The sequence below is a fragment of the Streptomyces sp. NPDC005281 genome (assembly GCF_040607495.1).
Taxonomy (GTDB): Bacteria; Actinomycetota; Actinomycetes; order Streptomycetales; family Streptomycetaceae; genus Streptomyces.
Genome location: NZ_JBEXGX010000013.1, coordinates 56,146 through 113,816, shown reverse-complemented (window position 1 = coordinate 113,816; position 57,671 = coordinate 56,146). Strand labels below are relative to the sequence as shown.

Annotated in this window: 42 protein-coding genes and 1 pseudogene (2 of these 43 only partly in view); 25 read left to right on the top strand and 18 right to left on the bottom strand. The window is 72.1% G+C overall.

The window, feature by feature from the left end; genetic code table 11:
• Together ABZV42_RS19800 and ABZV42_RS19795 are read left to right on the top strand one after the other, a co-directional pair.
• A protein-coding gene (locus ABZV42_RS19800; RefSeq protein ID WP_356052934.1) for a glycoside hydrolase family 38 C-terminal domain-containing protein crosses the window boundary here: on the top strand, positions 1-2,845 show its 3' portion. It extends 182 nt beyond the left edge of the window; the window shows 2,845 of its 3,027 coding nt (coding positions 183-3,027); the start codon falls outside the window, past its left edge; its stop codon occupies positions 2,843-2,845.
• Between the two features lie 205 nt (positions 2,846-3,050).
• Complete coding sequence (locus ABZV42_RS19795; RefSeq protein WP_356052931.1) at positions 3,051-4,613, top strand: helix-turn-helix domain-containing protein; 1,563 nt, start codon at positions 3,051-3,053, stop codon at positions 4,611-4,613.
• A gap of 29 nt (positions 4,614-4,642) precedes the next feature.
• Here the strand turns inward: ABZV42_RS19795 and ABZV42_RS19790 are convergent, their stop codons facing one another.
• On the bottom strand, positions 4,643-6,385 hold the full coding sequence (locus tag ABZV42_RS19790) for a pyruvate dehydrogenase (RefSeq protein ID WP_356052928.1): 1,743 nt from the start codon (positions 6,383-6,385) through the stop codon (positions 4,643-4,645).
• Between the two features lie 109 nt (positions 6,386-6,494).
• Positions 6,495-8,060: a protein phosphatase 2C domain-containing protein gene (locus ABZV42_RS19785; RefSeq protein WP_356053012.1), complete on the bottom strand. Its 1,566-nt coding sequence runs from the start codon at positions 8,058-8,060 to the stop codon at positions 6,495-6,497.
• A gap of 1,280 nt (positions 8,061-9,340) precedes the next feature.
• Here ABZV42_RS19785 and ABZV42_RS19780 point away from each other — a divergent pair.
• The gene (locus ABZV42_RS19780; protein ID WP_355979220.1) at positions 9,341-10,321 is read left to right on the top strand and encodes a winged helix-turn-helix transcriptional regulator; all 981 of its coding nucleotides are present in this window, start codon (positions 9,341-9,343) and stop codon (positions 10,319-10,321) included.
• Positions 10,322-10,368: 47 nt separating this feature from the next.
• Entirely contained in the window at positions 10,369-10,851 is a 483-nt protein-coding gene (locus tag ABZV42_RS19775; protein WP_355979223.1) for a DUF456 domain-containing protein, read from the top strand.
• Here the strand turns inward: ABZV42_RS19775 and ABZV42_RS19770 are convergent.
• On the bottom strand, positions 10,814-12,118 hold the full coding sequence (locus tag ABZV42_RS19770) for an SGNH/GDSL hydrolase family protein (protein ID WP_356052926.1): 1,305 nt from the start codon (positions 12,116-12,118) through the stop codon (positions 10,814-10,816). The genes ABZV42_RS19775 and ABZV42_RS19770 overlap by 38 nt on opposite strands.
• A gap of 116 nt (positions 12,119-12,234) precedes the next feature.
• On the opposite strand from ABZV42_RS19770, the gene ABZV42_RS19765 reads away from it, so the two are divergent.
• On the top strand, positions 12,235-12,603 hold the full coding sequence (locus ABZV42_RS19765) for a PPOX class F420-dependent oxidoreductase (RefSeq protein ID WP_355979229.1): 369 nt from the start codon (positions 12,235-12,237) through the stop codon (positions 12,601-12,603).
• Between the two features lie 84 nt (positions 12,604-12,687).
• Here ABZV42_RS19765 and ABZV42_RS19760 read toward each other — a convergent pair whose 3' ends face one another.
• From ABZV42_RS19760 to ABZV42_RS19745, 4 genes are all read right to left on the bottom strand, one after another.
• Positions 12,688-14,133, bottom strand: a complete 1,446-nt coding sequence (locus tag ABZV42_RS19760) for an AlkA N-terminal domain-containing protein (protein ID WP_356052924.1) — start codon at positions 14,131-14,133, stop codon at positions 12,688-12,690.
• 343 nt (positions 14,134-14,476) lie between these two features.
• Positions 14,477-15,592: a ribosome small subunit-dependent GTPase A gene (gene rsgA, locus ABZV42_RS19755; protein WP_355979234.1), complete on the bottom strand. Its 1,116-nt coding sequence runs from the start codon at positions 15,590-15,592 to the stop codon at positions 14,477-14,479.
• 325 nt (positions 15,593-15,917) lie between these two features.
• A complete protein-coding gene (locus tag ABZV42_RS19750; RefSeq protein ID WP_355979236.1) occupies positions 15,918-17,426 on the bottom strand; it encodes a cellulose binding domain-containing protein in 1,509 nt (502 codons plus the stop codon).
• Between the two features lie 365 nt (positions 17,427-17,791).
• Entirely contained in the window at positions 17,792-19,135 is a 1,344-nt protein-coding gene (locus tag ABZV42_RS19745; RefSeq protein ID WP_355979238.1) for a radical SAM protein, read from the bottom strand.
• Positions 19,136-19,298: 163 nt separating this feature from the next.
• Between ABZV42_RS19745 and ABZV42_RS19740 the strand changes: the two genes are divergently transcribed.
• The gene (locus ABZV42_RS19740) at positions 19,299-20,147 is read left to right on the top strand and encodes an alpha/beta hydrolase (RefSeq protein ID WP_355979240.1); all 849 of its coding nucleotides are present in this window, start codon (positions 19,299-19,301) and stop codon (positions 20,145-20,147) included.
• A 70-nt stretch (positions 20,148-20,217) separates the two neighbouring features.
• On the opposite strand, the gene ABZV42_RS19735 is transcribed toward ABZV42_RS19740, so the two are convergent.
• Positions 20,218-21,225 carry a hydroxyacid dehydrogenase gene (locus ABZV42_RS19735; RefSeq protein WP_356052922.1) on the bottom strand — a complete coding sequence of 336 codons (1,008 nt, stop codon included), beginning with the start codon at positions 21,223-21,225 and terminating at the stop codon, positions 20,218-20,220.
• Positions 21,226-21,425: 200 nt separating this feature from the next.
• On the opposite strand from ABZV42_RS19735, the gene ABZV42_RS19730 reads away from it, so the two are divergent.
• The 6 genes from ABZV42_RS19730 to ABZV42_RS19705 all read left to right on the top strand — a co-directional run bounded on the left by ABZV42_RS19730 (position 21,426) and on the right by ABZV42_RS19705 (position 30,410).
• Entirely contained in the window at positions 21,426-22,670 is a 1,245-nt protein-coding gene (locus ABZV42_RS19730) for an FAD-binding protein (protein ID WP_356052920.1), read from the top strand.
• Positions 22,671-22,806: 136 nt separating this feature from the next.
• Positions 22,807-24,054: an ROK family transcriptional regulator gene (locus ABZV42_RS19725; protein ID WP_355979246.1), complete on the top strand. Its 1,248-nt coding sequence runs from the start codon at positions 22,807-22,809 to the stop codon at positions 24,052-24,054.
• Between the two features lie 271 nt (positions 24,055-24,325).
• On the top strand, positions 24,326-25,588 hold the full coding sequence (locus tag ABZV42_RS19720; RefSeq protein ID WP_355979248.1) for a sugar ABC transporter substrate-binding protein: 1,263 nt from the start codon (positions 24,326-24,328) through the stop codon (positions 25,586-25,588).
• Between the two features lie 20 nt (positions 25,589-25,608).
• Positions 25,609-26,574, top strand: coding sequence for a sugar ABC transporter permease (locus tag ABZV42_RS19715; protein ID WP_355979250.1), 966 nt, complete (start codon positions 25,609-25,611; stop codon positions 26,572-26,574).
• Positions 26,571-27,464: a carbohydrate ABC transporter permease gene (locus ABZV42_RS19710; RefSeq protein ID WP_355979252.1), complete on the top strand. Its 894-nt coding sequence runs from the start codon at positions 26,571-26,573 to the stop codon at positions 27,462-27,464. The genes ABZV42_RS19715 and ABZV42_RS19710 overlap by 4 nt, the downstream gene beginning before the upstream one ends.
• A gap of 12 nt (positions 27,465-27,476) precedes the next feature.
• On the top strand, positions 27,477-30,410 hold the full coding sequence (locus ABZV42_RS19705; protein WP_356052918.1) for a glycoside hydrolase family 2 TIM barrel-domain containing protein: 2,934 nt from the start codon (positions 27,477-27,479) through the stop codon (positions 30,408-30,410).
• Between the two features lie 55 nt (positions 30,411-30,465).
• On the opposite strand, the gene ABZV42_RS19700 is transcribed toward ABZV42_RS19705, so the two are convergent.
• Complete coding sequence (locus ABZV42_RS19700; RefSeq protein WP_356052916.1) at positions 30,466-31,068, bottom strand: hypothetical protein; 603 nt, start codon at positions 31,066-31,068, stop codon at positions 30,466-30,468.
• The gene (locus ABZV42_RS19695; RefSeq protein ID WP_355979258.1) at positions 31,065-32,777 is read right to left on the bottom strand and encodes a PHP domain-containing protein; all 1,713 of its coding nucleotides are present in this window, start codon (positions 32,775-32,777) and stop codon (positions 31,065-31,067) included. The genes ABZV42_RS19700 and ABZV42_RS19695 overlap by 4 nt, the downstream gene beginning before the upstream one ends.
• 247 nt (positions 32,778-33,024) lie before the next feature.
• Between ABZV42_RS19695 and ABZV42_RS19690 the strand changes: the two genes are divergently transcribed.
• Entirely contained in the window at positions 33,025-33,624 is a 600-nt protein-coding gene (locus ABZV42_RS19690) for a WHG domain-containing protein (RefSeq protein ID WP_355979260.1), read from the top strand.
• An 87-nt stretch (positions 33,625-33,711) separates the two neighbouring features.
• On the opposite strand, the gene ABZV42_RS19685 is transcribed toward ABZV42_RS19690, so the two are convergent.
• Positions 33,712-34,458, bottom strand: coding sequence for a rhomboid family intramembrane serine protease (locus ABZV42_RS19685; protein ID WP_356052914.1), 747 nt, complete (start codon positions 34,456-34,458; stop codon positions 33,712-33,714).
• 35 nt (positions 34,459-34,493) lie between these two features.
• Positions 34,494-36,248: a DUF2264 domain-containing protein gene (locus ABZV42_RS19680; RefSeq protein WP_356052911.1), complete on the bottom strand. Its 1,755-nt coding sequence runs from the start codon at positions 36,246-36,248 to the stop codon at positions 34,494-34,496.
• A gap of 675 nt (positions 36,249-36,923) precedes the next feature.
• On the opposite strand from ABZV42_RS19680, the gene ABZV42_RS19675 reads away from it, so the two are divergent.
• Together ABZV42_RS19675 and ABZV42_RS19670 are read left to right on the top strand one after the other, a co-directional pair.
• Positions 36,924-37,322, top strand: coding sequence for a hypothetical protein (locus ABZV42_RS19675; protein ID WP_356052909.1), 399 nt, complete (start codon positions 36,924-36,926; stop codon positions 37,320-37,322).
• On the top strand, positions 37,315-39,858 hold the full coding sequence (locus tag ABZV42_RS19670) for an Hsp70 family protein (RefSeq protein WP_356052907.1): 2,544 nt from the start codon (positions 37,315-37,317) through the stop codon (positions 39,856-39,858). Before ABZV42_RS19675 ends, ABZV42_RS19670 begins: the two co-directional genes overlap by 8 nt.
• Before the next feature lie 19 nt (positions 39,859-39,877).
• Here the strand turns inward: ABZV42_RS19670 and ABZV42_RS19665 are convergent, their stop codons facing one another.
• Positions 39,878-41,284: an RICIN domain-containing protein gene (locus ABZV42_RS19665; RefSeq protein WP_355979397.1), complete on the bottom strand. Its 1,407-nt coding sequence runs from the start codon at positions 41,282-41,284 to the stop codon at positions 39,878-39,880.
• A gap of 247 nt (positions 41,285-41,531) precedes the next feature.
• Positions 41,532-42,134: a nitroreductase family protein gene (locus ABZV42_RS19660; protein ID WP_355979269.1), complete on the bottom strand. Its 603-nt coding sequence runs from the start codon at positions 42,132-42,134 to the stop codon at positions 41,532-41,534.
• A gap of 296 nt (positions 42,135-42,430) precedes the next feature.
• Here ABZV42_RS19660 and mmuM point away from each other — a divergent pair, with 296 nt between their 5' ends.
• A complete protein-coding gene (gene mmuM, locus ABZV42_RS19655) occupies positions 42,431-43,357 on the top strand; it encodes a homocysteine S-methyltransferase (protein WP_355979272.1) in 927 nt (308 codons plus the stop codon).
• 786 nt (positions 43,358-44,143) lie between these two features.
• Here the strand turns inward: mmuM and ABZV42_RS19650 are convergent.
• Positions 44,144-45,682 (bottom strand): annotated as a pseudogene (locus ABZV42_RS19650) (carboxylesterase family protein); the annotation flags it as partial.
• Positions 45,683-45,929: 247 nt separating this feature from the next.
• Positions 45,930-46,613, bottom strand: coding sequence for a ThuA domain-containing protein (locus ABZV42_RS19645; protein ID WP_355979275.1), 684 nt, complete (start codon positions 46,611-46,613; stop codon positions 45,930-45,932).
• Positions 46,614-46,885: 272 nt separating this feature from the next.
• Between ABZV42_RS19645 and ABZV42_RS19640 the strand changes: the two genes are divergently transcribed.
• Positions 46,886-47,299: a VOC family protein gene (locus ABZV42_RS19640; protein ID WP_355979278.1), complete on the top strand. Its 414-nt coding sequence runs from the start codon at positions 46,886-46,888 to the stop codon at positions 47,297-47,299.
• Between the two features lie 9 nt (positions 47,300-47,308).
• Here ABZV42_RS19640 and ABZV42_RS19635 read toward each other — a convergent pair whose 3' ends face one another.
• Both ABZV42_RS19635 and ABZV42_RS19630 read right to left on the bottom strand, forming a co-directional pair.
• Positions 47,309-48,025, bottom strand: a complete 717-nt coding sequence (locus ABZV42_RS19635) for a helix-turn-helix transcriptional regulator (RefSeq protein WP_356052905.1) — start codon at positions 48,023-48,025, stop codon at positions 47,309-47,311.
• Between the two features lie 98 nt (positions 48,026-48,123).
• Positions 48,124-49,293: a YihY/virulence factor BrkB family protein gene (locus tag ABZV42_RS19630; protein ID WP_356052903.1), complete on the bottom strand. Its 1,170-nt coding sequence runs from the start codon at positions 49,291-49,293 to the stop codon at positions 48,124-48,126.
• A gap of 17 nt (positions 49,294-49,310) precedes the next feature.
• Here ABZV42_RS19630 and ABZV42_RS19625 point away from each other — a divergent pair, with 17 nt between their 5' ends.
• From ABZV42_RS19625 to ABZV42_RS19590, 8 genes are all read left to right on the top strand, one after another.
• On the top strand, positions 49,311-50,945 hold the full coding sequence (locus tag ABZV42_RS19625) for an acyl-CoA dehydrogenase family protein (protein ID WP_356052901.1): 1,635 nt from the start codon (positions 49,311-49,313) through the stop codon (positions 50,943-50,945).
• Positions 50,946-51,204: 259 nt separating this feature from the next.
• On the top strand, positions 51,205-52,500 hold the full coding sequence (locus tag ABZV42_RS19620; RefSeq protein ID WP_355979290.1) for a GAF domain-containing protein: 1,296 nt from the start codon (positions 51,205-51,207) through the stop codon (positions 52,498-52,500).
• Between the two features lie 160 nt (positions 52,501-52,660).
• Complete coding sequence (locus tag ABZV42_RS19615) at positions 52,661-54,007, top strand: hypothetical protein (RefSeq protein ID WP_355979293.1); 1,347 nt, start codon at positions 52,661-52,663, stop codon at positions 54,005-54,007.
• 265 nt (positions 54,008-54,272) lie between these two features.
• Positions 54,273-54,845: a GNAT family N-acetyltransferase gene (locus tag ABZV42_RS19610; protein WP_355979295.1), complete on the top strand. Its 573-nt coding sequence runs from the start codon at positions 54,273-54,275 to the stop codon at positions 54,843-54,845.
• A gap of 163 nt (positions 54,846-55,008) precedes the next feature.
• On the top strand, positions 55,009-55,092 hold the full coding sequence (locus ABZV42_RS19605) for a putative leader peptide (RefSeq protein WP_309486338.1): 84 nt from the start codon (positions 55,009-55,011) through the stop codon (positions 55,090-55,092).
• A 135-nt stretch (positions 55,093-55,227) separates the two neighbouring features.
• Entirely contained in the window at positions 55,228-56,922 is a 1,695-nt protein-coding gene (locus ABZV42_RS19600; protein WP_356052899.1) for a nitrite/sulfite reductase, read from the top strand.
• Positions 56,919-57,098 (top strand): hypothetical protein, encoded by a 180-nt coding sequence (locus ABZV42_RS19595; protein ID WP_356052897.1) that lies wholly within the window; start codon positions 56,919-56,921, stop codon positions 57,096-57,098. The genes ABZV42_RS19600 and ABZV42_RS19595 overlap by 4 nt, the downstream gene beginning before the upstream one ends.
• Positions 57,095-57,671, top strand: the 5' portion of a protein-coding gene (locus ABZV42_RS19590; RefSeq protein ID WP_356052895.1) for a phosphoadenylyl-sulfate reductase. 134 nt of this gene lie beyond the right edge of the window; 577 of the gene's 711 nt are visible here — the first part of the coding sequence; its start codon is at positions 57,095-57,097; its stop codon lies off the right edge, out of view. The genes ABZV42_RS19595 and ABZV42_RS19590 overlap by 4 nt, the downstream gene beginning before the upstream one ends.

Sequence of the window (57,671 nt, the reverse complement as noted above, 5' to 3'; positions counted from 1 at the left end):
CTGGGGAAAACCCTGGTCGACGAGCTGGTTCCGCATCGAGGGCCGGGTGCCCGGGGAATGGGCGGGCCGCCCGGTCGAGGTGGTGATCGACCCCGGGTTCACCGGGGACGGCCCCGGGTTCCAGGCGGAGGGGCTGCTGTACGACGCGGCCGGCGTCCCCCTCAAGGGCATCCACCCGCGCAACCGCCATCTGACGGTCGGGGCGCCGGCGAGGGGAGGCGAGGCGGTCCGCCTGCTGCTGGAGGCGGCGGCGAACCCCGCCGTCCTGCACGGCTTCGAGCCCACGCGCCTCGGAGACGTGCTGACCGCAGGCGATGGGCCGATCTACCGATTCGCGTCTGCCGATCTCGCCGTACTCGACGAGGAGGTGTGGCGTCTCGTCCTCGACATCGAGGTCCTCTCGGAGCTGATGTACGAGCTGGATCCGCAGCGGCCGCGGCGGCACGAGATCCTGCGCGCGCTGGAGAACATGCTCGACGCCCTCGATCTGCACGACGTGTCCGGCACGGCCCAGGCGGCACGGGCCGAGCTGACGGAGGCGCTGTCCCGGCCCGCGTCGGCCAGCGCGCACCGCGTCTCGGCGACCGGGCACGCGCACATCGACTCGGCGTGGCTGTGGCCGCTGCGCGAGACGGTCCGCAAGGCCTCCCGCACCTTCGCCAACGTCACCGCGCTGGCCCTCGACTATCCGGAGCTGGTCTTCGCCTGTTCCCAGGCCCAGCAGTACGCCTGGGTCAAGGAGCACCAGCCGCACATCTGGGAGCGCATCAAGAAGGCGGTGGAGCAGGGCAATTGGGCTCCGGTGGGTTCGATGTGGGTGGAGTCCGACGCCAACATGCCGGGCGGTGAGGCGCTGGCCCGGCAGATCGTGCACGGCAAGCGGTTCTTCCGGGAGGAACTGGGCGTCGAGACCGAGGAGATCTGGCTGCCGGACTCCTTCGGCTACACGGCCGCGTTCCCGCAACTGGCGAAACTGGCGGGCGTCCGCTGGTTCCTCACCCAGAAGCTGAGCTGGAACCAGAGCAACAGGATGCCCCACCACACCTTCTGGTGGGAGGGCATCGACGGCACCCGGGTCTTCACTCACTTCCCGCCCGTGGACACCTACAACTCGCAGTTCCACGGCCGCGAACTCGCCCACGCGGAACGCAACTTCGCGGAGAAGGGCCGGGCCACCCGTTCGCTGGTCCCGTTCGGCTGGGGCGACGGCGGGGGCGGCCCGACCCGCGAGATGCTGGAGAAGGCAAGGCGCTTGCGGTCCCTGGAGGGATCACCGCGCGTCGAGGTCGAGAAACCGTCGGCGTTCTTCGCCGCCGCCGAGGAGGAGTACGCGGCCCAGGCGCCGGTCTGGTCGGGCGAGCTGTATCTGGAGCTGCACCGGGCCACCTACACCACGCAGGCCAAGACCAAGCAGGGCAACCGGCACTCCGAACACGCCCTGCGCGAGGCCGAGTTGTGGTGCGCCACGGCCGCCGTGCGCGAACCGTCGTACAGCTACCCGTACGACGCCCTCGACCGGCTCTGGAAGACGGTGCTGCTGCACCAGTTCCACGACATCCTGCCCGGCTCCTCGATCGCCTGGGTGCACCGGGAGGCCCGCGACACGTACGCGCGGGTGCTCGCGGAGCTGGCGGACCTCACGGCGGAGGCGCTACGGGCTCTCGGATCCGGCTCCCCGGCGGTCCTGAACGCCTCGCCCTACGAGCGGACCGAAGTGGTCGGGGAGGGACTGGTGACGGTACCGGCGCTGGGCGGCGCCGCCGTGCCCGCCGAGGGGCTGCCGGGCCCCACCGTTCGGGCCGAACGGGCCGACGGCGCGATCGTGTTGGAGAACGACCGGCTGCGGGTGCGGATCGACGGCGACGGGCTGTTGACCTCCGTACGGGATCTCGCGCACGGCCGGGAGGTGCTGTGCGGTCCGGGCAATCTGCTCCAGCTCCACCCCGACCATCCCAACGCCTGGGACGCCTGGGACATCGACCGGCACTACCGGCGCACCCACACGGACCTGACGGCCGCCGAGTCGGTGGAGCTGGTGGAGAACGGACCCCTGCGGGCGACCGTGCGGGTCACACGGGCCTTCGGCTCCTCCCGGATCACCCAGGAGATCCGGCTGACGGCCGCGAGCCGCCGGGTGGACATCGTGACGGACGTCGACTGGCGGGAGTCGGAGAAGGTCCTCAAGGCCGCCTTCCCCCTCGACGTCCAGGCCGAACGGTCCGCCGCCGAGATCCAGTTCGGGCACGTCCACCGGCCCACCCACGCCAACACCGGCTGGGACGCGGCCCGTTTCGAGATCTGCGCCCACCGCTGGCTGCGGGTCGCGGAGGAGTCGTACGGCGTCGCGGTGCTCAACGACTCGACGTACGGCCACGACGTGACCCGTACCCCGCATGCCGACGGCCTCGGCACCACCGTGCGGCTGACCCTGCTGCGCGCCCCGCGCAGCCCGGACCCGGAGACCGATCTCGGCACACACCGGTTCACGTACGCGCTGCTGCCGGGGGCGGGCGTGGGAGACGCCGTGGCGGAGGGGCTCGCGCTCAATCTGCCGCTGCGGCAGGCCTCGGTACCGGCTCCCGAACCGCTGGTGAGCGTCGACGACCCGGCCGTCACCGTCGAGTCCGTCAAGCTCGCGGAGGACCGCGGCGGCGATGTGGTGGTGCGGCTGTACGAGTCCCGGGGCGGCCGGGCCCGCGCGAGGGTGACCGCCGGTTTCCCGGTCTCCCGGGCCGAGGTGACCGACCTGCTGGAACGGCCGCTGCACGAGGCCCCGCCGGAGATCGAGCTGCGGCCGTTCCAGATCCTCACCCTGCGACTGCGGCCCGCCCGCCAGGGCCTGTGAGCCGGGGCCGGAGCAGGGCCCGCTGTGCACGTGCCCGACGACGATCGCGGTGCGGCGGGTCTGCTCGCGGGCGGTCGCGTCGCCGTTCGTGCGTGTGCTTCCCGAACGGCACCCCGTCCGCAACGGTGGAACCGTCCCAGGCCGTCCGGCCTCTCCTTAGGGGAGTGCCTGGGATGCCGTCCGGGGACGGAAAGCGGGGGACACGATGGCGCACCAGGACGATGCCGAGGAATTCGCGGCGCTGCTGAGGAAGTTGAAGGGCCGCTCCGACCGCAGCTACGCCGCGCTCGCCCGTCGCCTGAACATGAACGCCTCGACGCTGCACCGGTATTGCGCGGGGGAAGCGGTGCCGCTCGGGTTCGCGCCCGTGGAGCGGTTCGCCGCGATGTGCGGGGCGAGCCCGGCCGAACGGGTCGAACTCCACCGGCGGTGGATCCTCGCGGTGGCGGCCCGGCAACGGCCCCGGACGCCCCACGCCGCAGAGCCCGCCGAGCCCACCCCGCCCGGCTCTTCAGCCGGGGAGTCCGCGTCTCCGACCCCCGCGCCCACGGCGTCGTCCAGCCCCTCGAAGCCACCGGTTCCGGAACCGGATCCGGCGTCGCCCGGCTCCTCGCCGACGACCACCCAGGAAACCCAGGCCACCCGGACGAACGAGGAGACCGGAGAGACGGCGGCGGGGACCGCAGGGACAGTGGCGGAGACCGGAGAGACGGTGGCAAAGGCCCTGTCGCCGCGGACCGGACCGGACACGGCCGAAGCCCCGCCGCCGGGTACCGCCCTCGCGTCCGCTCCCGCGGAGTGTGCCCCGGAAGGCTCCGCCACCTCGCCCCCCGAGCCGGCCGGAGTGCCGCGCACCCTCTGGTACAGGCGCCGTGTCACGGTCGTCGCGGCGGTCGTGACCGCGCTGCTCGCCACCTTGGGCAGCCTGTCCGCCCTGCCGTCCGGGCACTCCGCGAAGGACGCCGGCCGGCGGGTGGCCGACGCGCCGGCCGCGAAGGCGGCAGGCGCGCGGCGCGGATCGGCGACACCGTCCGCGTCCCCCTCCGCCGCACACGGCCGGCCGTCAAGCTCCCCGACCCCGAGCGCGTCCGGCAGTCGCGACAGCTCGCCGAGCGCGTCCACGAGCCCCTCCCCCACCGGCGTCTCGGCCGGGCCCCCGCTCACCTGGACCGTGAACTCCCATCGCTGGGCGGTCGGTTGCGGTCACGTCTACGTCATCGACAAGGCGCCCGAGCAGGTACCGCCGCCCCCGGCGCCGCAGGACGCCTCCCCGTGGGCGCGGACGCAGAACGCGGTGCACGGCGAGGAGACGCTCGTGGACATCACCGTGCAGGGGCGGTCCGACGCGGCCGTCGTCCTGGAGGCGCTGCGGGTGCGCGTCGTCGGACGCTCGGCCCCACTGAAGGGCACGGCCTACTCCACGGGTGGGGGCTGCGGCGGCGCCATGGCCCCCGGCGCCTTCACCGTCGACCTGGACATAAACCGGCCCATTGCCCAGCCGGTCTCGGGCGAGGGCGGCGACGGGGAGCGCCTTCCGGCCCGGCGTATGCCCTACCGGGTGTCCGTGAAGGATCCCGAGGTGCTGATGATCGACGCCCAGACCGTCACCTGCGACTGCCGCTGGTACCTGGAGCTCGAATGGTCCTCGCGGGGCCGCACCGGCACGGCACGCATCGACGACGACGGTCAGCCGTTCCGTACGAGCAGCATCAAGGGGCTGCCGCACTACTGGTACGGACAGAACGGCTGGACCCCGGTCTCCCACTGAACGAGGCCCGCGGCACACCCCACGAGGCTCTACAGGCGGGGCACGTTGCGCAGGTTCGAGCGCGCCATCTGCACCATCCGGCCGACGCCGCCGTCCAGCACGATCTTCGACGCCGAGAGCGCGAAGCCCGTCACCATGTCCGCGCTGATCTTCGGCGGGATGGAGAGCGCGTTCGGGTCGGTGACGACGTCGACGAGGGCCGGTCCCTTGTGCCGGAAGGCGTCCTTGAGGGCACCTGCGAGGTGCTTGGGCTTCTCGACCCTGATGCCGAACGCCCCGCAGGCACGGGCCACCGCCGCGAAGTCGGGGTTCTTGTTGGTGGTGCCGTAGGAGGGCAGCCCGGCGACCAGCATCTCCAACTCGACCATGCTCAGGGAGGAGTTGTTGAAGAGAACGACCTTCACCGGCAGGTCGTACTGCACGAGGGTGAGGAAGTCGCCCATCAGCATGGAGAATCCGCCGTCGCCCGACATCGACACGACCTGGCGCTCCCGGTCGGTGAACTGGGCGCCGATCGCCATCGGCAGCGCGTTCGCCATCGACCCGTGCGAGAACGAACCGATCACCCGGCGGCTGCCGTTGGGCGAGATGTAGCGCGCCGCCCAGACGTTGCACATTCCGGTGTCGACCGTGAACACCGCGTCGTCGTCGGCGAGTTCGTCGAGCACCGAGGCGACGTACTCGGGATGGATCGGGACGTGCCTGTCGACCTTGCGGGTGTACGCCTTGACGACCCCTTCGAGGGCGTCCGCGTGTTTCTTCAGCATTTTGTCGAGAAATCGCCTGTTCCCCTTGGGCCGCACCCGCGGGATCAGACAGCGCAGCGTCTCCTTCACATCACCCCACACCGCCAGGTCCAGCTTCGTCCGGCGCCCCAGATTCTCCGGCCGCACGTCGACCTGGACGATCTCGACATCGTCGGGGAGGAAGGCGTTGTACGGGAAGTCGGTGCCCAGCAGGATCAGCAGGTCGCACTCGTGGGTCGCCTCGTAGGCCGCGCCGTAACCGAGGAGCCCGCTCATGCCGACGTCGAAGGGATTGTCGTACTGAATCCATTCCTTGCCGCGCAGCGCGTGCCCCACCGGGGACTTGATCTTCTCGGCGAACTGCATGACCTCGGCGTGCGCGCCCGCCGTGCCGCTCCCGCAGAACAGGGTGACCTTCTCCGCCGCGTCGATCATCGCGACGAGCCTGTCGATCTCGGCGTCGCCCGGCCGCACGGTGGGCCGGGAGGTCACGAGGGCGGTCTCGACGGTCTTGTCCGGGGCGGGCGCGGAGGCGATGTCGCCGGGCAGCGAGACGACGCTGACACCGGACTGGCCGACCGCGTGCTGGATGGCGGTCTGGAGCAGCCGGGGCATCTGCTGGGGATTGGAGATGAGTTCGCTGTAATGACTGCACTCGCGGAAGAGCTGGTCGGGATGGGTCTCCTGGAAGTAGCCGAGGCCGATCTCGCTGGAGGGGATCTGCGAGGCGAGGGCCAGGACCGGGGCCATGGAGCGGTGTGCGTCGTACAGGCCGTTGATGAGGTGGAGGTTGCCAGGTCCGCAGGATCCGGCGCAGGCCGCGAGCGTGCCGGTGACCTGGGCCTCGGCGCTCGCGGCGAACGCGGCGGTCTCCTCGTGGCGTACCTGGATCCAGTCGATGGCCGCGTTGCGCCGGATCGCGTCGACGACCGGGTTGAGGCTGTCGCCGACGACTCCGTACAGCCGTTTGACGCCTGCGCGGACCAGGATGTCGACGAACTGCTCGGCGACGTTCTGCTTGGCCATGCTGCACGCACCTCTTCGTGGTCCTCGAAGCCCTCGGGTTCTCCGGGTCCCCCTGTTCCCCGGCCCGTCCCTCGGTTCCATGAAGTCACAGCGCGCGCGGTTACGCCTCCTACGCCTCCCACACGGCGGCGGCCGTCCGGTCGTCGGCGTACCCCTTGACCCGCACCGACGCGTCCGCGAGGAAGGCGGCCAGACCGGGCGGCTCCCCCGCCGACCACCGGCTGGTCAGATGGTCGGACAGCTCGGGTTCGCCGCGCAGGGGCTCCGCGAGGCCGCCCGTGCACAGCAGGAGCGTGTCACCCGGGCGGGCGACGGAGGCCCGGAACCGGAAGGGCGCGTGCGGCGGCCGGGGGGCGGGTTCGTACGGGCTCGGTGGCGTCGTGATGCCCAGGTCCATGGTGAGCCGGTCGCCCTCCGGGGTCTCGTGGGGCGGCGATCCGAAGCCGACGACGGCCTCCCCGGCCGTGTCGGCGACGCGCGGTTCGATGTCCTGCCACTCGCCGTCCCGCAGCCGGAACAGGCCGCCCGCGCCGACGCCGAAGAAGACCCGCGTACGGCACTGGGGATCGGCGGTCAGCAGCAGACAGCGCAGTCCCGCGGTGTACTCCTCGGGTTCGACGCCCTGCTCCGCCGCGCTCGCCCGCAGCCTGCCGAGGCTGCGGTCGGTGAGCCGGTGCAGTCCCGACTTCAGCTCGCCGCGCCGGGCGGCCCTGATGTCGTCGGCGAGTCGCTCGTGGCTGCGCCCGACGGCCTGCCCGATCCACCGGCACGCCTCCGCCGCGGCCAGGTGCGCGCCCGAGGTGGCGCGCGCGCCGGTCGCCATCGCGACCAGGACGAGGGCCTGTTCGCCCGTTCCGAACCGGGCCGTCAGCAGCGCGTCCCGGCGCGGTTCGCCCCGGTAGCGCGCGGAGTCCCCGCGTACGGACACCGCCCGCAGAGTGCTCGTCCCGTACCGAGCGCCGTCCAGAACGGTGTCCGCGACCAGGTCACCGAGCTCGTCGGGCTCGGCGGCCGGCAGCGCGGTCGGTTCGGGGTCGTAGGTGGGCGGGCCGGAGCCGACGTGGCCGGCGGGGGGCGGCGGCTCGATCACGGAGAGGACCGTCTCCCGTGGCCCGTCCACGGGCAGGTCCGCGAGGGCCGGCTGGGTCGGTGGTGTACGGAAGCCTCCGGTGGTGCTCGGCAGCGCGTCCGCGGCGGGGCCGTGGGGCGCCGCGGGAGTGGATACGGCGGGAGCCGCGCCCGGCGGTTCGGGGGGCGGCGTGCCCGGTACGGCCGGAGCCGTGCCCGGTACGGCTGGCGGCGTGCCCGGTACGGCCGGAGCCGTGCCCGGTACGGCTGGCGGCGTGCCCGGTACGGAAGGAGGCGTGCCCGGCGGTACCGCGGGAGCCGCCGCGGGTTTCGGTGGCACGTCCGACGGCGCCCTCGACGCCGGCACCCGGCCGGCGGAAGGTGCCGCGGACGGGTCGCTCCGGGTCTCCCGGGACATGTGCGGGCCGGGTTCCTGTGCGGTGAACCCCGGCGGCCTCGGGCCGGGTGGCAGGGCCGCGGGAGCGGCCGGGGCGGGACCGGAGGGCGGGAGGTCCCAGACCGGCGGCTCCCAGGGGGTGGGCTCCCACGGGGTGGGCTCCCAGGACGCGGGTTCCGAGGGGGGCGTCTCGCGGCCGGGCGGGCCCATGTCCGCGCCAGCCCCCGGAACCGGGCCCCGCTCCCAGCGGCCCGGCCGGGACGCCTGCTCGTCCGGGGGCGTCGCGTCGGCCGGGTTCGCGCCGGCCTGGGCGGCGGAGTCCGTGGCGCCGTGACGCGGCCCCGGTCCGGCGGGAGGCGGCATCGGCGGCGGCGGCCTTCCCGGCTCGGGGGACGCGGGCTCCGGCACGGTGGGAGGCCGCTCGGGGGACGCGGGCTCGACGGTGGGAGGACGATCGGGGCGCGGCGGACCGTCGGGCCCGCGTGCGCCGGGCCGCCGGACGGAACCGGGCCAGGGGACGGACGCCGGGTCCGCCCCGGACCTCGGATCCGAGGCGGACCCCGCGTCCGACGACACGGGCCGCCGCTCGGGCGCGGGCGGAGCATCCGGTGCGGGGTTCCGCGCCGACGTGGGCGGCGCATCCGCCACGGGCCGCCGCTCCGGTGCGGGCCGGGTATCGGACGAGGGCGTCCGTGCCGACGCGGTCCTGGCGTCGGACAGGGGCCTGCGCCCGAGTGTGGGCCGGGCGTCCGGTCCTGGTTCCTGACCCGGGTCGAGTCCGTCGCCGAGCGTCCCCGACGCCGACGCGAACCGGTCGTCGAGGGATTCGGCCACGGCCGCGGGCCCCGTGTCCTCGGTGGAGTCGTCGTACAACTGCCGCCACCAGTCGTCCTCGTGACCGGTGGGCTTCTCCCCCTGCTGGCTCATGCTCCCGATTGTCCACCGAGACGGCCGGTTGAAAACGGGGCATCCGGAAAAACCGGCCAAGGTGCGCGCCGTCGAACGGCCTGTCGAGTGAACCGTCGAACACGAATGCGCACCGGAACGCCCGAACACCTGACCGCCGGGCGGCCCCACCCCCCACGGGAGAACCGCCCGGCGGCGTCTGGACGACCGGGGCCCACGCAGGACCCGGAGCACCCCCGGATCACGGCCCCGACGACCAAGTCGCCGTCCACGTCAGCCGGTTCGGCGGGTCCGCCACGACACCCCATGGATTCGGTCGTGTTCCCCAAGTCCGCGCCTTCCAGCACTGGTTCACCCGCGCCCACGACCCTGGCGAGTCCCGGTCCGCGGGCCGGCACGGCAGGCTCTCCGCAGGCCGGACCCGACCGGGGCGTCGCGGAAGCCGGTTGACGGCTCGGTGACGTGAGCTTGTCAGAGGGGCGGGGGGTACGGGGATGATATGCCGGGCGGGTTTGCGCCGTGGCCGGTTTCCGCCACGACTCGGCCGGCCGGACGGAACGCATCCACGGGAGGGGCATCGCCGCATGCTGGGAGCGATAGGTCTGGACGAGACCCACGAATCGGCGTATCGCGCGCTGGTGTCCGTGGGCGCCGCCGAGGTGCCCGATCTCGCGCGGAGGCTCACGCTGGGTGAGTACGAGACGGAGCGCGCCCTGCGCCGGCTGGAGCTGCACGGTCTGGCCGCGCAGTCCTCCGCGAGGCCGGGGCGCTGGGTCGCCGCGCCGCCCGGAGTCGCCCTCGGCGCACTGCTCACCCAGCAGCGCCATGAGCTGGAGAAGGCCGAGCTGGCGGCGGCCCTGCTGGCGGAGGAGTACCGGGGCGCGGCGGGCGAGCCGGCCGTGCACGACCTGGTCGAGGTGGTGATCGGCGCCGCGGCGGTCTCGCAGCGCTTCCTCCAGCTCCAGCTGGGTGCCTCCGACGAGGTGTGCGCGCTGGTCACCGGTACCCCGATGGTGGTCTCCGGCACGGACAACGACGCCGAGGAGCAGGCCGCGGGCCGGGGTGTCGGCTATCGCGTGGTCGTCGAGCGTGCCGTCCTCGCCCAGCCCACCGGGATCACCGAGCTGTCCGCCGCGCTCGGCCGCGACGAGCAGGTGCGGGTCGTGGACCGGGTGCCGACGAAACTGGTGATCGCCGACCGGGCGCTCGCCATGGTGCCGCTCACCTCGCACACGGCGGAGCCTGCCGCGCTGGTCGTGCACGCGAGCGGACTCCTGGAGCTGCTGTCGGGGCTGTTCCAGTCGGTGTGGCGGGACGCGCTGCCGCTGCGGCTGGGCAGCCGTGGCGTGCTGGAGCAGGAGCCGGACGGCCCCGACACCACCGATCTGGAGATCCTCTCCCTGCTCCTTGCCGGGCTGACCGACGCGAGCGTCGCCAAACAGCTCGACCTGGGCCTCAGGACGGTGCAGCGCCGGGTCAAGCGCCTGATGGAGCTGACCGGCGTGACGACCCGGCTGCAACTGGGCTGGCACGCGTACGAGCGCGACTGGGTGGCCCGGAGCTGACCTCGGGCTGACCTGCGTTTTCCGCTCCACTCGGGCAGGCTGGGCAGATGGGAGTGTGGGAACTCCTGCTGGTCGGCGTGGTGATTCTGCTCGGCCTGGTCGGAGTACTGGTGCCCGGTCTGCCGGGTTCGTGGCTCGTCTGGGCCGCGGTGCTGTGGTGGGCGCTGAGCTACCCGCAGACGCTGTCCTGGGCCGTCCTGGTCGCCTCGACCGCGGTCCTGCTGCTCGCTCAGGCCATCCGCTGGATGCTGCCGCCACGACGGCTGCGCGAGAGCGGCGCCACCACCCGAATGGCGGTGTACGCGGGTGCCGGGTCGTTCCTCGGCTTCTTCCTTGTCCCGGTGGTCGGCGGCGTCGCCGGTTTCATCGGCGGGATCTATCTCGGCGAGCGGCTGCGCCTCGGCGGCCACGGCCCGGCGAAGGCCTCGGTGCGGACCGCGATGCGGGCGGGCGGCTGGAGCGTCCTGACGGAACTCTTCGCCTGCCTGTTGATCATGGGTGCCTGGCTGGGAGCGGTGGTCTGGGGCTAGAGGGTGTCAGCAGGGAGCGCAGGTCGATCGTGTCGGCCAGCGCGCGCATGCCGGCGTCGTTGAAGTGCAGGTGGTCCCCGGGATCGTAGGCGGGGAGGATCCGGCTCGGGAGGGCCGGGTCGCGCACCGCGGCGTCGAGGTCCGCGACCTCGTCGAAGATCCGGTGCGTGCGGATGGCGGCGTTGACGGCCTGCCGTACGGCTTCCCGGGCCGGGGTGTACGCCCCGTGACCGCCGTACGGGGTGATCGTGGCGCCGACGGCCCTGATGCCGTGGGCGTGGGCGCGGCGCACGACGAGCCGGTAGGCGTCCTCCAGGGCATGCGGGTCCGTCTGTTCCGGGGTTCCCTTGATGTCGTTGATGCCCTCCAGCACGATCACCGTGCGGACGCCCGCACGGGAGAGGACGTCGGCGTCCAGCCGGGTCAGCGCGCTCGGGCCCTGGCCGTCCAGCAGGAGGCGGTTCCCGGAGATCCCCGCGTTGAGGACACCGGGCCGGCGGTACGCGGGCAGCTCGCGCAGCCGGGCGGCGAGCCGGTCGGGCCAGCGGCGGTTGGCGCCGGACGAGGAGCCGGTGCCGTCGGTGATCGAGTCACCGAGTGCGACGACGCTGCCGGCGGCCGAGTGGCCGAGCACATCGACGCCGGTCACGTAGTACCAGCTGCCGGCGGTGACGGTGTAGGCGGCGCCGCTCTCCTCGGCCGTCCGGTCGCCCACGGGAGCGATGAAGTTGGCCTGGAGCGCGGAGCGGTGGTAGGTCGCCGGGCCCGAATCGGCCGGTGTGTGCACCGAGACCAGCAGGTTGGCGTCGGCGGGGACGGACAGCGCGACAAGGTCGCTGACCACGTCCCGGCCGACGGGGACGGTGACCGACCCGGCCCCGGCGAAAGTGACCGTGCGCATGGAGCCGACGACCGCCCGGGGGCTCGCCGGTTCGCCCGGACGCTGCAACGCCATTGTCAAGGAGCCGAGTTGCAGCGGTTTCGTACCGAGCCGGTTGGAGAGACGGACGCGTGCGGCCCGGCCGCCGACGCTGGTGTGGACCACATTGCGGATCGTGCCGCCGGGCACCGCGGGCACGGTACCGGAGGCCGCGGCCTCCCAGGTCCCCGTCCAGGTCCCCGTCCACGTTCCCGTCCGGGGCCGGGCCGGTTTCGGATCGCTGCGGCCCGGCGCTGACCGCGCTTCCGCGATCGCGCCCGCCGAGGTGAGGACCAGGGCGGTCGCCAGAGGGACGACAAGACGCCGGAACATGATCGCGCGGGACATGGGGCGATCGATTCCCCACCCACGCACCCTCGCATCACATCATCACACCGTCGGACGCGCCCGAACGGGACCGGAACCCGATGCGCCGAGGGGCCGGGGCATGTTTGGCTGCTGTCATGACCGAATTCAGTGAGGCCGAGCGCGCGTACTTGAGGTCGCAGCGGTTGGGACGACTGGCCACCGTCGACCCCCTCGGGCAGCCCCAGGCCAACCCCGTCGGCTTCTTCCCCCAGGAGGACGGGACGATCCTGATCGGCGGCTACTCGATGGGCACCACGAAGAAATGGCGCAACCTCCGGAAGAACCCGAAGGTTGCTCTCGTCGTCGACGACATCGTCAGCCTCGACCCGTGGAAGGTCCGGGGCATCGACATCCGCGGAGAGGCGGAACTCCTCACCGGAGCACATGACTTGGGGCCCCACTTCAGCGAGGAACTGATCCGGATCCATCCGAGGCGGATCCACAGCTGGGGTCTCGACGACTGAACGCCCGCACGGGCAGACCGGGTTGACGGAACGCCCACCCGATTCGGCACACGGGTGGCCGAATTCGACGGGCAGGTCTCGAAGCTACAGCTCTCCCGCCGCCCTCAGATGCCGGACGGCGTACGAGCGCCAAGGCCGCCAGGTGTCCGGGGCGTCCACGCCGGGCGGTGCCACGTCCGGGTCGCCGAGGGCCCTGGTGAGGATGACGGCGGTGACGTCCTCGCCCGTTCCGGGCAGCGCGAGCAGCGCCGCCCGGGCCTCTTCGCGGTCCGCGCCCGGGTCGAGTCGCAGGGTGCCGTCGGCGAGGGCGGTGGCCAGCTCGCCGAGCGGGCCACCGGGCTCCGCCTCCGCGAGCACGGCGGCCTCGGGGAAGAGATGGGTGAGCGTCTCGCACTCCGCGTCCAGCGTCTTCCCGTACCGCAGCACCAGTCGCTCGGCCTCCGCCGCCCCGACCAGCGCGCGCACCGCGAGCTCGTCCGGATCGGCGGCGCCCGGCGATCGCAGGCCAGGACGCGCCGCGACCAGCGGACGGAGCCTCGCGTCCGCTCCCAGCCGCTCGTCGACGGCGTAGGGATCGGCGTCGAGGTCGAGGAGCCGCCGCAGCCGCTGTACGGCGGTGGTGAGGTCACGGAGATCGGTCAGGTGCAGCCGGGCGTCGAGCCAGCCGCCGGGGTGGGCGGCGTCGCCGGGGCCCGGTGCTCGTGCAGTCCGGCCCGTCCCGCCGGCACGGGGGCGGCCCGTGGCGGTGCCCGGCCGCTCCTGGACGGCCACGATTCCCGTGCCGTACGGCAGCCGGAGCGTGCGACGGTACGTGCGACGTCCGCGGTCGCCCTCGACGGACTCGATACCCGGGACGGCCTCGGCGGCCAGCAGGTCGAAGACGGGGGTCGACTGGTACGGACCCCGGTACGCGAGCCGGAGCGGGACACCGGCCGCGGGGGCGGCCGCGCTCCGGGCGGCGGGGCCGGTGCGCGGCGCCGCGGCACGCAACTCGCTCGGCGTCGACGCGTAGACCGTACGGATCGTGTCGTTGAACTGGCGCACGCTGGCGAAGCCCGCCGCGAACGCGATCTGGGTGACGGGGAGTTCGGTGGTCTGGAGGAGTATCCGCGCGGTGTGCGCCCGCTGGGCCCTGGCGAGCGCGACCGGCCCCGCGCCGACCTCCGCCGTGAGCTGCCGCTGGACCTGGCGGGCACTGTACCCGAGCCGTGCGGCCAGGCCGCCGACGCCCTCGCGGTCCACCACGCCGTCGCCGATCAGGCGCATCGCGCGGCCCACGACATCGGCCCGTACGTTCCAGGCCGCCGAGCCCGGCACCGCGTCCGGACGGCATCTGCGGCAGGCCCGGAAACCCGAACCCTGCGCGGCGGCGGCCGTCGCGTAGAACCGCACGTTGTGCCGCTTCGGCGTCACCGCGGGGCAGCTGGGCCGGCAGTAGATCCCCGTCGTCCGCACGGCGAAGAAGAACTCCCCGTCGAACCGGGCGTCCCGGCTCCGCACGGCCTCGTACCTGGTGTCCTCGTCGTTCACCCCTCCAGTGTGGCCCCGCCCCCACACCAGAGCTGGCGGAAATCGGACACAGCACCCGCGGATCGAGGGGGCGAGGTGCCGGGGTCGCGCTGGTGCGGGCGTCGCCGGGGCTCCGGGACCGGGCTGGAACGCGAGTCCGTGGTCCCGGCGGAACGGGCCGGGCGGTGCCGGTCCCGGGGGCCTGTGTGGAGCCGGTGTCCTGGTGGACCGGGGTGGAGCGGGTGAGCCCGAGGTGGAGCCGGTGTCCGGCTGGGCCGGAATCCCGGTGGCCCGGGTCGAGCCGGAATCCCGGTGGGCCCGGGTGGAGGGGCGGGGCATCCTCGCCCCTCCGTTTCGGCGTCGGCTACCAGTTGCCGCGCTTGGCCTCCATGGCGGCGCGGCCCTCCGCCCCCTTGCGCTTCCAGTCACGGCGGATCTCGGCACGCACCCGCGCGTCCGTCTTGGCGACGATCCGCTGGTTCTCGCGGAGCAGCTTGCGGTAGCTCTCCAGCCGTCGCTCCGGCAGCTCGCCGGAGTCGAGGGCCGCCAGCACCGCGCACCCGGGCTCGGCGACATGGGCGCAGTCCTGGAAGCGGCAGTCGGCGGCGAACTCCTCGATCTCGGCGAACACCTGCCCGACGCCGCTCGCGGCGTCCCAGAGTCCGACTCCGCGCAGCCCGGGCGTGTCGATCAGGACACCCCCGCCCGGCAGCACGAGCAGGTTGCGGGTCGTCGTCGTGTGACGTCCCTTGCCGTCCATGTCGCGCGTCGCCTGTACGTCCATGACGTCCTCGCCCAGCAACGCGTTGGCCAGGGTCGACTTGCCCGCGCCGGACTGCCCGAGCAGCACGGCCGTACCGCCGGCGAGCACGGCTTCCAGGTTCTCGAGCCCCGCGCCGGTCGAGGAGCTGACGGCGAGCACGGGGACCCCGGGCGCGGAGGTCTCCACGTCCTGGACGAGGTGCCCGAGAGTCGCCGCCTCGGGAACGAGGTCGGCCTTGGTGAGGACGACCACGGGCTGCGCGCCGGACTCCCAGGCCAGCGCGAGGAAGCGCTCGACACGGCCCAGGTCGAGTTCGACGGCGAGCGAGACGGCCACGACGGCGTGGTCGACGTTGGCCGCGAGGATCTGCCCCTCGGACCGCTTGGACGAGGTGGAACGCACGAAGGCCGTACGACGTGGCAGACAGGCCTTCACGTAACGCGGGTGGCCGGCCGGTTCGACGGCGACCCAGTCACCGGTGCACACGACGCGCATCGGGTCGTGCGGGGTGACGAAGGCGGTGTCGGCGCGGATGACGCCGTCGGCGGTGGCGACGTCGCACTGGCCGCGGTCGACGCGGATCACCCGTCCGGCGACGAGCCCCTCGGCGTCGTAGGGAACGAACTCGTCCGCCCAGGTGTCGTCCCAGCCGTACGGAACGAGCGGGGACAGCCCCAGGGAGGTGGACGGGGTCGGGAAAGCGGAGCTGGAAGTCAAGGGAGACCCTTCACAAGGGCGGCCCCGGCGACGCGCACTGCGGCGCGAAGAAAGAGGAAGGTCAGCCGGCGGCCACGAAGGTGGACTTGATGAACTTCTGAATGCGGGCAGCGCCCACCGCAATGACAGCCATCGGTCACACCTCCTGGAACTCGCTCGAAGCCGACGCCTCGAGGTCGACACGCGAACTGTATCCGGACCCTCCTCGGGCCCGTCAATCGAATTAACACCCGGCCCGGGGACTGGATCCCGAGGACGGGTTCGGCGAGGACGGGTTCGGCGAGGCCTGCGAGCCGGCAGGCCCGGTCGCCGGCAGGCCGACGGCTCAGTGGGCGGTCGTGCAGCGTCCGCCGTTGAGGGTGAAGGTGTCCGGGGGCGTGTTCCCGTCGTGCCAGGTGCCGAGGAAGCCGACGGTGAAGGAACCGCCCGCGGCGACGGACTTGTTGTAGTCGGCGGCGGTCGCGGTCACCCGTGAGCCGTCCTGCGCGACCGTGCCGTCCCACATCTGGGTGACCCGCTGGCCGTCGTCGAAGGTCCAGCCGACCTGCCAGGAGCCGAGGGCCTTGACGGACGTGACGGTGACACTGGCCTGGAAGCCGTCCGTCCACTGGTCGACGACGGCGTACTTCACCTCGCAGTACGCGGGGCCCTTCGTGGCGCCGGACGGTTTCGTCGAGCCTTTGGAACCCGGGGGCGCACTGGTGGCGTGGGCCGGGGACGAGGACGCGCCCTGGGGTTCGGGGTCGGACTTCGAGCCCGTATCCACGCCGGCGTCCACGGGTTCGGGCGAGACGAGCGAGCCCTCGGCCCGTGTCGTCGCCGACGGGGACGACACGCCCGGGTCGGCCACCGGCCGGCGGTCGGCCGTGTCTCCGCGCGCCGAGGCGGCCCCGTCGTTCCCTGCGCCGAAGGGCATCAGGGAGACGGTGAGGGCGAGGCCGGAGACGATCACTGCGGCGACGAGCACTCCGGTGCGGCCGATCCGGGGCGCGGCCTCCTTGAACTCGGCGATCCCGGTGTCCGCGGCCGCGTCCGTACGTCCACCGGCGAGCCCCGCCTCGGCGGCGCGGCGCCTGCGCTCCAGATAGGCGAGGCCGCCCCAGCCGATCACGCCGCCCGCGAGCGCGGCGGGCAGTCCGCCGCCGTGCAGCCGCAGACAGGCCGCGGCCTCCGCGCACTCCACGCACCGGGCGAGGTGCTGCGAGAGGTCCTCGGGCGTCTCGGCGCCCGGCGAGCGGGTGACCGCGTCGAGGAGCCGGGCGTAGCTGCGGCAGTTGGCGTCCATCGGTGTGTCGAGGTGGTTGCGGTGACACCGGTCCCTGAACAGGGCCCGCACCTGGCCGAGTTCCTCGGCGGCGGCCACCGGGTCGAGGCCGAGCCGCCGGGCCACCGCGGGCAGCGGGAGTGCCTCCACCTCGACCAGCCACAGCAGGGCCGCGTCGGGCTCCTGGAGATCCTTCAGACCGCGCAGCGCGATCGGGCGGTGCAGCGGGGGCCCGGTATAACGGTCGGCCTTCTCGGAGTTGAGCCACAGTCTGAGGTCCGGGTCCAGCCGGTGGCCCTGACCGTGCGCCTCCCAGGCGGCGGCGGTGGTCCGAACCGCGTTCAGCAGCAGGGGGATCCGGGGCAGCCGGGGGTTTCTGCGCCCGGTGGTCTTCGCGCGGGCCGTGACCGAGCGCGCCTCATGGATGCCATGGGTGAACGCCTCGGTCGCCAACTGGGTGGCCGCCGCGGAGCCGGATGTGCACAGATCGGCAAACGACAGGACGGCGTCCCAGCATTCCGAGAACAGCGCGGCCTCGGCGGCGTCCTGGGGGGTCGGCAGGTCTGGCATTGGGGGGCTCCTGCATCCACTGCTTCCATGTGCGACGTCACACAACGCCCCACAACGCCCAACTCACCTTGTTTCAAAGGGAGTTGGCGGCCGTCTCAGCGACGGGCCAGAGCCTTTCACGCTTCCGACACAACTGACAAGCGACGTAGTCACATCATGCGGTCACGCGATCACAGGACGGACCCGACGGCTCCGGAGGCCCGGCGCCGACTCCAGGCGCCCCGAGTGTCGTACGGAACGAGGGCCGGAGGGGAACGATCGCCTCAACTTTCACAAGAACCGCCCCTGCGAACGCGTACGGCCCGGACGTACGGATGACGTCCGGGCCGCGCGGAGGCGCCGAAGTGGCTGCGGTGGTACGGGTGTCAACCCTGGGAGACCGGCTCCTGCGCGGGCAGCTCGGGCTCCTGCGCGGGCAGGCTGTCCATGAAGGAGCTCACGGAGAAGACCGCGCGGCCCGGACCGGGCTCTCCGTATCCGGGCGGCGACTTGAGCCCGAAGTCGTCCATCGTGGCGCGGTAGGCCTCCAGCAGACGGATGTGGTACTCCAGCGGCGCGCCGTTCGGATTGGCCTTGCCCAGCGGGGTGGTCGGCTCGGGACACCAGGTGGTGAAGCGGGGCGTGATGCCGTGCGACATGAAGAAGCGCAGCCCCTCGGTCGTCGACGCGATGGCCTCGTCGACGCTGGTGAAGCCGAAGGGCTCGGCCATCTCCACGCCCGCGACGAAGTTGGGGATCACGTTGCGCGCGCCGAAGATCTCGGCGGAGTCCAGGATGCGCTTGTGCCACTCGTCGCGGCCGACGTAGCGCTCCTTGCCGGGGCAGTACAGCTCGAACAGCCGGCGGTCCCACACCTCGTAGTTGGGGTGGTAGATCTGCACGCCGTAGTCCTTGAACCGCTGTACGTCGTCGCGCGGCAGTGCCTGGGCCACCACCTTGCCGATCCAGCGCCCGGGGAACCTCTCCTCGATGGCCTTCGCGTAGTGGCCGTAGAAGTCGGCCTCGTCGCGTCCGGCGACCGTCTTGGTGATCGCGCCACCCGTGAGGGTGTACGCCGTCGACGCCTTCGCGGTGTCGTAACGGTCGATGATCTCCAGGGCCTCGAGGACCTCCTCGACGTCCTTCACACCGGTGTAGGGACGGCCCGCCGCCTTGTGCTGGCGCCAGTTGTGGTTGATGTCGCAGTACTGGCACTCCTCCTTGGCGCCGAAGTACTGGCAGACCCGGAAGACGGTCAGGTAGATGAGATAGCCCCACTGGATCGTCGGGGCCACCTCCATCACGGACTTTCCGTTCGAGAGGGTGTGCCGGTAGTACTCGGGCATCGGCGGCACCCCGACGTCGGAGATCCGCTTCCCGTCCAGGTAGAGCCCGAGGACGCCCTCGCCGTCGGCGGCGACGCGGTACGGCGAGGAGGGATTGACGCGCACGGAGACGACGGTGCGCCGCAGGTCGTACGGGCCGCCGGTGAGGATGATCTCCTCGGGCGGCCGCCGGAGCGCGGCCTCGCCCAGCTCGGGCAGGGTGCCGTGGTCGAAGGAGAAGATGAAGTACGACTTCGGCTTGACCTCGCCGTTCTCGTTGTCGCTGAGGGCGGAAGCGTCGAAGGCCACGCCCCCGCGGAGCAGGTCCTCCTTGATGACGGCTTCCCGCGGCACATGCGGGAACCGCTCCATCAGATCCTCGACCAGCGCCGTGCGGCTGCCCATTCCGTTCTCCTCGCTCCCGACCCGCTTCGTCTGTCGTGTTCGACTCCTCACGGTATGCCCCCGCTCCGACATCGGCCCTGCCGGGTCCCCTCGCGCCGCGCGACCCGGCGCGGCACCGGATCTCGCTTGCCCGGCCGGGGGCGCCGCTGCGAGAGTCCTGGTCATGCCTGCCTTCATCACGTACGACGGGACCGAGCTGGCGTTCGACACCCTCGGGGACGGCCCGCCCGTGGTGTGTCTGCCGGGCGGACCGATGCAGGACTGCCGGTACCTCGGGAACCTGGGCGGGCTGTCCGCGCACCGGCGGCTGATCATGATGGATCCGCGCGGGACCGGCCGGTCCGCGATCCCGGCGGACCCCGACTCGTACCGCTGCGACCGGCTCGTCGACGACGTCGAGGCCCTGCGCGAGCACCTCGGCCTCGACCGGATGGACCTGCTCGCGCACTCCGGCGGGACGAATCTGGCGGTCCTCTACGCGCAGCGCCACCCGGAGCGCGTCGCGCGGCTCGCGCTGATCACGCCGAGCGTCTACGCCGTCGGGATCGAGATCACCGGCGAGGCCAGACGGGCGACGGCGCTGCTGCGCCGGGACGAGCCGTGGTTCCCGGAGGCGTTCGCGGCGCTGGAGAGGATCGCCGCCGGGAACGGGGACGCCGACGCGTTCCTGGCCATCGCCCCCTTCTGGTACGGCCGTTGGGACGAGGCCGCGCGGGCGCACCGGGACGCGGAGGACGCGCGGAAGAACCACCAGGCCGCCGCCCGCTATTCCGACGGCGCCTTCGCCCCGGACGCCACCCGGGCGGCTCTGGCCCGTCTGGCGTCCCCGGTGCTGGTGCTCGCCGGGGAGGCCGATCTGAATTCCCCGCCCCAGGCGATGGCCCGGGTCGCCGCCCTGTTCCCGCACGCCGAGCTGGTCGTTCAGCCCGGGGCCGGGCACTTCCCGTGGCTCGACGATCCGGAACGGTTCGTGACGGCGACGACGGCGTTCCTGGACCGGCCCGCCGGCTGACGGCCGGCCAGTGCGCGGCAAGACGTCAGGCAGTCCGTGAGGCGCGAGACGTCAGACCGTCCGCGAGGCGTCAGGCGGTCCGTTCCAGGTCCTCCCGGTCGATCCGGAATTCCGGGGCCCTCCCGGACAGCACACGCTCGGTCTCCGCCAGCACGGTCAGGCCGAGGCGCGCGACCTCGTTGCCCTGTGAGCCGGCCAGGTGAGGTGTGACGAAGGCGTTCGGGAGGTCGTACAGCGGGGAGTCGACGGGCAGGGGCTCGGGGTCGGTGACGTCGAGGATCGCGCCGACGCGCCCGGCGCGCAGGGCCCCGACGAGGGCGTCGTGGTCGACCAGGGATCCGCGCGCGGTGTTGATCAGGACCGCTCCGGCGGGCATCAGGGCGAGCTCGCGGCGGCCGATCAGATGCCGGGTCTCCGGGGTCTGCGGGGCGTGGACCGTGACGATGTCGCTGTCGGCGAGCAGCTCGTCGAGCGGCAGCGGGCGAACGCCGAGCGCGGCCGCCCCGGCCTCGTCGACGTACGGGTCGGCGAGGCTCACCGACAGGTCGAAGGGCCGCAGCAGTTCGATGAGGCGCCTGCCGATGCGGGAGGCGCCCACGATGCCGACGCGGCGGCCGAAGTTGCCGATGCCGGGGAGGATCTCTCCGTAGGGGAAGGCCCGTTCGGCGCGCAGGCGTTCCCGGTGGGCGAAGACGTTCTTGCCCGCGAGCAGGATCATGGCCAGCGTGTACTCGGCGACGGGCAGCGCGTTCGCGGCGGCGGCCGAGGAGACGAGGATGCCGCGCTCCCACACCGCCGGTGTCGCGAAGCCCTTCACGGAACCTGCGGCGTGCAGGACGGCCCGCAGCTTGGGAGCGGCGTCGAGCGTGTCCGCGTCGAGCACCGGGCACCCCCAGCCGGTGATCAGGATCTCGGTGTCGGCGAGACGGGCCCGTACCCGTGGATCGGTGAAGTCGCCCGCCACCGCCGAGGGGTCGATGTCCACCAGCTCGCGCAGCCGGGCAAGGGTGTCCGCAGGGAAGATCCGTGTCACGTTCTCGGCGGTCATGGCGAACATCGCCACAGGACGCTCGGGCAAGGAGGTGGCCTTCCGGTTCGGTGACGCCGACGACAGCAACCGCTCTCTACGCTAGTGCCACAGCAGGCGACGGCACCAGATCGCGCCACGTGAGAGGGTCGACGGACCGGTCTGCCACCGCGGCGGACCGGCACGGTACGTTCGCGGGGTGGTCGTCGCACGGGCCACGGACAGCGACTTCCCGGGGAGGGACGACAGGGATGACCCTGACCAACTGGGCCGGCAACATCACGTACGCGGCCAAGGAGCTGCACCGGCCCTCCTCGCTCGGCGCGCTGCGCGCTCTGGTCGCGGACGCCTCCCGCGTCCGGGTGCTGGGCAGCGGGCACTCGTTCAACGAGATCGCCGAACCGGGCGCCGACGGCGTCCTGCTGTCGCTCGCCGCCCTGCCGCCCTCGGTGGACGTCGACACGGCGGCCCGTACGGTACGGGTCTCGGGCGGCGTCCGGTACGCCGAGCTCGCCCGCCGGGTGCACGAGCACGGACTCGCGCTGCACAACATGGCCTCGCTCCCGCACATCTCCGTGGCGGGATCGGTCGCCACCGGCACCCACGGGTCCGGGGTCGCCAACGGGTCGCTCGCCGCCGCCGTGCGTGAGATCGAGCTGATCACGGCGGACGGATCCTCTCTGGTGATCGGCCGCGGCGAGGAGCGGTTCGCCGGTGCCGTGACCGCGCTCGGTGCCCTCGGCGTGGTCACCGCGCTCACCCTCGACCTGGAACCGGACTTCGAGGTGAGCCAGCATGTGTACACCGAACTCCCTCTGGCGGAACTCGACTTCGAGTCGGTGGTGGCGTCCGCGTACAGCGTGAGCCTGTTCACCGACTGGCGGCGTCCCGGCTTCCGGCAGGTGTGGCTCAAGCGGCGTACGGACCGGCCTGCGCCCGACTTCCCGTGGGCGGCGCCCGCTACCGGGGCGATGCATCCGGTGCCGGGCATGCCCGCCCGCAACTGCACCGAGCAGTTGGGGATCCCGGGACCCTGGCACGAGCGACTGCCGCACTTCCGGGCCGAGTTCACGCCGAGCAGCGGGGCCGAGCTCCAGTCGGAGTATCTGCTGGCGCGCTCGGACGCGATGGCGGCACTGCACGCCCTGGACGCGATCCGGGAGACGATCGCGCCGGTGCTTCAGATCTGCGAGGTGCGGACGGTGGCCGCCGACGACCAGTGGCTGAGTCCGGCGTACGGCCGGGACACCGTGGCGCTGCACTTCACCTGGGTCGAGGACACGGAGGCCGTACTGCCGGTGGTGGGGCGCGTCGAGCGGGCGCTGGAGCCGTTCGGGCCGCGGCCGCACTGGGGCAAGGTGTTCACCGTGCCCCCGGCGGTGTTGCGCGAACGGTCGCCGCGGCTCGACGAGTTCAGGGCGCTGGTCGGCGAACTCGACCCGGCAGGCACGTTCACCAACGCCTTCGTGCGGGACTTTCTCCACCCCCGTCCCTGACCTTCGCGCACTCCCGCCCCGGCCTTCGTACACCCCATTTCCTAACCCCTTGTCGAATGTCCCCGGCGGGCCATAGCCTTGCTCGGCGCAGGGGCCGGCGCGCCCGGCGGCCGGCGCGGGGAGCGAGGGGAGTCCCATGAAGCGCGGCACATCACGCGACATCCGCACCGCCAACCGGTACGAGGTACTGCGCCAGATCATCGCCGAATCACCCACCTCTCGGCAGGAGCTGGCGGCGGCGACGGGACTCAGTCTGGCCACGGTCGCCACGCTCGTCGGTGAACTGCTGGACCTCGGGATGCTCACCGAGGTCGGGTTCGAGGACTCGGCGGGCGGCCGTCCGCGGGGCCTGGTGGCGGTCAACGCCGCCGGGGGCGCCCTGATCGGTGTCGACATCGCGGAGACGTACGTCCGTGTCGAGCTGTTCGACCTGGCCCTGAACGTGCTCGCCCGCGCCGACGAGGACATGCGCCCCGGTGAGAGCCGCCCGGAGCAGGTGGTCGGCCATGTCGCGGCCGCGGTCGGCTCGGTGGTCGCACAGGCCGGGGTGGAGGGCGCGCGGGTCCTGGGCGTGGGCGTCAGCGTCCCCGGGCAGGTCGACCGCGACACCGGGATCGCCGAGTACGCGCCCAACTGGGACTGGCACGACGTGCCGTTGCTCGATCTGCTCGCGGAACACATCACCTATCCCCTGCACCTCGACAACCCGCTGCGCGCCTGCGCCGTCGCCGAGCTGTGGTTCGGCGCGGCCCGCGGACGCGGCGACGCCGTCGTGGTCAACCTGGGTACGGGCGTGGGCGCCGGTCTCGCGCTCGGCGGCGGGCTGCACCGGGGCGTCAGCAACAGCGCCGGCGAGTGGGGTCACACCACCCTCGTGCTGGACGGCCGGCTGTGCCACTGCGGCAACCACGGCTGTGTGGAGACCTATGTCGGGGCGCCCGGAATCATGCTGAATCTGCGGGAGTCGAGCCCGAGCAGCGCCCTCCTGCACCCGGAGGACCAGACCGCCACCATCGACGCCCTCGCGGCGGGCGTGGCCGCGCAGGACCCGGTGGCCCTCAAGGTCGTGCGCGACACGGCCCGTTACCTCGGCGCGGGGATCTCCGACCTGGTGAACCTCCTCAACCCCGAAGTGGTCGTGCTCAGCAGCTGGGTCGCGGCCACGCTCGGGGAACCGCTGCTGCGCGAGGTGCGCGAGGCCGTCGCCCGGCACGCGCTGCGGCGCCCGCTCGCGGCCACGGAGATCGTCCTCTCCCCCATTCCGACCGACCCGGTCTGCCTGGGCGCCGCCACCTTCGCCCTCGAAGGCGCGCTCCAGTCGGTCGGCCGGCGGCCGGTCAAGCGGACCGCTCCCGCCAGGAGCCGCACGGCACCTCCGGCGTGAACCGCGGAATCGGCGACGACGGCACGGTCCATCCCAAGAGCCTCCACATGCACGGGAGTTGATGGGACGGGGTGTGCCAGCCGGTGGAACCCGGCCCCGGGTGTCCGGTATCCCGAACCCCCGGCAACGCTTCGCGCCGACTTCGTCCAACCCCTTGCCGAAGCCTTAGCGGAAGGTTAACGTCCGGCACCGCACGGCGAATTCGACCCGCGGCCGCACGCGGCCGGCATGTTCAGCGCACTCGAACCGCCCACAAGACAAGGACGTCACCATGTCGGCATTGAGCAGCAACTGGGACCGTCGATCCGTACTGCGGGCCGCCGCCGGCCTCGCCGCTCTCGGCCCGTTAGCGGCCTGCGGGAGCAACAACGGACGCTCCGGGGGCGGGAGTTCGGGCAAGGAGCTGGTCCAGTACTTCCATGCCTACGGGGAGGCGGGGACCGAGCAGGCCGTGAAGCGGTACGCGGGCGCCTACGACAAGGCCCGGGTGACCACACAGTGGATCACCGGCAGCGACTTCGAGAGCAAGCTGTTCGCCTCTCTGCTCACTCGGAACGCGCCCGACGTCTTCGAGTTCCACCCGCAGATCCAGCTCGTCAAGAGCGGCCAGGTGGCGGACCTGAGCGACATCGTCGGCCCGGTCAAGGACGACTTCAACCCGGCCGACATCGCCTCGCACACGGTCGACGGGAAGATCTACGGCGTCCGCATGATCGACGACCCGCAGTTCTTCTTCTACCGTCCCTCCCTGCTGGAGAAGGCCGGCGTCAAGGTTCCGACCACTCTCGACGAACTCGGCGAGGCCGCGGCGAAGCTGACGACCGGCAAGGTCAAGGGCCTGTTCATCGGCAACGACCTGCACGCGGTGATCAACCCCATGATCTGGTCGGCGGGAGCCGACACCCTCGACGCGAAGAACCAGATCGCGTACCACACCGAAGGGGTAAAGGAAGGCCTGAAGAAGATGCGCAAGCTCTTCACCAGCGGCCATCTGCTCCTCGACGCCCCGGCCGACTACTGGGACCCCTCGGCGCTCAACCAGGGCCTGTGCGCGATGCAGTTCTGCGGGATGTGGGCGATGCCGCAGATGCAGAAGACGCTCGGCGACGACATCGGGGTCTTCCCCTTCCCGAAGGTGACCGACTCGGGCAAGCCGTCCGTCTACAACGGCGGCTGGTCGATGTTCGTCAACGCCAAGGGCAGGAACGTCGACCTGGCCAAGGAGTACGTCAAGTGGCTCTGGATCGACCAGAAGAAGTACCAGGAGGACTGGTCGCTGTCGTACGGCTTCCACATCCCGCCGCGCTCCTCGCTCGCCGCCTCCGCCACCAAGCTCAAGTCGGGCCTGCCGGCCGAGGGAGTCAGGCTCTTCGGCGAATACGGCCACTTCGACAACATCGGCTGGACCCAGTCCATGATCACCGCCCTGGAGGACGTCTTCGCCAACTCCGTCCGCAAGGACGGGGACCCGGAGGCCGCGCTCGACAAGGCCGACGCGACCGTCGAACGCGAGCTCAAGAAACTCTTCGGATAGACCGGCGGACGGGCCCCGACATGTCGATCACCACCCCACGCGGGCTCACGCGCCCCGCCCCGGCAAAGGCCCCGCCGGCCCGGCCGCGGCGGGGGCTGCGCGGCGGCAGCACCCTCAACTTCTGGCTCTTCACCGGCCCCTTCCTCATCGGCCTTCTCGTCTTCGTGTACGTGCCGATCGGCTGGAGCCTGTGGCTGAGCTTCTTCGAGGCACGCTTCACCGTCACCCCCGACAAGTTCGTCGGCTTCGACAACTACCGGCAGATGCTGGAGAACGGCGACTTCACCGGCTCGCTGCTGACGTTCACCGTCTTCGCCGCCTTCATCGTGCCGCTGACCTGGGCACTCTCCCTCGGCCTCGCGCTGCTGGTGAACCGGCTGCGGTTCATGCGCGCGTTCCTGCGGTCGGTGTTCTTCCTGCCGACCGCGTGCAGTTACGTCGCCGCCTCGCTGATCTGGAAGATGTCCATCTTCAGCGGGGTCCGCTTCGGCCTGATGAACACCGTCCTCGGCTGGTTTGGGATCGAGAACATCGCGTGGCTGGCCGACCCCGATCCGCCCTGGTACTGGCTGGTCATCGTGACCGCACGCCTCTGGCTCCAGGCCGGCTTCTACATGATCCTCTTCCTGGCCGCCCTCCAGAACATCCCTCCGGAGCTCTACGAGGCGGCCGCGATCGACGGCGCCGGGCCCGGCTGGCAGTCCTTCCGCCACATCACGCTGCCGCAGCTGCGCGCGACCTCGACAGCCGTGATCCTGCTGCTCCTCGTGGCCGCCTACCAGGCCTTCGACGAGTTCTTCAACCTGCTCTCGAAGACCACCTGGGGCCGCCCGCCGCTCGTCGAGCTGTACTACACGGCGCTCGGCCAGGAGCAGGACTACGGCGCGGGCAGCGCGGGCGCGGTCATCCTCACCCTGCTGATCTGCATGGTGACCCTGCTCCAGGGCAGGTTCCTGGGATTCGGACGCGGGGAGGACGCCCGATGACGGCCGTCACGCGGAGCCGCAAGACCCACACCGCCCCGCCACGGAAACGCGGGCGGAGCGGCCGCGGTGGTGTCCTCGGCGGCAGCGGCCTGTACGTGGCCACCGGGGTCGCCGCGCTGCTGTTCCTCGTCCCCTTCTATCTGCTCGTGCGCAACGCCCTGTCGACCGACGCCGAAATCACCGGCGAGAACTGGCAGTTCTTCCCCACCGACCTCAAGTGGGGCAACGTCGCGGAGCTGTTCGACGACCCCACCGTCCCCTTCGCCCGCTCCCTGTGGAACTCCGCCGTCGTCGGCGTGCTGCACACCCTGGGCACCCTGCTGGTCTGCTCCCTCGCCGGCTACGGCCTCGCACGGATCCCGTACCGGCACGCCGACAAGGTCTTCTACGCGGTGCTGGTCACCCTGATGGTCCCCGCCGCGGTGACCTTCGTGCCGAGCTTCGTGCTCGTGTCCTCGCTCGGCTGGGTGGACAGTCTTCGCGGCCTCATCATTCCGGGGCTTTTCAGCGGTTTCACGTGCTTCCTCTTCCGGCAGTACTTCTTGGGGTTCCCGAAGGAGCTGGAGGAGGCGGCGCGCATGGACGGCCTCGGTCACTGGGGCGCCTATTGGCGCATCGTCGTACCCAACTCCCTCAACTTCTTCGCCGCCATCGGGACCATCACGTTCATCAGCGGCTGGAACGCCTTCCTGTGGCCGCTGGTCATCGGCCAGGACCCCGACGCCTGGACCGTTCAAGTGGCGCTGTCCTCGTACATGACGAACCAGACCGTCAACTTCCATCTGATCTTCATGGCCACGGCCATTTCCATCCTGCCCCTGGTGTTCGTGTTCCTCTTCCTCCAGCGCTGGCTGGTCCAGGGAATCGCACAGACCGGCATCAAGGGCTGAACTAGGAGACGCATGTCTTTCCGCACCTCTCCCGGACAACCGGCCTCTCCCCCGTCCACCACCGGCTACGTCGAGGACGTCTCCCCCGGCAGCGGCGCTCTCGCTCCCCGCGCCTGGTACGCGACCTCGGACGCCAGGTCCTGTTCCCTGAACGGCGGTTGGGACTTCAGGCTCTCCCCCACCGCCGACGCCGAGGACGACTCCTTCGCCACCGAGGACTACGACGCCACGGGCTGGGCCGAGGTCCAGGTACCCGGTCACTGGGTGCTCCAGGGCCATGGCGCGCCGGCCTACACCAACCACCTCTACCCGTTCCCGGTCGACCCGCCGCGCGTACCGACCGAGAACCCGACCGGCGACCACCTGCGCCGCTTCGACCTGCCGTCCGACTGGGCCGCGGACGGCGGTACGGTCCTGCGCTTCGACGGGGTCGAGTCCTGTGCCCGGGTCTGGCTGAACGGCACGGACCTCGGCGAGTTCAAGGGCTCGCGGCTGCCGCACGAGTTCGCCGTGGGCCATCTGCTGAAGCCCGGCGCCAATGTGCTCGCGGTCCGGGTGCACCAGTGGTCGGCGGGCTCCTATCTGGAGGACCAGGACCAGTGGTGGCTGCCGGGCATCTTCCGCGACGTCACCCTGCTGCACCGCCCGCAGGGCAGCGCACTCGACTTCTTCGTCCACGCCTCGTACGACCATCACCAAGGCCTCGGCACCCTGCGTGTCGACTCCGATGTCGACGGCAGGGTCCTCGTGCCCGCGCTGGACATCGATGTCGGGACCGGGACACCCGTCACCGTCCCGGTGCTGCCCTGGACGGCCGAGACGCCCCGGCTGTACGACGGCGAGCTGGTCACCGGGGGCGAGCGCGTCCCGCTGCGCATCGGCTTCCGCACGGTCGAACTCCGGGACGGCCTGATCGAGGTCAACGGCAGGGCCGTCCTGTTCAAGGGCGTCAACCGGCACGAATGGCATCCGGAGAAGGGCCGCGCCCTGGACCCGGAGACCATGCTCGCGGACGTACTGCTGATGAAGCGGCACAACATCAACGCCGTGCGCACCTCGCACTACCCGCCCCACCCCGCCTTCCTCGACCTGTGCGACACCTACGGGCTCTGGGTCGTCGACGAATGCGACCTGGAGACCCACGGTTTCACCGAACAGGCCTGGCGCGACAACCCCGTCGACGACCCCCGCTGGACCCCCGCGCTGCTCGACCGGGCCGCGCGCATGGTCGAGCGGGACAAGAACCATCCGTCGGTCGTCCTGTGGTCGCTCGGCAACGAGGCCGGCACCGGGCGCGGTCTGACCGCGATGGCCGAGTGGATCCGAGCCCGGGACGGTTCACGGCTCATCCACTACGAGGGCGACCACGACTGCCGTGACACGGACGTCTATTCGCGGATGTACGCCGATCACGCCGAGGTCGAGCGGATCGGCCGGCACCAGGACGGCGGAGGACTGAGGCGGCGCCGACTGCCTTTCATCCTCTGCGAATACGGGCACGCCATGGGCAACGGCCCCGGCGGCATCGACGACTACCAGCATCTGTTCACCTCCCACGACCGGCTCCAGGGCGGCTTCATCTGGGAGTGGATCGACCACGGCGTCAAGGACGAGCGCCACGGGTTCGCGTACGGAGGGGACTTCGGCGAGGAACTGCACGACGGGAACTTCGTCTGCGACGGACTTCTCTTCCCGGACCGGACGCCGTCTCCCGGACTCCTCGGGTACAAGAAGGTGATCGAGCCCGTCCGCATCGACGGCGGGGACTCCGCCACCCTGCACGGTGAACGCCGGGGACCCGGCGCGGGCTGGGACGGCACCGTGCGCGTCACCAACGGGTACGACTTCGCGGACCTTTCCCATCTGGCCTTCGAGTGGTCGTACCAAGTGGACGGCGAGACCGTCGAGTCGGGGCCCCTCTCGGTACCCGCGACGGCACCGGGCGAGTCGGCCGACGTCAAACTGCCGGCGCCGCCCGCCGACCCGCGGGGGGCCGAGGCATGGTGGACGGTCCGGGCGGTGCTCGCCGAGGAGACGGCGTGGGGGCCGCGCGGCCATGTCGTCGCCTGGACTCAAGTTCAGTCGGTCCGGGCCGAGTTGCCGGCATTCGTGCCGTCGACGGCTCCCGTCCCGGGCGGACGGGTGATCACCCTCGGCCCCGGCACCTTCGACGCCCGCACCGGAGTGCTGCTGTCCATCGGCGGCACCGAGGTCACCGGCCCACGCCTGGACGTCTGGCGCGCCCCGACCGACAACGACAACGGCGCGCACTGGCAGCCGGACGCCCGTCACGGCCCGCTGTGGCGGGCGCTGGGCCTGCACCGGATGCGGCACCGCCTGGACGCGGTGGAGGCGGACGGGAACTCCCTGACCGTACGCACCCGGGTGGCGCCCGCGGCCCGGGACGTGGGCCTGCGCACGGTGTACCGCTGGACCTCCGACGGCACACGGCTGCGGCTGACCGTGTCCGTGACGCCGGAGGGCCGGTGGGCACTGCCCCTGCCCCGACTCGGTGTCCGGCTCGGGCTCGCGGGCTCCGCGGACCGGGCGACCTGGCTCGGCGGCGGCCCCGGAGAGGGATATCCGGACACCAAGGCAGCCTGCGCGCAGGGTCGTTGGGAGTCGACGGTCGACGCGATGCAGACGCCCTACGTGCGCCCGCAGGAGAACGGCGCCCGGCCCGACGTCCGATGGGCCGAGATCGGCGGACTGCGGATCGAGGGCGACCCTGCCTTCTGGTTCACCGCGCGCCGCTGGACGACCGAGGAGCTGGACGCGGCGGAGCATCCGACGGATCTGCGCCCCGGTGACACGGTCTGGGTCAACCTCGATCACGGCCAGCAGGGCATCGGTTCGCAGTCGTGCGGTCCCGGCGCCCTTCCGCGCTACCAACTGAGGGCCGCCCCGGCCGAGTTCTCGTTCGTGTTCTCCGAGATCCCGGACTGAGGCCCGCGTCCCGGGTGCGGCCGGACGGCTCTCCCCAGCCGTCCGGCCGTACCCGTCAGTGATCGGCGCAGCAGGGTGTCGGGTTGGGCACCTCGAAGGGCACCAGGGTGCCCCCGGCGGCCGGCATCGCCGCGAGGACGAGACGGCCGTCGCGCCACTCCGGTCGTACGTGCTCACGCGTGACCAGCTTCGCCTCCGGGGAGGCACCCTCGGGCGAGCCGAGCACGGCGACCCGGTCCACCGCGCTGACCTCCAGCAGCCTCGCGACGGTCAGGACACCGGTCAGGGCGCCGGCCCCCGGGTACAGGACGGCTCGGCCGCCCGTGCGCGCCAGGTGTTCGGCGGCGGCGTGGGCGGCTCCGGCCACGAGCTCGTCGGGCCCGTGCCGGTCCTCGCCGAAGGCGACACCCAGAGGGGCGCCGGTTTCGGACGAGGCGTCGTCCGTGAGCCACTGCCGGGCCGCACGGGCCGCCCGCTCCGACGGCAGGGCGAAGGACAGCGCCGTGTGCGGCCGCCGCCCGTCCCGAACGTGGTGCGTGCAGCCCACCGCTTCCGCGCCCAGGCCGAGTTCAGCGGCGACCGCGCGCAGCAGATGGTCGGCCTCGCGCAGGGCTCCCGTATGACCGGTGTCGACTCCGACGACGTACCGCTCGCTCACGAAGGCAGGACCCACACCGGGTTGGAGTAGAACCACAGGTCCTTCCACGGGTCGGCGTCACCGAGGACGTCCACCGCCGGGCCCTGCGGGTCGACCGCCGCGCCCCTGAGGCCGACGGCGGAACGGTTGCCGTCGGTGCCGCGCAGACGGACGTACACCGGACGGTCGACGGCGCCGAGGTCGTAGGTGAGGCGGACCGTGCCGGACGACTTGTTCACCTCGTAGGTCTTGGCGACCCGCGCGGTGGGGGCGGTGAGCGTGTCCCGGTCGGAGGCCGCGCCCGTCACATCACCCTGGATGACGTCGACACGCGCCAGCTTGGGCACGAAACCTGCCCAGTTGGGGCCTCCGGCCAGCCCGAGGTCCACGGTCAGCGTGACCCGGGTGCCCTTGCGTACGTGCAGCGCGCCGCCGAGGGTGGCCCAGCGGCCGCCACCGGAGACCCGCGCGTCGAGACCGCTGACGAGCTGCCCGTGGTCGACCCACACGCGGCCGGCGCGGATGCCGTCCATCACGGCGGCGTAGGAGAATCCGTCCGAGCCGACGTGCGTACGGCTGTACTGGCCGGGCCAGTAGTCGCCCTGCGTGGTGTCGATCCTGCCGCCGTAGACCGGGTCGGTGTGCCGGCCGTTGGCGGTGAAGTCGCTGTCCGGGCCGCCCCGTACGGCGGTGTCCGTGTAGACCTGGTGGGAGTCGGAGTTGGCGGTGATCCACCAGGGCTTGCCCTCGGCGAGCAGGCTGTCCCACAGGCCGCCGACGGTGGCGGTCATCCAGTCGAAGCCGCCCCAGGTGCGGTAGCTCTCCAGCGGGTACCCGGCGAAGGAGTTGGCGCTCGGGCTGTTGTCGTACAGACCGCGCGCGACGCCCATGCCGTACGTCTTCTCGATGCCGCCGCCCTGGTGGCCCGGCGCGCCCTCGAAGCCGACGGCGATCTGGTGGGACGCGGGGGTCGCGTCGCGCCAGGCGCGGATCTCGTGCGGGGAGTCGAGGCCCTTGCGGGCGGGGTGGTTGGCCAGCATCAGGACGTCCTTGACGCGGCGCCGCTGAACCTGCTCGGCAAGGAAACTGAGGCCCGCGATGGCGAGTGCCTCGTTGGCCGGCGTCGAGTCGGAGGCATTCTTGACGCTGCCGTCGTAGTCGGTCTCGAACTGCTTGAGGACCGCGACCTCGTTGCGGCCCGGGTGGACGAAGACGGTGCCGTGCTCGGCGGCGGGGATGTTCCATTCGAGGCCCTGGAAGACGAGGGTGTCCTCGTAGGTGTCCCGGGCCTCCTGGATGTCCGGGTTGACCTTGTCCACACCGATCTTGGCGTGGGTTTCGCTGCCGTGGTCGGTGATGACCATCCAGTCCAGGCCGTGCGCCGCGCCCTGCCTGACCTGGTCGCCGACGCGGTACTTGCCGTCGCTGCTGTACTGGGTGTGGATGTGGTGGTCTCCGGCCAGCCACAGGAAGCCGTTCTTTCTCCGGCCGCCCGTGGAGGCGTACGCGGGGGTGGCGGCCCCCTGCGCGAGGACACCGCCGGCGGCCAGGCCGGCGCCGAGCAGTCCCGCGCGGCGCAGCAGCGACCGTCGCGACTGCTGCTCGGGGGTGAGCGCCTCGTCGGGTACGGAGGTGTCGAAGGCGGCCGGCAGCGGGGCGCCCGTGTCCTCGTGAGCGTGATGGTGGTGATGCTGGTGCCCGTGCTCGCCGTGTCCGTGCGTGTGCCCCATGACCGCCTCCTGAGTCCAGCCCCGCCCCTGCGGGCGCGTCATGAGGAGATTCGGGCCGGAGCATGAACGGCGGGCGGCCCCCTCGTGTTCGCGGAGCGACCTGAATCGGTCAACTGGCTATATCTGTGGGCGCGTTGCCGTGGAGCGTGTCCGTTGCGTCATGAATTCCACGGAGTCGGCGGTCGTGCGGTACTAGGCTTCTGCCTGGGTTCCCCAGGGAATGTTCTGTGGCGCAAAGGTGGTTCTCATGGCTCGTGCCGGACTCACGACCGAGCGGGTCGTGCTGGCGGCGGCCGATCTCGCGGACGAGATCGGCTTCGAGAACGTCACCGTGGCCGCGCTCGCCCGGCGGTTCGGGGTGAAGGACGCGAGCATGTATGCGCATGTTCGGAACATCCGCGAACTGCGCGAGCGCGTCGCGCTGCTCGCGTCCGGCGAGATGATCGACAGGATCGCCACCGCGGTGGCCGGGCGGGCCGGCAAGGACGCGCTCGTCGCCTTCGCCGACGCCTATCGCGCGTACGCGCTGGAGCGGCCGGGCCGCTACCGGGCCACCCACACGCAGCCCGACCCGGCCCTGCTCGCGGAGCGGGCCGAGTACCGCCGCACGGCGGAGGTCACGGCCGAGGTCACCTACGGGATGCTCCGCGCCTACGGGCTGTCCGAGCCCGACCTGACCGACGCCGTACGTCTGTTGCGCAGCACGTTCCACGGCTACTGCGCCCTGGAGGCCATCGGCGGCTTCGGCGCACCCCGCGCCGTGGAGACATCATGGCGCCACGCCCTGGACGCGCTGCACGTGACCCTGGAGAACTGGCCACGCGCCGCGGACGGCCGGCACGGCTGAACCACGCCTCTCACGGCGCGCCGACGGCTCCGAGGGGGGCGTGGCCGGGTTGCTCGGAGCCGGTGGACCACCGAAGTGTGTCCCCGGTCAGAGCAGCCCGAGATCGCCCAGTTCCTTGTGCAGGTCCGCGCGTGGGCCGGCGGTGTTCGGGTTCGGGGTGCGGTGGGCGGGTGCTCCCGTGGCGGGGCCGGGGCCCGGGAGGGGGCCTGGGCGACGGTCCCGGAAGATCCAGGCGCCGGCCAGGCCGCCGATCAGGCCCCCGAGGTGGCCGAGCCAGCTCACTCCGGGCGTCCCGGGTACCGCCACGGTGAGCATGTAGGCGAAGGAGGCCGCCATGACGACACCGATCAGCGTGTCGATCAGATGCCGGTCGAAGATCCCGCGGACCACGACATAGCCGAAGTAGCCGAAGATCAGCCCGCTGGCGCCCACCGTGTCCACATCGCCACGTTCGAAGAACCACACGACGAGCCCGCTGGTCACCGCCACCAGCAGGCTCAGTCCGAGGAAGCGGACCACGCCTCGGTAGGCGGCGAGGAACCCGAAGACGAACAGCGGCCCGGAATTGCTCTCGATGTGCGCCCAACTCCAGTGCAGGAAGGGCGCGCTGATGATGTCGGGCAGCGTCGTGACGTCGCCGGACACCACGCCGTAGTCCCGCGAGAGCGCGTAATGGTCGGTGAAGTTGGCCAGTTGCACCAGCCAGACGATCGCGACGAAGCCGAACATCACGAAGAACGCCTTCCGCGCCTCCGTGATCATCCGCTCCGCGTCCATCGGACCGACGCCGGCTCTGCCGCCCAGACCGCCCCAGTTCCTGTCCGGACCGCCCATGACACACCCCCTGCCCCGGCGGACCCGTTTCCGCCTCACCCCGAACTGTAAGGACTGCCGGTGAAGTCGCCGCCGCCCGGATGGACGATCCCGCCGGTGCCGTCGAACCGGAAGCCCGCCGTTCCTCCCGCGGTCCAGGTCACCGTCAGTCCGTACGCGCCCGGCCCCGCGTCCTCGGACGCCGTCACCCGCACGGACACCAGGTCCGCGAGCGGAAGGGGGTCCCGGTCGGCGGTGAGGCGGACGAGGGCGACGAACAGGGAAGGAGCCTCCCCGGTGACGCCCTCCCCCGTTCCCGACAGACCGTACCCGGGCAGGAGTTCGGAATGTACGCCGTCGCGCACGGCCCAGCCCGTGACCCGTACGAGCGTCCCCGGGGCCGCACCCGACACCAGATGGGCCCGCACCTCCACGGCACCCCGGGCGACCACGAGGGAGGTGACCTCGACGCCCTCCGAGACGGTGTGCCGGGACGCCGCCCAGCCCTCCCCGACGCCCAGCGGGACGATCCCCGTACGGCTCGCGTCGGCACCGACGATCACGCTGTTGTCGTACGAGGGCGAGGGCGAGGGCGCCGTCACCGTCGAGTAGGCGAGCCGCGTGTAGTACGGGTCGTAGCGGACGTCCTCGCTGCCGTGGTTGTGGAGGCGGACCAGACCGTCCGAACGCGTCGACTGGAGCAGCCAGTTGGGCGGGCCGACCGGGGTGACGGCGTCGGCGCGTTCCGCCGGCCCCGGTTCCTCCGTGGCCGTCCAGACCTCGTGTTCCGCGGGCAGCAGCAGAGCCACGAAGGCCTTGCTCGCCCAGTACGGCGAGGCCGGTCCCGAATAGTGCTGGAGGAACGCCTCGTCGGGGCCGTGCCAGCCGAGGGTGAGCAGGCCGTTGCCGTCCACCGCGCCCCGGTCGAGGAAGTAGCGCAGGGCGCTCGAGGCGAGGCGGCGCGTCTCGCCCGGGGACAGGGGTGTGCGGCCGGTGAGAGCGCCGAGCCACAGCGGGGCCGTGGCCGCGAAGCGGTAGGTGAGCGAGCGGCCCTGGAGCATCGGCGCCCCGTCGCCGCCGAACAGACGGGCGTAGTCGCCGAGATGGGCCTCCAGGCGGCCCGCGTACAGGTCGAGGAGCCGGTCGTCGTCCGCCAGCCACGCGTGCAGCACCGGGTAGAGGTGCATGGCCCAGCCGTTGTAGTAGTCGAACTTGCGCCCGTCACCGTCGGTGTACCAGCCGTCGCCGAGGTACCACTGCTCGATGCGTTCCAGGCCCCGGTCGACCGCGGCGCGTGACGCCCCGGGCTCGTAGCCGACCTCCTGGAGGAATCCGCCGACCGTCACGGGGAACAACTCCCAGTTGCAGGGCCAGGGTTCGGCCGTCAGCGCGTCGCCGAGCCACTCGGCGGCCCGTTGCCGTACGCCGTCGTCCAGGCGGTCCCACAGCAGGGGCCGGGTCAGCCGCAGCGCGAGCGCGATCGACGCGGCCTCGACGAGCGGCTGACCGCGGTCCTCGACTCGGGGCCAGACTCCGGCCGTTCCGGCGGCCAGGCCTCGCGCGTACCGTTCCAGGACCTTCTCGTCACGGCGGAAGCCGGCCAGCAGCAGCGTACGGGCGTAGCCCTCCAGACCGTCGGAGAGCCTGCCCGAGGTGCTCGTGTGCTTCCCGGGGAAGTGGTAGAGGGCCTGGTCGTCGGTGGCGTACGGGGCGACCGCGGCGAGCAGGGAATCGGCGGCCGCCTCCCAGTGGGCGCGGGTCCGGCCGGTGTACGGGCTCAGGGCACGGTCCTCGGGCGGTTGTGCGGGCATCACGTGAGGCTCCCTGTGTGGGCTCCGCCGGCGTCTCGGCACGCCGGGCGTGTGGAGCGGCGGGCATGGGGGGCGGCGGGTGTCTCGGCGCGCCGGGTGTCCGGGGTGGATACCTGGGGCGCCCCGGTTCCGGTCGGGACGCCCCAGGGACTCATCCCACCCTCACCAGCGCCTTCGGCACCAGCGGCAGGGCGAGGAGTTCGTCGCGGACGGACCGCGTACACCGCCGGGGGCGGCACGACGGCGAGACCTCGCATGGACGGTACCCCTGCCGGACAAGCGCTTACCAGAGCGCGGCCGAATTTCACATGATGGCCCATGCCCGCCGCACGAAAGCCATTTCACTTCGAGACGTCGACTGCCACTCCGCGAGACACCCGCGCCCCTCCAGAAGGAGGCATCCCCATGTCCGTATCCCCGAACAGGCCGGTCCGACGCCGGCCAGTACAGCGTGCCGGGGATCGACGTGGTGAGCGGATCCGGGACGACGTCGTTCCTCGGCGACGGCACGTCGATCGACGCCCCGCACCTGCCGGCCCGACCCGGGGGGACCGCACCCTACACACCTCGCCGGGGAAGGAATCACATTTCCCCCATTCCCTCTGAAGCGCGACTTCGAGGTGCCACATTGGACTCTCCCGGGTGAGGGCCCGGGTTGTCGACGGGGAGGGAACCGTGAGCGATCCGCGGCGCGACGCCGTGCTGGTGTTCACCGACGAGGCGGACCCCGAGGGCGCGGAGGACTCCATGTCCCTCCTGGCGGAGGAGCTGTCCCTGCTGGATCTGTCCCACGTACGACAGCCGACGGACGGTCCGGCTCCCGACGGCACCCGGGCCGGGCAGGCGGTGATCTGTACGACGCTCCTCGTCGGCACGACGAGCGCGGCGACGCTGCGGGCACTCGTCGCGCTGGTCCAGGACTGGCTCGCGCGCCGCAACTCGGGCTCGATCGACATGACGATCGACGGTGAGGAACTGCGTCTGACGTCGGTCTCCCGCGCGGACCAGCGGCGCGCCGTCGAACTGTTCGTCGCCAGGCACGCCGCTCGAGAGGCCGACCTGCCCGATGCGTAAAGCAGCGCTTCTCGTCGTCAACCAGCACTATGCGGACGGGCATTTCGACGAACTGCCGGGCGCCGCCGCGGACGCCGAGCACCTCGCCGCCGTGCTCGGCGACCCGGCCGTCGGCGAGTTCGAGGTCACCGTCGTCGAGAACGGCACGGCACCGGAGATCCGCAAGGCGATCCAGTCCTTCTTCGCCCACGCGCAGAGCCAGGACCTGCTCCTGCTCCACCTCTCCTGCCACGGACGCAAGGACCCGCGAGGCCGGTTGTACTTCGTCGCCTCGGACACGGAGGAGGCCTATCTGGACGCGACCGCGGTCTCCTCCCAGTTCGTCGCGGACCAACTGGAGCAGAGTCTCTGCCGACGGGCCGTCGTCCTGCTGGACTGCTGCTACAGCGGAGCGTTCGCGAAGGGGCTGAGAACCCGCGGCGCCGCGCCCACCGTCGACGTCAAGGAGCCCTTCTCGGGGCGGGGCCGGGTCGTCATCACGTCCTCGACCGCCCTCCAGTACAGCCACGAGAGCGAGCTGAGCAGCAGGGACCGGGCCGAGCCGTCCATCTTCACCGCCGCCGTGGTGGAAGGACTGCGGGACGGCACGGCCGACCTGGACGGGGACGGCTATGTGTCGGTCGAGGAGCTGTACTCCTTCGTCCACGACCGCGTACGCAGCCGGCTGCCGAGCCAGACGCCGACCCGGAGCGTCAACAACTCCGAGGGCACCCTCTATCTGACGCGCAACCCCGGCGTCGGCCGGCTGACGGCGCCCGAGGACCCGGGGCTTCCCGAAACGCTCCGCGCCGCGATCCTCACCGGGGCCACCTGGCAGCGGCTCGGCGCCCTGCACGAGGTGGAACGGCTGCTCGGCAGTTGGCGCGGCCCGGTCCGCGAGGCCGCCCTGGAAGCGCTGACCGTGCTGGTCCACGACCGGGACCCGCTGGTCGGCTCCCAGGCCGAAAGCCTCTGGCACAGCCGTGGCCTGGGCGAGCTGCCTTCCAGCGCCCGGGACACGGTCCGGGTCGCCCAGCCGCTCGCGACCGGGTCGAAGATCCTCGGCATCGATTTCGGGACGACCAACTCCGCGGTGGCCGTCTTCCTGGACGGCGAGGTGCGGGTCATCGCGAACCGGTACGGAGACGTCACCACGCCGAGCGTCGTGGCGTTCGCCGAGGACGGGACGCTGCTGGTGGGGAAGGCCGCCAAGGAGCAGGCCTCCCGCGTTCCGGGCGGCGGCATCCACCGGGTCAAGCTGGAACTGGGGACAGGATGGACCTACCGGCACGGGGTCCGCCGCTTCTCCGCCGAGGAGGTCGCCTCCTGGATCCTCGCCGACCTGCGCGGGAGCGCGGAAGCCCGGCTGGGCGAGACGGTGACGCGGGCGATCCTCACCGTGCCGGCCCACTTCACCTACGTCCAGCGCGCGGCACTGGCGGACGCGGCGGCCCTCGCCGGCATCGAAGCGGTCCGGATGCTGAACGAGCCGACCGCCGCGGCGCTTTCGTACGGCCTCGGCCGTGACGAAGAGAACATCATGGTGTTCGATCTGGGCGGGGGCACCTTGGACGTGTCCCTGGTCGGCATCAGTGACGGGGTCGTCGAGACGCTGGTCACCGGCGGCGACAGCAAGCTCGGGGGAAGCGACTGGGACCGCCGTGTCGTCGATCATCTCGTCCGTGAACTCGCCCTGCGCCAGGGCGTCCGGCTCACCGACCGGGCCGCCCTCCAGCGGGTGGCCGAGGCTGCGGAAGCCGCGAAGATCGAGCTGTCGTCGGCCACGGCCACCGCCGTCACCCTGCCGTACATCGCGAACTCCCCTTCAGGGCCTGTGCACTTGGACGTCACGCTGACACGCGGGCAGCTGGAGGGGTTCACGAAGGATCTGCTGGAGTGCTGCGGGCAGCCGGTGCGGCGTGCGCTGAAGCCCGCCTGGAACTTCGAAGGGGTCGAGGACGTCGACCACTTCATCCTGGTCGGCGGTGCCACCCGGATGCCGGCGATCGCCGGGCTCGTCAAGGAGCTGGCGGGCGGCCGGGAACCGATCCGGACCATCATCCCCGAAGGGGTGGTCATCGGCGCCGCGCTCCAGAGCGCCGTGCTGACCGGCCAGTTGCACGACGTACTGCTCCTGGACGTGACCTCGCTCCCTCTCGGCGTCGAGACGAAGGACGGCGTCCTGGCCCGGATCGTCGACGGGGACACGACGATCCCGTCGCGGCGCAGCGACATCTTCTCCACTGTCGAGGACGGGCAGTCCCATGCCCAGATCAACGTCTACCAGGGCGACCGTGAGCTCGCCGCGTACAACACGAAGCTCGGAGTGCTCGAACTGCCGCTGCGGCGGGCCCCACGTGGTGTTCCCCGGATCGAGGTGACCTTCGACATCGACGCCAACAACGTGGCGCGCGCCGCGGCCAAGGACCTCGGCACGGGTGAGGAGGTGTCCGTGCTGCTGGACCGGCACAGCGCAGCCCACGCCCGGGCCCAGGAATCCGACCCCCGGAAGGCATTGGCCCAGATCCCCACGGACCCGCCGGAGGCCGGTTCCTGACCGCGAACCCGGCCTTGGGTCAAGTGCCGTGTGTCCACTGCTGGTTGGCGCCGCCGTTGCAGGTGTACGTGATGAGCGGCGCGGAGTTGGCGGTGGAGGCGCCGGACACGTCCAGGCACTCGCCGGACGCCCTGGACTTGAGAAGCACATAGCTGCCGGATGCCGTCACCGACCACTGCTGGGTGGCGGCGCCGGCGCAGTCCTCCTGGGTGACGCCGGTGGCGTTCTCGGTCAGGCACAGGGAACTGCCCCGGCCCATCAGCTCGTAGTAGCCGCCGAGGGCCTTGAACCAGAACTTCTGGTTCGCTCCGCCGTTGCAGGTGTACTGGGCGAGCGCGATCCCCTGCCACAGCGACTGGTTGGGGACGTCCGCGCACTTGCCGGAGTGACGGGCGGTCAAGGTCTCGTAGGCGGCGGTCGTCGTACCGATGGTCCCGGTGACCGTGTCGACGCTGATCTCCGGGGACCAGGACAGGGACATCGTGGTGGCCGTCGGGAAGACGAGCGGCAGCCAGACGTACCGGGAGTCGTCGACCGTGCCGCCGAACGAATCGCCCCAGCGGTCGCCCATGTAGAGATAGGAGGTCCCCGAAGTCCCCTGTACGGGAAGGACGTACGCGGTCTGCGAGCCGTACGCCGTGGAGTCGCCGACGTTCGCCATCGCGGTCCAGGGGCCGGCGAGCGAGGTGGCGGTGGCGTACTGCTGCTGGTTGGGGCTCCAGCCGGTCGCCGCCGAGGTCAGCATGAAGTAGACGCCGCCCCGCTTGAACAGCGCGGGCGCCTCGCGGTGTCCGCCGTGCCAGGGGTCGGCGACCAGGGCCGCGATGCCCGTGTAGTCGGCGGTGAGCCGGTAGATCTGGAGGTCGTAGTTCTCACGGGCGGCGGAGACCATGTAGCCGGTTCCGTCGGTGTCGACGAAGGTCGTGATGTCACGGGACATGTACTGGCCGAGCGGCTGGAAGCTGCCTTGATAGGTGTAGGCGCCGTCCACGGTGTCCGAGACGGCGACGGCGGCACGCGCCTCGCTGTAGTCGACCCCGTTCTCCTTGTGCATCCACATGACGAACTTGCCGGTGGACGCGTTGTACATGACCTTGGGCCGCTCGATGTAGGCCGTGCCCAGCTCCGCGGCGCTCGACTGCGTCAGGACGTGGTTGCGGAACTCCCAGGTCTTCAGGTCGGTGGAACGGTAGGCGTCGACGTATCTGAAGGTGTTGTCGGCGTTGCGGTTCTCCCCGAACCAGTAGTAGTAGCTGCCCACTTTGACGACCCCGCCTCCGTGGGCGTGCACGGCGTCGCCCGAAGTGGCTGTGAACTGGGTGCCGTTGGTGATGGTCTGGGCCGCCGCCCGGGCGGGCGCGGCGGCGAGGAGTCCCCCGGCGACGGCCAGACAGAGAGCGGCCAGGAGGGCGTACACGCGTCTCAGCGGGTGCCCTTCGGCGGAACGGGCTCGGGGAGCGGGCAGGGCTGGCAGGACTCGAGGGGTGAGGCGGGCTCGGGAGGCGAGAAGGGCTCGGGAGGTGGGGATGGTGCGGCTCGTGCGGCTCATGGGTGACCGTCCGTCCGGTATGCCGAACTTCATCTGCGATTACGAACGTTGCCGCCGAAAAAGTAAGCGCGTACTACGGCGAGGTCAACGGGTCGGACGTGGCCGGTCCTCCGTCATGTGCCGGTCAGCTGTGCAGGCCCCAGTGCCCCCGGTGGACGACCTCCTCCACCCCCCGCCGGCGTTCCGCGATTCGCGCACCCTGCGGGGGGACGTCGTCCGACCGGTAGCCGACGGTGATGCCGCCGATGGGCGCGTACTCCTCGGGGACGCCGAACTCGGCCCGGAAGGGCTCCAGTTGCTCGGGCATGATTCCGAAGAAGCAGGCGTCGAGCCCTTCGTCGACCGCGCTGAGCAGCATCATGAGGGCGGCCATCCCCGTGTCGATGTACCAGTACGGGGCCGGCCAGCGGGCCTCGGCGCGGTCCTCCCAGCCCTTGTCGGGTTCGGCGTACCGTTCCAGATAGACCGCCTTGTGGGCGAGCGGCACGACGACCAGCGGGGCGTCCCGCATGGTCGGCGTCTGCTCGGCACGGGTGGGGACGAACGGCCAGAAGCGTGCGCGGTCGGCGGGGTCGGTGAGCGCCAGGAACGCCCAGCCCTGGGAGAAGCCGGCCGACGGGGCCCGTAGCGCGGAGGCGAGGATTCTCTCCACCGCCTCGGGGGCCAGCGGTTTGTCGGAGTAGTGACGGATCATGCGGCGGCGACGGACCACTTCGGAGAACTCCATGTCACCCGATCCTGCCAGGGTCCGGGCCGGTTGCGACGGGGCGCCGTCCGGATCAAGCCTCGCGCGGGGGCGCCGACGCACGACCGCCCGGCGGGCCGGCAGCGGGGCGGCAGCGGACCGACAGCGGGGCGCGAACCGACACCGGCGAGCGGGACCAGAGGGGTCAGCGGGGTCAGCGGCCGGAGCGTTGTCGTGGATCTCGGGTCCGCGAACGGCCGCGTCTCAGCCACCGGGACGACCGCCCACCAGGTGGACAGCGCCGGGGTGCGGCACCCCTGATCGGCTAGCGTCGTGGCATGGCCAGCGACAACGCCCTCACCCTCGCCGCCGCACTGTCCTCCGGCACGCTCGTGCTCGACGGGGGCATGTCCAACCAGCTCGAAGCGGCCGGACACGACCTCGCCGACTCGCTGTGGTCGGCACGGCTGCTCGCGGACCGGCCCGAGGCGATCGTCGAGGCCCACCTCGCCTATTACGAGGCGGGCGCGGACGTGGCGATCACCTCCAGCTACCAGGCGACGTTCGACGGCTTCGCCCGCCGTGGCATCCCCCGCGAACGGGTCGCCGAACTGCTCGGCCTCAGCGTCGAGGCGGCCCGCGAGGCGGCCCGGCGCGCGCACGCGAAGGGCGTGGCGCGGCCGCTGTGGGTCGCCGCGTCGGTGGGCCCGTACGGGGCGATGCTCGCGGACGGCTCCGAGTACCGGGGGAGGTACGGGCTGAGCGTCGCGGAACTGGAGCGGTTCCACCTCCCGCGCCTGGAGGTGCTGGCCGCCGCCGGGCCCGATGTGCTGGCTCTGGAAACCGTCCCGGACACGGACGAGGCCCGGGCGCTGCTCCGGGGGATACGCGGGCTCGGCGTGCCCGCGTGGCTGTCGTACAGCGTCGCCGGTGGGCGTACGCGGGCCGGGCAGTCGTTGGAGGAGGCCTTCGCCCTGGCCGCCGAGGCGGACGAGGTCATCGCGGTCGGGGTCAACTGCTGCGCCCCCGAGGACGTCGACGCGGCCGTCGCCACCGCCGCACTCGTGACCGGAAAGCCGGTCGTGGTCTACCCGAACAGCGGCGAGGCATGGGACGCCGAGGCCCGCGCCTGGACCGGCGACTCCACGTTCACGGCCGCCCAGGTCGGCGACTGGGAACGGGCCGGAGCCCGGCTGATCGGCGGCTGCTGCCGGGTGGGCCCGGAGGCGATCACGGGAATCACGTCGGCCCTGCGAGCCGCGTAACGCTGCACCAGCCTCGCTCCGGCCGGCCACCGGGACTCGTACAACGCCGGTCGGGACCGGCCCCTGCCCGGACACCGCAGGCTCGGACTCCCCCGGGCAGCCCCGCGAGAACCCACGCCCCCGCGCGACACCCCGCGCCCGTAAACCCACCCGCCTCAGAGGCACCCGGGCACCCCGCGCGGCGCCCCAAGCCCGTACACCCACCCCGACCTCAGAGGCACCCCGGCGTACCCGCATCCCCGCGCGACACCCCGAGCCCGTACACCCACCCCGGCTCAGAGGCACCCCGGCGTAGCCGCGACCCCGCGCGACACCCCGACCCCGTACCCCCAGCTGAGAGGCACCCCGGCGCACCCGTGACCGGAGGCGGGCTCACCGTCGGCCGGCGCCGCCCAGGCGGCGGAAGCGTCGTACGGCCGACAGCGGCGTCGTGATCCGCACGGGCACGTCGACGGCGGGAGTCCCGGACGCGGACCCGCCCTCCGGCAAACCCTCCCCCGGGCCCTCCCCCGGCGCTCCATCCGCCGCCCCGGGCAGGCCCTCGGCCGCCCCGAGCGCCCCCTCCTTCACCTCGGGCGGGCCCTCCGCAGGCTGGTCGGCGGTCTTCGCGGCGGGACGGCTGGAGGGATCGGCGGCCGGACGGCTGGAAGGACCGGCCGGATCGGCGGTTGCCTCGGTGGTGGGTGGTCCGGCGGCCGCGAGTGTCGGGATCGTGACGGCCCCGACCGTGGAGCCGCCGGTGTGCCTGCGGGTGGGGCCGGTCGCGGGCCCGGTCGCCGCTCTGGCCGAATCGGCTTCCCACAGGGCGAGTTCACGGTCGCGCGGCCCGTGCGCGGTGTACGGGTCGCCGGCGCCGAAGACCCGGACCGGGTGCGAGGCGTCCCACGCGGCCCACCCCGGGTCACCGTCGACCGCGAACCGCACCCACGCGCCGTGCATGGCCTCCGCCAGCTCCTGCGGGGCGCCCTCGCCCGCGAGCTTCGCCGACTCCGGTGCTCCGGTGGTGTCGAAGACGAAGCCCAGTTCCAGCGCGTGACAGGCGCCGAGTCCGGGCACATTGGAGGGCCAGGCGAACTCGTAGACGTGCGCCGGGGCCCGGCCCTCGCCGGGGACGTCCGCGTCGAGGGAGGCGGTGGGCGTGCCGCTGCGCGCGTCGGCGAGGCGGTGCAGCGGCACCCGCAGGAGATGGTCGGTGATCATCTGGCCGACGAGATCGGCGGTGCCGGCCTCCGGATGGAGGGCTCGGTAGCCGCGGGGCACCTCGTGACCGCAGCGGCAGCGGGCCATCGCGCCGGCCAGGGCGACCGGTCCGAGCCGGTCGACGCGCTCCATGAGCCCGCCGGGCACGAGCCACAGCCGGTACTCGTCACGGGTCCAGCCGAGCAGGAGGCCGACGTCCGCCGCGGCGCCCTCGACCAGGGCCTCCAGCGGGTCGCGGGGCACGAGGTCGCCGTCGACGACGATGCCGAACGCGGGGCCGCCGAGCACCGGGCTGCTGAGCCTGCCCACCTCGGCCTGGGTGCGCAGCAACAGGTCGCGGTCCACGGCGGCGAAAGCCTCCGCCGTCGCGGGGATCTTCAGCCGGGTGGCCATCCTGCGCACCATGCGGCGCACCTTGTCGCGATCGCTCGCCTCGGGCGGCCCGCTCTGGAGCGCCGCCCGCCGGAAAAGGCCCCGGGAGCGCGGGCTCGCGAGCAGCGCGCCGATACTGATGGCTCCGGCGGACTCGCCGAAGACGGTCACCCGGCCGGGATCCCCGCCGAACCGGGCGACGGACTCCCGCACCCACTCCAGCGCGGCGAGCTGGTCGCGCAGCCCCGGGTTGGCCGGCGCGTCCGGGAAGAGGCCGTAACCCTCCACGCCCAGGCGGTAGTTGACGGACACGAAGACCACGCCGTCGCGGGCGAAGGCACGCCCGTCGTACACGGGCACGGCCGAGGAGCCGCGGGTCAGGGCTCCGCCGTGGATCCACACCATGACGGGCAGGCGGGCGGCGGGGTCCGGCGCCGGGGTCCACACGTTGAGGTTGAGGCAGTCGTCACCGGGCACGACGGGGTCGGCGAGGAGCCGGGCGAACGCCTCGGAGTACGGCGGCTTCGGCGGTGTCGGTCCGAACGCGGCGGCGTCCCTGACCCCGTCCCAGGGCTCGGGCGGCTCCGGCGGGCGGAACCGGCGGGCGCCGAAGGGCGGGGCTGCGTAGGGGATGCCCCGGAAGACCGCGATCCCGTTCTCGTAACGGCCGCGCACCGCTCCGTAGGGGGTGGAGACCACCGGGTCCTTCGTCTCCGCCACCGGATCCACCGAGTCCACCGGGTCCACCGCCATCCGGGACCAGCTCCTCACCGTCGCGCGCTGTAAGGATCAGAGCACCACATCGCGTCCCGGTATTCCTGCGGACGTCCCCTGGACGGCCGATACCGCCGTACGACGCGGGCCGGCCGCCGGAATCCGGAGGGGCCCCTGCGGGATCCGGCGCCGGGTCGGCGGCTCAAGCCCGCCCGGGTCGGCGGCTCAGGCCCGCCGGGGTCGCGCGGCGGCTCGGCGGCCCAGGCCCCCGGTGTCCCGCGCCGGGTCAGTGCCCCCGGTCCGAGACGGCCGCGGAGGACTCCCGTGCCGCCCAGAGAATGCCGCCGAGCAGATGCCGGCGAAAGTCCGGGTCCTCGTAGGCCTGCGCGGCATGTCCGAGGGCGGTGTAGAAGACCCGGCCGGCGCCCTGCTCCCGGCACCACACGAGCGGGTGGTCGGCGCCCATTCCCCCGCCTTCGTAGGAGGTTTCGTCGGCGGAGGCGAGCACACGCACCGAATCGCGCGGGTTGGAGCGGAAGTCGTACCATTCGTCCGTGAACTCCCAGACCGGCGGCAGGAGCCGGGTCGCGGGATGTCCGTGGTCCTCGACGAGGACCCGGCCCGGCTGGAGGTCCGGGTGCCGGTCGAAGCGGGCGCCGAGCAGTTCGCCGTAGTGGGGCCAGTCGTACTCGGTGCAGGCGGCGGCGTGCACCCCGACGAAGCCCCCGCCGCCCTCGACGTGGGCGGCGAGCCGGTCACGGCCCCGCGGGGTCAGCACCTCGCCGCTCGTCGACAGGAAGACGACGGCCGCGTACGGGTCGAGGGGGGCCTCGAGGACCGCGGGGTCCTCTGTGGCCTCGACGTCGAAGCCGTGCGCGCGGCCGAGGGAGCGCACGGCGCCGACGGCGGCCGGGATGGAGTCGTGCCGGTAGCCGGTCGTACGCGTGTACACGAGAACGCGGAAGGTCATGCCCGGAGCCTAAAGGCCGTCCCGTAGTCCCCTGCGGGCGCGCGACGACAGCTACGGCTCCCCCAAGCTCTTCGAGCAGGGGGTACCCCCACGCCGCGTTGCCGGATCGCCCGAATACGCCCAGCATGAGGACGACCCTCCGCCTTGCGATGCACCGCATCCGACGCCGCGCGCTGATCCACCGGGGATTACGTGACAGCCCTTGGGGTCGCTTGCCGGGGGTGTCCGTTTCCTTCAAGACCGGCCGTCGGCGGCCCGCCTACGGTGGCCGTATGACTCCACGATTCGACGTGATCGGGCTGGCCGTTTCCGACATGGCCGCCTCCATCGCCTTCTACAGCCGTCTCGGGCTCGTCTTCCCCGAAGGCGCGCGGAACGAGCCGCACACCGAGGCCGGGCTGCCGGGCGGGCTGCGCCTCGCGCTGGACACTGAGGAGACCATCCGGTCGTTCCACACCGGGTGGCGGCCCCCGAGCGGCGGCGGCCGGGCGTCGCTCGCCTTCCGGTGCGAGAGCCCCGCCGAGGTCGACTCCGTCTACGAGGAACTCGTGGGCGCGGGCCACCACGGCGAGCTCAAGCCGTGGGACGCCTTCTGGGGCATGCGGTACGCCGTCGTGCACGACCCGGACGGCAACGGCGTCGACCTGTTCGCCCCGCTTCCGGAAGATCCGGCCTCAGCTCAGTAGTACGGCCCCTCACCGGTGGCCGACCAGTTCACCGAGCGTCGCTCCGGTCAGCTCCCTCACTTCCCGCGCCAGATGGGCCTGGTCCGCGAACCCGGCGCGCAGCGCGGTCTCCGCGAAGGGCACGCCGTCCCGGGCGAGGGCGAGCGCCCGCTGCAACCGCAGGATCCGGGCCAGGGTCTTCGGTCCGTACCCGAAGGCGGCGAGCGAGCGGCGGTGCAACTGGCGTGCTCCCAGGCCGAGCCGGTCGGCCGTCTCGGCGACCGGGCGGCCCGCGTCCAGGGCGGAAACCACGTCCCGGAGCAGCGGATCGGGGGCCGGGGCCTCGGCCGCCCGGAGCAGCGCGACCTCTTCGAGCGCGTCCACGGGGTCGGCGGCCGCGTCGATCCGCGCGGCGATACGGCGCACCTCGGCGGCCGGCCACAGGTCGGTCAGTTCCACGCGCCGGTCCCGGAGTTCGTTCGCCGGCACGCCCAGATAGCCGGGCGCCGTGCCGGGACGGAAGCGGACGCCCGCCCAGCCGCCGGAGACTCCGGCCGGGACGTGGGCCCTGGTGTCGGGCCCGGCGACGAGCAGCCGCCCCTCGGTCCACAGCAGATCCATGCAGCCGTCCGGGAGCACGGCACGGGAGGCGCTCTCCGGCGTGGCCCCGCCGTCCGGTGCGGGACCGGCCACGACGCGGCTCCAGAGCACCGCGCCCGGCAGCCGGGACGCCCGTTCCGCGTACATGTCCGCCAGGCTACGCCGGACGGGCCGGGTCGTCCTGGAGGAGCCGGAGCGCACGGTCCACTGCCGGGTCCGCCGGGCTGCGCCGCCGCCGGCCGGGCTCATCCCTCGGGCGGGTGCTCCTCGCCGTTCTTCGGGGCGTGGTGGGGGTGGTGGGGGTTCTTCACGTGGGTGCGCAGACGGGAGGAGACGTCCTCCGGGGGCAGGAAGCGCGACCAGCGTTCGGGGAACTCGGAGGGCATGTCGGGGTCGTCGGGATCGGCGTCGTACGAGCGGTGCGCGGCGGCACGGGCCACGTACTCGGCGGCCTGGGCCTCGCGCAGCCGCTCGCCGGCGGCGCGGGCGGCGGCGGTCGCGGCGGCCGGCCAGATCCGGTCGATGGCGGCGTTGACGGCGGCGCCGACCAGGACGGCGAAGGCGGCGACACCGATCCACAGCAGGACGGCCACGGGGGCGGCGAGCGAGCCGTAGATGGTGGGGCCCTCGATGGTGCTGGTCAGGTAGACGCGGAGCAGGAAGCTGCCGAGCACCCACATCGCGAGGGCCACCAGCGCACCCGGCACGTCCTCCACCCAGGGCGACCGTACGGGCACGGACACGTGGTACAGGGTCGTCAGGAAGGCGACGGACAGGATGATGACGACGGGCCAGTACAGGACCTGGACGACGGTGGTCGACCACGGGACGACGTTCACCACGGCGTCCGGGCCCGCCACCATCAGCGGGAGCGCGACGGAGCCGATCAGCAGCGCCACGATGAACAGCAGGAAGGACATCATCCGGGTCTTGACGATGCCCCGGGTGCCGTCGAGGCCGTACATCACGGTGATGGTGTCGACGAAGACGTTCACCGCGCGCGAGCCCGACCACAGGGCGAACAGAAAGCCGAGGGAGATGATGTCGGGCCGGCCGCCCTTCATCACGTCGTGCAGGATCGGCTCGGCGATCTGGTGGACGCCCTTCTGGGTCAGCACCGTGCGGGAGGCGTCCAGGATGTTGGACTCCAGGCTGGCGATGGTGTCCGCGCCGGTCCAGGCGTCCACGTATCCGAGCAGCCCGATCAGACTGAGCAGCAGCGGCGGTACGGACAGGAGCGTGAAGAAGGCGGCCTCGGCAGCCAGTCCGAGAATCCGGTACTCCATGCACGAGTTGACGGTGTCCTTGAGCAGCAGCCAGGCGGTCCTGCGCTTGGAAACGTTCCGGTAGAGCGCGCGAGCGCGGTGGAAGCGGCCCGAGCGAGGCCGTTCAGGTGTTTCTTTTGCCTGGTGCACGTCCTTACGGTAGCGGTATGGCAGCCAGCACCCACACCGTGACCAACCAGGCTCCGCCCCTCGTCGGATATGACGTATTCGCCGCCGACCGGGCCCTCACCGAGGCGGTCGACCGGCATCTCGATCCAGAGCTTCTTCAGGAGGCGCGCGAGGAACTGTCGTCGCTCGGCCGGACGACAGGTTCGGCCCAGGTGCAGGAATGGGGTGCGCTGGCCAACGAGAACCCGCCGAAACTGCGCACCCACGACCGCTACGGCAACCGGATCGACGAGGTCGACTTCCACCCGGCCTGGCACCGTCTCCTCGGCAAGGGCGTGTCCGCGGGGCTGACATCGGCGTGGACCCGCCCCGGCGGGCACCTCAGGCGCGCGGCGGGCTTCGTGATCTGGACGCAGGCCGAGGCGGGCAACGGCTGCCCCCTGTCGATGACCCACGCGGCGGTGCCCGCGCTGCGCACCGACCCGGAGCTCGCCGCCGAGTGGGTGCCGCGTCTGACGTCCTCGGTCTACGACCAGGAGCTGCGTCCCGCGTCCCGGAAGGCCGGCGTCCTCTTCGGGATGGGCATGACGGAGAAGCAGGGCGGCAGCGACGTACGCGCCAATACGACCGAGGCGCGGCCGCTCGCCGAGGACGGGACGTACGCGCTGACGGGACACAAGTGGTTCTGCTCGGCGCCGATGTCGGACGGTTTCCTCGTGCTGGCGCAGGCTCCGGGCGGACTGACCTGCTTCCTGGTGCCGCGCGTCCTGGAGGACGGCACGCGCAACGTGTTCCGTATCCAGCGGCTCAAGGACAAGCTCGGCAACAGGTCCAACGCGTCGAGCGAGGTCGAGTTCGACGGGACGTGGGCGCGCCGGGTGGGCGACGAGGGGCGCGGGGTGCGCACCATCATCGAGATGGTGGCGGCGACCCGGCTCGACTGTGTGCTCGGCTCGGCCTCGCTGATGCGCCAGGCGGTGGCGCAGGCGATCCACCACTCGACCTATCGCGAGGCGTTCGGCGGCCGTCTGATCGACAAACCGCTGATGCGCAACGTCCTGGCCGATCTGGCGCTGGAGTCGGAGGCGGCGACCACGCTGGCGATGCGGCTGGCGGCGGCGTACGACGACGGGAGCGAGCAGGAGCGGGCGTTCCTGCGGCTCGCGGTACCGGCCGCCAAGTACTGGGTGACCAAGCGGTGTACGCCGGTCGCGGTGGAGGCGCTGGAGTGCCTGGGCGGCAACGGCTACGTCGAGGAGTCGGGCATGCCGCGGCTGCTGCGGGAGTCGCCGCTCAACTCCATCTGGGAGGGCGCCGGCAACGTGCAGGCGCTGGACGTGCTGCGCGCTCTCCAGCGGGAGCCGGGGGCCCTGGACGCGTATCTGCGGGAGGTGGGCCGGGCCCGCGGCGCCGACCACCGGCTGGACGGGGCCATCAAGAACCTGCTGACCGAACTCGCCGACCTGGACGGCATCGAGGCCCGCGCCCGCCGGCTGGTCGAGCGGATCGCGCTGGTGCTCCAGGGGTCGCTGCTCGTCCGGTACGCGCCCCCGGAGGTGGCGGACGCGTTCTGCGCCTCACGCCTTGGCGGTGACTGGGGTGCGGGGTTCGGCACGCTGCCGCACACTCTGGATCTGGCCACGGTGGTGGAGCGGGCCCGGCCGGTGGTCTGAAGGGAGCGCTGACGCGGGGGTGGTGCCGCGCCGACACGGCACCACCCCCGCCGCTCGCCCCGTTCAGGAGCTCGGACACCGCACGGGCGGCGTCACTGTCAGTTTCGAGGAACCTTGTGACCGTTGGCGAGAGTTGCAGACCGTTGCATTCCTTTGTGCACCTTGCGCGAAGGTCCGGCGGGCGCGCCCGAGAGCAGGCACGATGTGGGATGACGGCGGTGTCGCGGCCCGTACGAGGTCCTTGTTTCGGGAGTGTTCTGTGAAGACCACATCGTTCAACCCAGCCCGTTTCGCACCGTCCGACGCGTCCGAGACGGCCGGGCACCTCCAGCAGACCTGGACCGCGTCGGTCAAGGGAGAGCGTGGCGCGTTCGCCCCACGTCCGGTGATCGGCCGGTCCTGGCAGAGAGCGAAACGTTTCGGCGTCAATCCCGAACAGGGAACGGACAGCATTCTGCTCCAGCCGGACGAACTCGAACACCGGCGGACATCAACCGCCCTCGCCGATGTGATGCCGACCCTTCACGGCGGCCTCGGGACGGTCGCCGACGCCTCCCTCCAGATCATGGTGGTCACCGACGCCGAGGGCCGGGTGCTGTGGCGCGAGGGGAACCCGGGCGTGCTGCGCCGGGCCGACGCCATCTGCCTGGAGGAGGGCGCCGCCTGGAGCGAGGACTCCACCGGCACCAACGCCATCGGAACCGCCCTCTCGGCGGACGTCCCCCTCCAGGTGCACTCCGCCGAGCACTTCGTGCGCGCCCTGCACGACTGGACGTGCGCCGCCGCGCCCGTCCACGACCCGCGCGACGGACGGCTGCTCGGGATCATCGACGTGAGCGGCCCGGACAGCACCTTTCATCCCGCCACCCTCGCCCTGGTCGACACGGTGTCCAGACTGGCCGAAAGCGAACTGCGGGCCGCGCATCTGTCGGCCATCGAGCGGCTGCGCGCGGTGGCCGCCCCCCTGCTGTGCCGGCTGGACGGTCCGGCGCTCGTGGTGGACTCCCACGGCTGGCTCGCCGCCGTCACCGGAATGCCGCCGGTGGACCGGGTCCCGCTGCCCGACTCCTTCGGCGCGGGCCACTGCTGGCTGCCCTCCCTCGGCACGTGTGTCGCCGAGCCGATGCCGGGAGGCTGGCTGCTGCGCGTCACCGGCGCCGACGACCTGGGGAGCGCCGGCCGGGTCGTCCTCGCCCTCGGCGAGCCCCGGCGCCCGCACATCACCGTCTCGGGCACGGCGGGCAGTTGGGCCCAGGACCTGAGTCCGCGGCACGCGGAACTCCTCTACGTCCTCGCCGTGCACCGGCAGGGGCGCAGCGCCGCCCAGCTCGCGGTCGACCTCTTCGGCGATCCCACCCGCACCGTCACGGTCCGCGCCGAACTCTCCCGCGTACGCCGCCGGCTCATCGGGCTCCTCGACCACCGGCCGTACCGCTTCCGCGAGGAGGTGGAGGTCGAGATCCTGCTGCCCGACGACCCCCGGGACCTGCTGCCGCACTCGACCGCGCCCGCGGTGCGCGGTGCCCGCTCGGCCGCCGAACGGGCACCGTCCTGACGACGACTGAGGGTGACGCGTGCGTATTTCGTGGGCGTCTTCCGCGGTCTTTGTCCTGGCCGGGGGGTCACTGCCGTAGCATCCATTTCACGGGCCACCCCACCCGTCTCTCCGTCAACGCCCTCGGCGGGGGAGGCAGTTGGCCTATCCGGGAGGACGAATGAAGCAGCGCGGCAGACATCGTCGTCGAAGAAGGGGTCAGGCGCTGCGCGCCACCCTGGCCGGAACCGCCCTCGCGCTCACCGCGGCCGCCACACTGATCAGCACCTCGCAGGCCACCGGTGCCAACAGCCCGGGCGACCTCACCGCGCTGCGCGCCGGCTCCGCCTCCCAGCTGCGCCTCCACGAGAACCTCACCTCCCGGGAAGCACTCGACACGCTCAGCGGGAGCATGGGCGGCAACGTGGGCGTCGACGGCGTCCTGCGCGACGCCGACCGCTCGATGCGGAACACCGCCGACTGCACGTCGGACGAGCGGGCCGCGCTGCCCGTCGAGCCGTCGGCCACCCGCGCGTACTGCTGGGACGACGCCGACGCCCGGACCTCGCAGTGGCGGCCGCGTTCCGTGACCACCTCCGGTGACGCCGACGACGACGGCGCGTGGGGCGCGCACCAGGTGATCCTGGCCGGCTGGACCCACCGCGACGGACAGGCGGCCGCGCCGGGCCGTGACGAGGGACTGGCCCGGATCGCCTTCGTCGACGCGACGGACCCCGACGCCCTGCGCTACCGCTGGGTCCTGCTGGTCGCTCCGCGCGCCGGTGGCAGGGACTTCTCGGCGGTCCGCACCGGCCTCGGCGGCATGGTCTGGTACCAGGACAAGCTGATCGTCACCGCGGATCACGGCGACGGCCTGCTCGTCTTCGACCTGCACCGGCTGCTGCGGGCCGACGTGGACAGCGGCGCCGTGGGCCGGGTGGGCCACGGCTACTCGGCCGCCGGCTACCGCTACGTACTCCCCGCCATCGGCTCGTACGACCCGGAGGGCGGCTCGTGCACCCGCGGCCGTGGCCACGAGGTCCCCTGTATCGGCTCGCTCTCCCTGGACCGTACGACCGCTCCCGACAGCCTGGTCGCGACGGAGGCCGCGAGCGACCGTCCTGAGCGCACCCGTGTCTGGCGGTACGCGTTCAGCACCGCGGCGTACCGCACCGGGCTGCTCGCCGACGCGCAGGGCCATGTGAACGCGGCCGAGGCCTACACGACCAAGGGAACCGGGATCTCCGGTGCCCTCTCGCACCGGTCCGCGGGCGCCCGCGAGGCCCAGTGGTACATCGGACGGCCGTCCGACAGCCGCGAGGGGCACGCGTCCCTGTGGCGCCAGAGCGCGCACGGCGCGGAGGCGGCCACCTGCACCGCCGACCAGTCGCACGCCTGCTGGGGACTCGGCACCGGGTCCTTCTCCTACTGGCAGCGGACCGGCGAACTGTGGACCCTCAGCGACACGGCGGACCGAAGAGCGCTCTACGCGCTGCCGCTGTCGTCGGTCGACGGCTCGCTCGGATAGGGCCTGTCTGACAATTCGCGTCGTCGCCCGAAGGGCGGCCCGGCGGCGTCAGGTGCGTGCTCTCGGCGTGCCGGCCCCAGGCCTGCGTACTGGATGTACTCGGGTCTGGGGCCGGTGCGGCGAGTGGGGGTGCCCCCTGCTCGAAGAGCTTGGGGGAGCGTGCATGGCGTCGCGGGGCAGACGGGAATTGTCAGACAGGCCCTAGCCGGGGCCGAGCCGTGGACGCCTTTGGAGAGGTGTCCGCCCCCGTGGTTCCCTGGCGGTCATGAGCAACATCAGTGTGACCACCTGGTCCCTCGAGCAGACGGCCCCGGCCGACCTGCTCCCCGCGAGCGCCCCCGACGGGGAGCTGCGCATCGTCCGCGCCGAGGTCTCGTCCCCCGAGTTCAGCCGCTTCCTGTACGCCTCGGTCGGCGGGGACATCCTCTGGACGGACCGGCTCGGCTGGACGTACGCGCGGTGGCAGGAGGTCCTCGACAGGCCGGGCACGGAGACCTGGGTCGCCTACGACCGGGGGACCCCGGCGGGCTACGTCGAGCTCGACGCCCAGGACGACGGGGTCGTGGAGATCGCCTACTTCGGACTCGTCCCCGCGTTCCGCGGCCGCCGGATCGGGGGACATCTCCTCTCGTTCGGGACCGCGCGCGCCTGGGACCTGGCCGAACGCTGGCCGGGGCGGGCCGGGACGAAGCGCGTCTGGCTGCACACCTGCAGCAAGGACGGCGAGCACGCGATGGACAACTACCTGCGCCGCGGCTTCCGGCTCTTCGACACCAAGGTCGAGGAGGAGGCGGAGGCCGTCACCCCGGGCCCGTGGCCGGGCGCGGGCACCGTCTGACCCGCTTTGTACCGTGGTGACCACGGCTCCCGGCCCTCCTCGCGGCACCGCGGGAGGGCCGGTCATGTGATCGACAGCACTCCTGTCTCACAATTCGGGACCCGGGTGTCCACATGATGGACGACGGTGGACTGCCCCGAGATCCCCGTGACACGCTTCCGTCATGTCTGGAACTGGAATTGCCTTGGTGAGTCGGCGGCACGTCGACCTCGGCCGCATGTCCAGCGCCATCTGTCCGGCGAGCTGATCAGCCCAGCAGCGCCGAGTCTTCCCCTTTTTGCGACCCTTGCGCAGTGCTGCGCCCATTCTTCCGTGTGCACCCGTATGCGCAGGTCAGAGCCGCAGTCAGACCTGCCCCGCAGTCTCGAAGGACGTAACAGCCATGGCCGCCACCCCCCAGGATCCCGTCGCCGCGCCCCGCCGCAAGGTGAGCCGTCACCGCGGCGAGGGCCAGTGGGCCGCTGGTCACTTCACCCCGCTCAACGGCAACGAGCAGTTCAAGAAGGACGACGACGGTCTCAATGTGCGGACACGCATTGAGACGATCTACTCGAAGCGGGGATTCGACTCGATCGACCCCAACGACCTGCGCGGCCGGATGCGCTGGTGGGGTCTCTACACCCAGCGCAAGCCCGGGATCGACGGCGGCAAGACCGCGATCCTGGAGCCGGAGGAGCTGGACGACAAGTACTTCATGCTGCGAGTGCGCATCGACGGTGGCCGGCTGACCACCGAGCAGCTGCGGGTCATCGGCGAGATCTCGCAGGAGTTCGCGCGCGGCACCGCCGACCTCACCGACCGCCAGAACGTCCAGTACCACTGGATCCGCATCGAGGACGTCCCGGAGATCTGGGAGCGCCTGGAGGCTGTCGGCCTGTCCACGACCGAGGCCTGCGGTGACACGCCCCGCACCATCCTCGGCTCGCCCGTCGCCGGCATCGCCGAGGACGAGATCATCGACGGCACCCCGGCCATCGAGGAGATCCACCGCCGGGTCGTCGGCAACAAGGACTTCTCCAACCTGCCGCGCAAGTTCAAGACCGCGATCTCCGGCTCGCCGCTGCTCGACGTGGCGCACGAGATCAACGACGTGGCCTTCGTCGGCGTGAACCACCCGGAGCACGGCCCCGGTTTCGACCTCTGGGTCGGCGGCGGCCTGTCCACCAACCCGAAGATCGGTCAGCGCCTCGGCACCTGGGTGCCGCTCGACGAGGTCGCGGACGTCCACATCGGCGTCCTGTCGATCTTCCGCGACTACGGCTACCGGCGGCTGCGCAACCGTGCCCGCCTGAAGTTCCTGGTCGCCGACTGGGGCGTGGAGAAGTTCCGCCAGGTCCTGGAGGACGAGTACCTGAAGCGCAAGCTGGTCGACGGTCCCGCCCCCGACCAGCCCGTCGCCCGCTGGCGCGACCACGTCGGGGTGCACCGGCAGCAGGACGGCCGGTTCTACGTCGGCTTCGCCCCGCGCGTCGGCCGCATCGACGGCGCCACCCTGACGAAGATCGCCGAGCTGGCCGAGGCGCACGGCTCGGGCCGGCTGCGCACCACCGTCGAGCAGAAGATGATCGTGCTCGACGTGGACGAGACCCGCGTCGACTCGCTCGTCGAGGGCCTGGAGTCGCTCGACCTCACCGTCCGCCCCTCCACCTTCCGGCGCGGCACGATGGCCTGCACCGGTATCGAGTACTGCAAGCTCGCGATCGTCGAGACCAAGGCGCGCGGCGCTTCCCTCATCGACGAACTCGAGCGCCGCATCCCCGAGTTCGACGAGCCCATCACCATCAACATCAACGGCTGCCCGAACGCCTGCGCCCGCATCCAGGTCGCGGACATCGGTCTCAAGGGCCAGCTGGTGCTCGACGACAACGGCGAGCAGGTCGAGGGCTTCCAGGTGCACCTGGGCGGCGCGCTCGGCCTGGAAGCCGGATTCGGCCGCAAGGTCCGCGGCCTGAAGGTCACTTCGGACGAGCTGCCCGACTACATCGAGCGTGTCCTCAAGCGTTTCCGGGCGGAGCGCGAGGACGACGAGCGCTTCGCCACATGGGCCACGCGCGCCTCCGAGGAGGCGCTGTCGTGAGCGAGCGTGCGGCGCCGTTCTACTGCCCCTACTGCGGAGACGAAGACCTGCGGCCCAGCGAACAGGGCCACGGCGCGTGGGAATGCGCGGCGTGCAACCGAGCCTTCCAGCTGAAGTTCCTGGGACTGCTGTCCCGGGGCGTCCAGCAGGAGAAGCGTGGAGGGGCAGAGATATGACGGCCATTCAGCAGCAGCGTACGGACGACGACTTGAGGACCCTGGCCGAGCAGGCGGGACGCGACCTGGAGGACGCGTCCGCCCTGGACATCCTGCGCTGGGCCGCGGACACCTTCGGCGCGGCGTTCTGTGTGACCTCCTCCATGGAGGACGCGGTCGTCGCCCATCTGGCCTCGCGCGCCCGGCCCGGTGTGGACGTGGTGTTCCTCGACACCGGCTATCACTTCCCGGAGACGATCGGCACCCGGGACGCGGTCGAGGCCGTGATGGACGTCCGTGTCATCACCCTGACCCCGCGTCAGAGCGTCGCCGAGCAGGACGCCGAGTACGGGCCGAAGCTGCACGACCGCGACCCGGACCTGTGCTGCAAGCTCCGCAAGGTCCAGCCGCTGGAGGAGGGCCTGACGCACTACCGTGCCTGGGCGACCGGACTGCGCCGCGACGAGTCCCCGACCCGGGCGAACACCCCGGTCGTCGGCTGGGACGAGAAGCGCCGCAAGGTCAAGGTCTCGCCGATCGCCCGCTGGACCCAGGACGACGTGGACGCGTACGTCGCGGAACACGGCGTACTGA

Coding starts and splice junctions, on each gene's coding strand:
- ABZV42_RS19795 (WP_356052931.1), top strand. CDS start 3,051: ATGGCGCACCAGGACGATGCCGAGGAATTCGCGGCGCTGCTGAGGAAG.
- ABZV42_RS19790 (WP_356052928.1), bottom strand. CDS start 6,385: ATGGCCAAGCAGAACGTCGCCGAGCAGTTCGTCGACATCCTGGTCCGC.
- ABZV42_RS19785 (WP_356053012.1), bottom strand. CDS start 8,060: ATGGGCCCGCCCGGCCGCGAGACGCCCCCCTCGGAACCCGCGTCCTGG.
- ABZV42_RS19780 (WP_355979220.1), top strand. CDS start 9,341: ATGCTGGGAGCGATAGGTCTGGACGAGACCCACGAATCGGCGTATCGC.
- ABZV42_RS19775 (WP_355979223.1), top strand. CDS start 10,369: ATGGGAGTGTGGGAACTCCTGCTGGTCGGCGTGGTGATTCTGCTCGGC.
- ABZV42_RS19770 (WP_356052926.1), bottom strand. CDS start 12,118: ATGTCCCGCGCGATCATGTTCCGGCGTCTTGTCGTCCCTCTGGCGACC.
- ABZV42_RS19765 (WP_355979229.1), top strand. CDS start 12,235: ATGACCGAATTCAGTGAGGCCGAGCGCGCGTACTTGAGGTCGCAGCGG.
- ABZV42_RS19750 (WP_355979236.1), bottom strand. CDS start 17,426: ATGCCAGACCTGCCGACCCCCCAGGACGCCGCCGAGGCCGCGCTGTTC.
- ABZV42_RS19745 (WP_355979238.1), bottom strand. CDS start 19,135: ATGGGCAGCCGCACGGCGCTGGTCGAGGATCTGATGGAGCGGTTCCCG.
- ABZV42_RS19740 (WP_355979240.1), top strand. CDS start 19,299: ATGCCTGCCTTCATCACGTACGACGGGACCGAGCTGGCGTTCGACACC.
- ABZV42_RS19730 (WP_356052920.1), top strand. CDS start 21,426: ATGACCCTGACCAACTGGGCCGGCAACATCACGTACGCGGCCAAGGAG.
- ABZV42_RS19725 (WP_355979246.1), top strand. CDS start 22,807: ATGAAGCGCGGCACATCACGCGACATCCGCACCGCCAACCGGTACGAG.
- ABZV42_RS19720 (WP_355979248.1), top strand. CDS start 24,326: ATGTCGGCATTGAGCAGCAACTGGGACCGTCGATCCGTACTGCGGGCC.
- ABZV42_RS19715 (WP_355979250.1), top strand. CDS start 25,609: ATGTCGATCACCACCCCACGCGGGCTCACGCGCCCCGCCCCGGCAAAG.
- ABZV42_RS19710 (WP_355979252.1), top strand. CDS start 26,571: ATGACGGCCGTCACGCGGAGCCGCAAGACCCACACCGCCCCGCCACGG.
- ABZV42_RS19705 (WP_356052918.1), top strand. CDS start 27,477: ATGTCTTTCCGCACCTCTCCCGGACAACCGGCCTCTCCCCCGTCCACC.
- ABZV42_RS19695 (WP_355979258.1), bottom strand. CDS start 32,777: ATGGGGCACACGCACGGACACGGCGAGCACGGGCACCAGCATCACCAC.
- ABZV42_RS19690 (WP_355979260.1), top strand. CDS start 33,025: ATGGCTCGTGCCGGACTCACGACCGAGCGGGTCGTGCTGGCGGCGGCC.
- ABZV42_RS19685 (WP_356052914.1), bottom strand. CDS start 34,458: ATGGGCGGTCCGGACAGGAACTGGGGCGGTCTGGGCGGCAGAGCCGGC.
- ABZV42_RS19680 (WP_356052911.1), bottom strand. CDS start 36,248: ATGCCCGCACAACCGCCCGAGGACCGTGCCCTGAGCCCGTACACCGGC.
- ABZV42_RS19670 (WP_356052907.1), top strand. CDS start 37,315: ATGCGTAAAGCAGCGCTTCTCGTCGTCAACCAGCACTATGCGGACGGG.
- ABZV42_RS19660 (WP_355979269.1), bottom strand. CDS start 42,134: ATGGAGTTCTCCGAAGTGGTCCGTCGCCGCCGCATGATCCGTCACTAC.
- mmuM (WP_355979272.1), top strand. CDS start 42,431: ATGGCCAGCGACAACGCCCTCACCCTCGCCGCCGCACTGTCCTCCGGC.
- ABZV42_RS19645 (WP_355979275.1), bottom strand. CDS start 46,613: ATGACCTTCCGCGTTCTCGTGTACACGCGTACGACCGGCTACCGGCAC.
- ABZV42_RS19640 (WP_355979278.1), top strand. CDS start 46,886: ATGACTCCACGATTCGACGTGATCGGGCTGGCCGTTTCCGACATGGCC.
- ABZV42_RS19635 (WP_356052905.1), bottom strand. CDS start 48,025: ATGTACGCGGAACGGGCGTCCCGGCTGCCGGGCGCGGTGCTCTGGAGC.
- ABZV42_RS19625 (WP_356052901.1), top strand. CDS start 49,311: ATGGCAGCCAGCACCCACACCGTGACCAACCAGGCTCCGCCCCTCGTC.
- ABZV42_RS19615 (WP_355979293.1), top strand. CDS start 52,661: ATGAAGCAGCGCGGCAGACATCGTCGTCGAAGAAGGGGTCAGGCGCTG.
- ABZV42_RS19610 (WP_355979295.1), top strand. CDS start 54,273: ATGAGCAACATCAGTGTGACCACCTGGTCCCTCGAGCAGACGGCCCCG.
- ABZV42_RS19605 (WP_309486338.1), top strand. CDS start 55,009: ATGTCTGGAACTGGAATTGCCTTGGTGAGTCGGCGGCACGTCGACCTC.
- ABZV42_RS19600 (WP_356052899.1), top strand. CDS start 55,228: ATGGCCGCCACCCCCCAGGATCCCGTCGCCGCGCCCCGCCGCAAGGTG.